Source organism: Pseudomonas sp. MG-9 (assembly GCF_018729515.1).
In the GTDB taxonomy this organism is placed as follows: domain Bacteria; phylum Pseudomonadota; class Gammaproteobacteria; order Pseudomonadales; family Pseudomonadaceae; genus Aquipseudomonas; species Aquipseudomonas serboccidentalis.
In genome coordinates this window covers 54,368-109,967 of sequence record NZ_JAHHZH010000002.1, presented here as the reverse complement: position 1 = coordinate 109,967, position 55,600 = coordinate 54,368, and the positions used below count along the sequence as shown (strand labels likewise).

Here is a 55,600-nt window from a genome sequence, read left to right as displayed (position 1 = left end):
CGCGCTGAGCCTGTTCGTTCCAGGCTTGCACCCGATCGTTCAGGTCGGCAATGGCGCGTGGGCCAGTGCCTTCGGCGTACATCGGCTCACCGATGACCACGGTGATCACGCCTTGCTGCTTGCCCCAGCCGATTTTCGGCCAGAACTTGCCGGCATTGTGTGCAATCGGCAGTACCGGAAGCGCCGCATTCACGGACAATGCGCTGCCACTGCGGGAAAATTTGCCGATCGTGCCGTAGGGAACGCGGGTACCTTCAGGGAAGATCAGTACCCAGACGTTGTCCTTGAGCAGCTCGTCGCCTTTGGCCGCGACTTGCTTGAGCGCGGCTTTCGGGTTGTCGCGGTCAATCGCGATCGGTCGCAACATGGCCATCGCCCAGCCGAAGAACGGCACGTACAGCAATTCGCGCTTGAGCACCTGGCTCAAGGGCGAGAAATAAGCGGAGAGAAAGAACGTCTCCCAGGTGCTCTGGTGGTTCGACTGAATCACACAGGGCCGGTCCGGCACGTTTTCCGCGCCCTTCACCTCATAACGAATGCCGAGAAACACCTTGGTCAACCACAAGGCGCAACGACACCAGTACACATTGATAAAACGATAACGCGCCTTGAACGGCAGAAAGGGCGCGATAAAAAAGCTCAGGCTGCACCACAGCAAGGCAGTGGTGCCCAGCAGCAGGTAAAAGAGAAAAATTCTGATGGCCTGCAGTATCGACATGGCGACGTTTACCGTTACGGGCAATGCCCGACTGTTCAAGCGCACTCCCGATCAATCCCTGGTCAGGAACTTCAGAAGCACTCTAGTTGTGGATAAGTTCTGCGGCAATCGCCGCCAGATCGTCAAAAATCAGGGTGCCGACCGGAAGGGTCTTGGCCTGAGTCTTTTCGCCTTTCCCGGTCTTTACCAAAACGGGCTGTGAATCGACGGCTTTGGCGGCCTCCAGGTCACCAAGGCTGTCGCCGACGAACCAGACATTCGTCAGCGCCACGTTGTAATGCGCCGCGATGGTTTTCAACATGCCCGGTTTAGGCTTGCGGCAATCGCAACCCTCGTCCGGACCATGCGGGCAATACACGATCAGCCCGACTTCACCGCCCTGCTCCGCCACCAGCTCGCGCAAGCGCGCGTGCATGGCATCGAGGGTGGCGAGGTCGTAATAGCCGCGAGCAATGCCCGACTGGTTGGTGGCGACCGCCACCGTCCAGCCGGCCTTGCTCAACTGCGCAATCGCCTCGATCGAGCCGGGCAGTGGAATCCACTCCTCCACCGACTTGATGTAAGCGTCGGAGTCGTAATTGATCACTCCGTCCCGATCGAGAATCAGCAGTTTCAACAGCAGTCCCTCAACCCAGCAGCGAAATGTCGGCCACACCGAGGAACAGGCCACGCAAACGCGCCAGCAGCGCGTAGCGGTTGGCCCGGACCTTGGCGTCTTCGGCATTGACCATCACAGCGTCGAAGAACGCGTCCACCGGTTCGCGCAGGGCAGCCAGGCGGGCCAGCGATTCGTTGTACTGACGCGCCGCGGCCATTGGCTGCACAGCCTGATCGGCCTGCTGGATCGCCGAGTACAGCGAGAACTCGTTGGCATTGTCGAAGTACTTGGCCTCGACCACGGTCGGTACCGAGCCTTCAACCTTGCTCAACAGGTTCGATACCCGTTTGTTGACCGCCGCCAGCGCTGCCGCTTCCGGCAGTTTGCGGAAAGCCTGAACCGCTTGCACACGCTGGTCGAAGTCCAGCGCCGAACCTGGCTTCAGGGCACGGACCGACAGATAGGTCGCGACATCCACGCCTTCGTCTTCGTAACGCGCACGCAGGCGGTCGAAGATGAATTCCAGCACTGCATCATTCAGGCCGGCAGCCTTGACCTTGGCACCGAACGCATTCACGGCAAAGGCCACGGCGTCGTTCAGGTCCAGATCCAGCTGTTTCTCGATCAGGATGCGCAGCACGCCGAGTGCCGCACGGCGCAGGGCATACGGGTCTTTGCTGCCGGTTGGCAGCATGCCGATACCAAAGATACCGACCAGGGTGTCGAGCTTGTCGGCGATCGCGACAGCGGCACCGGTCAGGGTCGCCGGCAATTCGGCACCGGCACCGCGTGGCATGTACTGCTCGTTCAGCGCCAGCGCGACGTCTTCCGGCTCGCCGTCATTAAGGGCGTAGTAGTAACCGGCAACACCTTGCATCTCCGGGAACTCGCCGACCATCTCGGTGGCCAGGTCGCACTTCGACAGCAGGCCTGCGCGGGCCGCCCACGAAGCGTTGCCGCCAATGCGCGCGGCGATGTAAGCGGCGAGTCTGGAAACGCGCTCGGCCTTGTCGTAGACGCTGCCGAGTTTTTCCTGGAACACCACGTTCTTCAGGCGATCATTGAAGGCTTCGAGTTTCTGCTTCTTGTCTTGCTTGAAGAAGAACTCGGCGTCGGTCAGGCGTGGGCGAACCACTTTCTCGTTACCGGCGATGATCTGCTGCGGATCTTTGCTTTCGATGTTGGCCACAGTGATGAACCGTGGCAGCAACTTGCCGTCGGCATCCAGCAGGCAGAAATACTTCTGGTTGTCCTGCATGGTGGTGATCAGCGCTTCTTGCGGCACGTCGAGGAAGCGTTCCTCGAACGAGCACACCAGCGGCACCGGCCATTCGACCAGGGCGGTCACTTCGTCAAGCAGCGCCGGTGGCACGATTGCAGTGCCTTCCTGACGGGTCGCCAGTTCTTCGGTGCGCTTGCTGATGATCTCGCGACGCTCGTTGGCGTCGGCCAGTACATAAGCGGCACGCAGGTCGGCCAGGTAGCTCGATGGCGAACCGATGCGCACGCTTTGCGGGTGATGGAAGCGGTGACCACGGGAATCACGGCCAGCCTTCTGCGCGAGGATCGTGCAGTCGATGACCTGGTCACCGAGCAGCATTACCAGCCACTGGGTCGGACGCACGAACTCTTCCTTGCGCGCACCCCAACGCATGCGTTTCGGGATCGGCAGGTCGTTCAGCGAGTCCTCGACGATGGTCGGCAGCAGGCTTGTGGTCGGCTTGCCGGCGATGTTCTGGCTGTAGCGCAGTTTCGGACCGCTCTGGTCGATTTCGCTCAGCTCGACGCCGCACTTCTTGGCAAAGCCCAGTGCCGCTTGAGTCGGATTGCCTTCGGCATCGAATGCCGCCTGACGTGGCGGGCCGTCGAGGTTGATGCTGCGATCCGGCTGCTGGGTGGCCAATGCAGTGATCAGCACAGCCAGACGACGCGGTGCGGCGTAGACGGTTTTGGTCTCGTAGCTCAGGCCCGCGGCTTGCAGGCCCTTGTCGATACCGGCGAGGAACGCTTCAGCCAGGGTGTTAAGGGCTTTTGGCGGCAGTTCTTCGGTGCCCAGTTCAACCAGAAAATCTTGAGCACTCATTGTGCAGCCTCCAGCTTGGCCAGTACTTCGTCACGCAGGTCCGGGGTCGCCATCGGGAAGCCCAGCTTGGCGCGGGCCAGCAGGTAGGCTTGCGCAACGGAACGCGCCAGGGTGCGTACGCGCAGGATGTATTGCTGACGCGCGGTCACCGAGATTGCCCGGCGCGCATCCAGCAGGTTGAAGGTGTGCGACGCCTTCAGGACCATTTCATAGCTCGGCAGCGGCAGCGGCTGGTCGAGTTCGATCAGGCGCTTGGCTTCGCTTTCATAGAAGTCGAACAGTTCGAACAGTTTGTCGACGTTGGCATGTTCGAAGTTGTAAGTGGACTGCTCCACTTCGTTCTGGTGGAACACGTCGCCGTAGGTCACCTTGCCGAACGGACCGTCAGCCCAGACCAGGTCGTAGACCGAGTCCACGCCTTGCAGGTACATGGCCAGACGCTCCAGACCGTAAGTGATCTCGCCGGTCACCGGGTAGCACTCGATGCCGCCCGCCTGCTGGAAGTAGGTGAACTGGGTCACTTCCATGCCGTTGAGCCAGACTTCCCAGCCCAGACCCCAGGCGCCGAGGGTCGGCGATTCCCAGTTGTCTTCGACGAAGCGAATGTCGTGGACCAGCGGGTCGAGGCCGACATGCTTGAGGGAGCCCAGGTACAGTTCCTGGAAGTTGTCCGGGTTCGGCTTCAGGACTACCTGGAACTGATAGTAGTGCTGCAGACGGTTCGGGTTTTCACCGTAACGGCCGTCAGTCGGACGGCGGCTTGGCTGCACGTACGCGGCGTTCCAGGTTTCCGGGCCGATGGCGCGCAGGAAGGTCGCGGTGTGGAAAGTGCCGGCGCCTACTTCCATATCGTAGGGCTGAAGTACCACACAACCTTGCTCGGCCCAGTATTGCTGGAGCGCGAGGATCAAGTCTTGGAAGGTACGCACGGCTGGCGTAGGCTGGCTCACGAAATTCACCTGTTTCTTGGGCTGCGATTTAAAGAGCGGGAGTATACCCGATTCAGTCGCACCTCCACCCCCTGGAGCCTTATGCCACGCTGCTTTTGGTGTACCGAAGATCCGCTGTACATGGCTTATCACGATCAGGAGTGGGGCGCGCCGCTACGCGATGCGCAGGGTTTGTTCGAGTTGCTTTTGCTTGAAGGGTTCCAGGCCGGGCTGTCCTGGATCACCGTGCTGCGCAAACGCGAGCGCTACCGCGAGGTGCTGTACGGCTTCGACGTGCAGCGTGTGGCGCAGATGAGTGACGCGGAAATCGCCGAACTGATGCTTGATCCCGGGATCATCCGCAACCGCCTCAAACTCAATGCCGCCCGGCGCAATGCCCAGGCCTGGCTGGCGCTGGAAGACCCGGTGGCATTCCTCTGGTCGTTTGTCGGCGACAAACCGATCATCAACCATTTCAAGGATCGCAGCGAAGTCCCGGCGATCACCCCCGAAGCGCTGGCAATGAGCAAGGGCCTGAAAAAGGCCGGCTTCACCTTTGTCGGACCGACCATTTGTTACGCGCTGATGCAGGCCTCGGGCATGGTCATGGATCACACTCAGGACTGTGACCGCTACGCGCAGCTCGCCAACGGCGGTTAGAATGGCCGCCTCGCGCACAGCACAAGATCAGGAGTGACCTGTGGAAAAGTTTAAAGGCGCCTTGCTGGTAGGCGCTCTGCGGCTGTTTGCCCTGCTGCCATGGCGGGCCGTACAGGCCGTGGGTTCGGCAATCGGCTGGATCATGTGGAAAACCCCCAACCGTTCCCGCGACGTGGTACGGATCAACCTCGCCAAGTGTTTTCCACAGATGGACCCGGCCGAGCGCGAGCGTCTGGTCGGCCAGAGCCTGAAAGACATCGGCAAGTCGCTGACCGAAAGCGCCTGCGCGTGGATCTGGCCGGCCCAGCGTTCGATCGATCTGGTGCGCGAAGTCGAAGGCCTCGACATCCTCAAGGACGCATTGGCTTCGGGCAAAGGCGTGGTCGGCATCACCAGCCACCTGGGCAACTGGGAAGTGCTCAACCACTTCTATTGCAGCCAGTGCAAACCGATCATTTTCTATCGCCCGCCCAAGCTCAAGGCGGTGGATGAGTTGCTGCGCAAACAGCGCGTGCAACTGGGCAACAAAGTCGCGGCGTCGACCAAGGAAGGCATCCTCAGCGTCATCAAGGAAGTGCGCAAGGGTGGTGCAGTGGGTATTCCTGCTGACCCGGAACCGGCCGAATCCGCCGGGATCTTCGTGCCGTTCTTCGCCACCCAGGCGCTGACCAGCAAATTCGTGCCGAACATGCTGGCCGGCGGTAAAGCGGTCGGCGTGTTCCTCCACGCCCTGCGCCTGCCGGACGGTTCCGGCTACAAAGTGATCCTCGAAGCGGCGCCAGAGGCCATGTACAGCACCGATACCGCAGAGTCCTGCGCGGCCATGAGCAAAGTGGTCGAGCGTTATGTGGCGGCGTATCCGAGCCAGTACATGTGGAGCATGAAGCGCTTCAAGAAGCGACCGCCGGGCGAAGCGCGCTGGTACTGAGTCGTGGCTGAGGTGCTTGGCATGATCTGTGGATAACCTTGTCGGCAAGGTTATCCACAACCGTTCATTCAAGGGCGCAGCAGATGTCCGAACAACGCAAATCGTTTCGCATCAAGATCACCCACGACAGCTTCGGCGAGTGCCTGGGTCAGACGCGCAATCTGTCGGCCACCGGCGTGTATGTCCAGCATCCGCGCCTGGCTTCGCTGCCCAAGGGCGCAGTGGTTTATGGTCAGGTGCAGGGTTTACCCACAGGCGCGCCGCGGGTACGGATGGAAGTGGTGACGGTGGATGCTGACGGTATCGGCCTGCGTTATCTGTGAACAACGCCCGCTGACTTATTGCGCCTGACGGTCGAGCTTCTTCAGAAACACCGTCATTTCCTTTTCGGCCTGCTTGTCGCCATGGGCGCGGGCGGCTTCCAGACCCTGTTCCCACGCCTGACGCGCGGCGGCGTGATCGCCTAGCGCCTGCTGCGCCTTGCCCAGCAGTTTCCAGGCCGCCGAATACTTCGGATCGAAGCCTACGCAGCGCTGAAAATGCTCGGCAGCCTTGGCATTTTCCCCCAAATCCAGATAGCCCTTACCCAGACCGAAGCGCAGCAGGGAGTTATCCACACCCTTGGCGAGCATTTTTTCCAGGGATTCGAGCATGGGTGGATTCCTTTACTGTGGCGTGTCAGTGATGGGTCTGGCATAGGGAGAGCGCTATCGCGAGCAGGCTCACTCCTACAATTTGGAATGCGTTCCCTTGTAGGAGTGAGCCTGCTCGCGAAGGGGCCAGTCTGATCACCATGTAACCTGGATCAGAAGAAGCTCAACCCCACATGAAACAGCTTCTCCACATCGCGAATATGCTTTTTATCCACAAGGAACAGAATCACATGGTCGCCCGCTTCGATCACCGTGTCATCGTGGGCGATGATCACTTGTTCATTACGAATGACCGCGCCGATGGTAGTGCCCGGTGGCAGGCCGATCTTCTCGATTGGTTTGCCGATGACCTTGCTCGACTTCGCATCACCGTGGGCAATCGCCTCGATGGCTTCTGCCGCACCGCGGCGCAATGAGTGCACGCTGACGATATCGCCACGGCGCACGTGCGCCAGCAGCGTGCCGATGGTCGCCAGTTGCGGGCTGATGGCGATGTCGATATCGCCGCCCTGGATCAGGTCGACGTAGGCCGGGTTGTTGATGATCGTCATGACCTTCTTCGCCCCCAGCCGTTTGGCCAGCAGCGACGACATGATGTTGGCTTCGTCATCGTTGGTCAGGGCGAGGAAGATATCAGCGTCGGCAATGTTCTCTTCCAGCAGCAGATCGCGGTCCGACGCACTGCCCTGCAGCACCACGGTGCTGTCGAGGGTGTCGGAGAGATAGCGGCAGCGTGCCGGGTTCATCTCGATGATCTTCACCTGGTAGCGGCTTTCAATGGCCTCGGCCAGACGCTCGCCGATCTGCCCGCCGCCGGCGATGACGATGCGCTTGTAGGTTTCGTCGAGGCGGCGCATTTCGCTCATCACCGCGCGAATGTTCTCACGGGCGGCGATGAAGAAGACTTCGTCATCGGCCTCGATCACCGTATCGCCCTGGGGCAGGATCGGCCGATCGCGGCGGAAAATGGCGGCCACGCGGGTTTCGACGTTCGGCATGTGCTCACGCAACTGGCGCAGTTGCTGACCCACCAGCGGCCCGCCGTAATACGCGCGAACCGCTACCAGTTGTGCCTGGCCTTCGGCGAAGTCGATCACCTGCAACGCGCCCGGGTGCTGGATCAGACGCTTGATGTAGTTGGTCACCACTTGCTCGGGGCTGATCAGCACATCGACCGGAATCGCTTCGTTCTGAAACAGCTGTTCTTCGCGATTGAGGTAGGACGCTTCGCGCACCCGGGCGATTTTGGTCGGGGTGTGGAACAACGTATGGGCGACCTGGCACGCGACCATGTTGGTCTCGTCGCTGTTGGTCACCGCCACCAGCATGTCGGCATCGTCGGCGCCGGCCTGACGCAGCACCGATGGCAGCGAACCGCGGCCCTGCACGGTGCGGATGTCGAGACGGTCGCCGAGGTCGCGCAGGCGTTCGCCATCGGTGTCGACCACGGTGATGTCGTTGGCTTCGCTGGCCAGGTGTTCGGCCAGCGAACCGCCGACCTGCCCCGCACCGAGGATGATGATTTTCATCCAGTCACTCCATTGAATCCGTTTAGCCGCGCGCGGCAGCGATCTTGATCAGCTTGGCGTAGTAGAACCCGTCATGGCCGCCCTGCTGGGCCAGCAATTGGCGACCATGGGGCTGTTTGATCCCGGCCGTGGTCGCCAGGTCCAGTTCGCGGGCACCCGGCGTGCGTTCGAGGAACGCGGCGATGACTTCGGTGTTCTCGGTCGGTAGCGTCGAGCAGGTGGCGTACAGCAGGATGCCGCCGACTTCGAGGGTTTGCCACATCGCGTCGAGCAACTCGCCTTGCAGTTGCGCGAGGGCGACGATGTCGTCCGGCTGACGAGTCAACTTGATGTCCGGATGACGGCGGATTACCCCGGTGGCCGAACACGGTGCGTCGAGCAGAATGCGCTGGAACGGCTTGCCGTCCCACCAGGTCGCGGTATCGCGGCCATCGGCAGCGATCAGCTCGGCACTCAGGCCCAGCCGCTCTAGGTTTTCCTTCACCCGCACCAGTCGCTTGGCTTCCAGATCCACCGCTACCACGCCGGCCAGTGCCGGTTCGGCTTCGAGGATGTGGCAGGTCTTGCCACCCGGGGCGCAGCAGGCATCGAGCACCCGCTGGCCCGGCGCCAGATCGAGCAAATCGGCGGCCAGTTGCGCGGCTTCGTCCTGCACGCTGATCCAGCCTTCGGCGAAACCCGGCAGGCTGCGCACATCGGCGGCGGCTTCGAGAACGATGCCGTCGCGGCTGTAAACGCATGGCGCGGCGGCGATGCCGGCGTCGCTCAGCAAACCGAGGTAAGCATCGCGGCTGTGATGGCGACGGTTGACCCGCAGAATCATCGGCGGGTGCGCGTTGTTCGCGGCGCAGATCGCTTCCCACTGTTGCGGCCAGAAGGCTTTCAGGGATTTTTGCAGCCAGCGCGGGTGAGCGGTGCGCACTACCGGGTCGCGTTCCAGCTCGGCGAAAATCGTCTCGCTTTCGCGCTGGGCGTTGCGCAGCACGGCATTGAGCAGGCCTTTGGCCCAAGGCTTTTTCAGCTTGTCGGCGCAACCCACGGTTTCACCGATGGCGGCGTGGGCCGGCACGCGGGTGTAGAGCAATTGATAGAGGCCGACCAGCAGCAGCGCTTCGACGTCGGCATCCGCGGCTTTGAACGGCTTTTGCAACAGCTTCTCGGCCAGTGCCGACAGACGTGGCTGCCAGCGCGCGGTGCCAAACGCCAGATCCTGGGTGAAACCGCGATCACGGTCTTCGACCTTGTCCAGTTGCGTCGGCAGCGAACTGTTCAGCGAAGCCTTGCCGCTGAGCACAGCGGCGAGTGCCTTGGCGGCGGCCAGACGCGGGTTCATTGCGCGTCCACCACGGCGCCGAGCACGGTGCCGACGGCGAACTTCTCACGGCGGCTGTTGAACAGGTCGCTGAAGTGCAGCGCCTTGCCGCCGGGCAGTTGCAGGCGGGTCAGGCACAGCGCCTGCTCGCCGCAAGCGACGATCAGGCCGTCCTTGCTGGCGCTGAGCACTTCGCCGGGCGCGCCTTTGCCTTGCGCGAGCGTTGCGGCCAGTACTTTCAGTGCTTCACCGTTGAGGGTGCTGTGGGTGATCGGCCATGGATTGAAGGCGCGGACCAGACGCTCCAGCTCGACCGCAGGGCGGCTCCAGTCGAGGCGCGCTTCGTCTTTGTTCAGCTTGTGGGCGTAGGTGGCGAGTTCGTCGTTCTGTACTTCGCCTTCGAGGGTTCCGGCCGCCAGGCCGGCAATCGCCTGGACCACGGCGGGCGGGCCCATTTCGGCGAGGCGGTCGTGCAGCGTGCCGCCAGTGTCTTGGGCACTGATCGGGGTGACGACCTTGAGCAACATCGGGCCGGTATCCAGGCCCGCTTCCATGCGCATCACGGTTACGCCGCTTTCGGCATCACCGTGTTCCACGGCGCGCTGGATCGGCGCGGCACCGCGCCAGCGAGGCAGCAGCGACGCGTGACTGTTGATGCAGCCCAGGCGCGGAATATCCAGCACCGCTTGCGGCAGGATCAGGCCGTAGGCGACCACCACCATCAAGTCCGGCTTCAGCGCGGCCAGCTCGGCTTGAGCGTCTGCGTTACGCAGAGTCGGCGGCTGTAACACCTGGATATTATTTTCCAGCGCCAACTGTTTAACCGGGCTCGGCATCAGTTTTTGCCCACGACCGGCCGGACGATCCGGTTGGGTGTAGACCGCAACGATCTCGTAAGGGCTGTTCAGCAGGGCCTTGAGGTGCTCGGCGGCGAATTCCGGGGTGCCGGCAAAAACGATGCGCAGTGGCTCAGTCATGAAAGGAGTCTCATAAAAAGAAAAAGGCTTGCCGCAGCAAGCCTTTGAAGAGGGGCATCAAGCGTTCTGGCGATGGAGCTTTTCCAGTTTCTTCTTGATCCGGTCGCGTTTGAGCGTGGACAGGTAATCGACGAACAACTTGCCGTTGAGGTGGTCGCATTCGTGCTGGATGCACACCGCGAGCAGGCCTTCGGCGATCAGTTCGTAGGGCTGGCCGTCGCGGTCCAGCGCCTTGATTTTGACCTTCTGCGGGCGGTCGACGTTTTCGTAGAAACCCGGTACCGAGAGGCAGCCTTCCTGGTACTGATCCATCTCGTCGGTCAGCGATTCGAACTCGGGGTTGATGAACACCCGCGGTTCGGTGCGGTCTTCGGAAAGGTCCATCACGACGATACGTTTGTGCACGTTGACCTGGGTCGCGGCGAGGCCGATGCCTGGCGCTTCATACATTGTTTCAAACATGTCATCGACCAACTGACGCACTTCGTCGTCCACTACAGCCACAGGCTTGGCGATAGTACGCAGACGCGGGTCCGGGAATTCGAGGATGTTTAAAATGGCCATAGGCTGATTGCTGCACGTATTGAGTAAAGTCGGGTCGATGGCCTGGCAGGTCCGAAGATGCAGGCTACCGTTGTGAAGCGTAGCTAATGCATTTTGCAGTAGCGAGCCACGGGGGCTCTGACGGTTCACGCGAACGCACATGATAAAGGGATTCGCTGCATGAGGAAAACACTACTCGCCCTGCTGCTTCTGGCTTCGACCGGTGCTGCGCAAGGGCAAGTGCAACTCAGGGATGGTTTTCCACAGCAATACACCGTGGTTTCGGGAGATACCCTCTGGGACATTTCCGGCAAATACCTGCGCGAGCCGTGGCAGTGGCCACGGCTGTGGCGGGCCAATCCGCAGATTGCAAACCCCAACCTGATCTACCCCGGCGACACGCTGACACTCAGCTACGTCAATGGCCAGCCGCAACTGACCCTCAACCGTGGCGAGTCACGGGGCACGATCAAACTGTCGCCGCGCATTCGCACCAGCCCGGTGGCCGAGGCGATTCCGAGCATTCCGCTGAAATCGATCAACAGTTTTCTGCTGAGCAACCGCATCGTCGACAAGGCCGAAGACTTCGACAAGGCGCCGTACATCGTCGCGGGTGACGCCGAGCGGGTGCTCAGCGGCACGGGTGACCGGATCTTCGCCCGTGGCCATTTCGACCCCAACCAGCCGGTGTACGGCATCTTCCGCCAGGGCAAGGTTTACACCGACCCGCAGACCAAAGAGTTCCTGGGGATCAACGCCGACGATATCGGTGGTGGCGAAATCGTCGCCACCGAAGGCGATGTCGCCACGCTCGCCCTGCAACGCACTACGCAGGAGGTGCGTCTTGGCGACCGCTTGTTCAGCGGCGAAGAGCGCTCGATCAACTCGACCTTCATGCCCAGCGCTCCGAGCACCCAGATCAATGGCTTGATCATCGACGTGCCACGCGGCGTCACCCAGATCGGCGTGATGGACGTGGTCACCCTGAACAAGGGCAAGCGCGATGGCCTGGCCGAAGGCAATGTGTTGGTGGTGATGAAAACCGGGGAAACCGTGCGCGACCGGATCACTGGCCAGCCACTGAAAATTCCTGACGAACGGGCCGGATTGCTGATGGTATTCCGCACCTACGACAAGCTCAGTTACGGCCTTGTCCTCAACGCTTCACGCTCGCTGGCGGTGCTCGACAAGGTGCGTAACCCTTAGCAGGCTTAACAAGTTACCAACAGAGTTATCCACAGCTTGTTCCGAATGGTTCGGGACTTATAACGATCAAGGATGATCCACGATGCTGTCTGCCTGTACGTCCGTTTCCCCTGCGGAACTGGAAGCGCGTTTGCGCCTGCACCGTTTGCCGGATGTCGGCCCGAAACGCTTTGCCAAACTGCTCGAAGCCTTTGGCTCAGCATCAAAAGCCATCAGTGCGCCGGCCAGTGCCTGGCGTGCGCTGGGGTTGCCGGCGACGTGTGCCGAAGCTCGGCGCAGCCCCGAAGTGCGCGACGGCGCCAGCCATGCGTTGCGCTGGCTAGAGCATCCGCACCAGCATTTATTGATGTGGGATCAAGCGGATTACCCGGCGCTGCTGGCGCAGATACCCGACCCGCCGCCGCTGTTGTTCGTGGCCGGGGATCCGCTGATTCTGGAAAAACCGCAACTGGCGATGGTTGGCAGTCGTAGCGCTTCGCGTCCGGGGATGGACACCGCCGCCGCGTTTTCCCGCAGCCTGGCCGGGGCCGGTTTTGTCATCACCAGTGGTCTGGCGCTGGGTATCGATGCGGCCGCCCATCAAGCGGCGCTGGACGTCGGCGGGCAAACCGTCGGAGTGCTCGGCACCGGGCTGGAAAAATTTTATCCACAGCGCAATCGACGACTGGCCGAGGCGATGATCGCTGCCGGCAGTGCGGTGCTTTCGGAGTTTCCTCTGGACGCCGGCCCGACGGCGAGCAATTTTCCGCGGCGCAATCGGATCATCAGCGGTTTGTCCCTCGGCGTGCTGGTGGTCGAGGCGAGTGTCGCCAGCGGTTCGCTGATCACCGCACGGCTGGCAGCGGAACAGGGGCGCGAGGTGTATGCGATTCCCGGCTCGATCCATCACCCCGGTGCGCGCGGTTGTCACCAGTTGATCCGCGACGGTGCGGTGCTGGTGGAAACCATCGAGCACATCCTCGAAGCCCTGCGCGGCTGGCAGCATTTGCCATTATCCACAGACTCGCCGAACACCGATCATCCCTTGCTGAACCTGCTGCATGCCGCGCCGCACACCAGTGAGGCGTTGGCCGATAGCAGCGGCTGGGCGTTGCCCAAAGTTCTGGCAGCGCTCACCGAGCTGGAAATGGAGGGCCGTGCGGTGTGCGAAAACGGTCGCTGGCTGGCCAGGACACGCTAGGTTTTACAGGGAAGATCGGTAAACTGCGCAAAACCTGTTTGCGGAGAGTTTTTTCATGGTCAACAGTTGGCGTGTGCAACAAGCCGCACGAGAGATTCGCGCCGGGGCGGTGATTGCCTATCCAACCGAAGCCGTCTGGGGGCTGGGTTGCGACCCGTGGAACGAGGAGGCGGTGGATCGGCTCTTGGCGATCAAGAACCGTTCGGTGGACAAGGGCCTGATCCTGGTCGCCGACAACATCCGTCAGTTCGATTTCCTGTTCGAAGACTTCCCGCAAGAGTGGATCGACCGCATGTCCAGCACCTGGCCGGGGCCGAATACCTGGCTGGTGCCGCATCAGAACCTGTTGCCGGAGTGGGTGACAGGCGTGCACGACACCGTGGCGCTGCGGGTCAGCGATCACCCGCAGGTACGGGATCTGTGCTCGATGGTCGGGCCGCTGATCTCGACCTCGGCCAACCCGCAGGGGCGTCCGGCGGCGCGCACGCGGTTGCGCGTCGAGCAGTATTTTCGTGGGCAGATCGACCTGATCCTCGGCGGGCAACTGGGCGGGCGCAAGAACCCCAGCGTGATCCGTGATCTGGTGACCGGCAAGGTCATTCGTCCCGACTGATCCGGCCTGAAACGATTGCAATGTGAGTACTCCTCGGCCTGATGGCGAGGAGTCCTACGCGTGCCTGCGATTTATCCTGCAGCAGGGCTTGTTCGCGTGTCGGAAAAGTCGCTAACTGCCCGTATTCATTGACTTTTCCCACCTGATTATCAGACCTCCTTCCGTGGCGGAATTGCCAAAAGCAACCATCCTTTCCCTGCACTCGAAACACTTCGATAAGTTAAGGTCTGCGGAGAAAGAATGGACACTACGGATTTGCAACTCACGGATTACCTGCAGGCGCTTCAGGTGACGCTGAAGAGTCACCATGATGGTTGCCGTATCGTGATGCTTGAAGCGGGGGCGGATACCCAGGAGTTCGATCGGTTTATCGATCGGCAATTTCGACTTCGACTGCAGCACTACATGCTCACGTCGCGAGCGCGGATGCTCGAAACCAAACTGGCAATCAGGTCGCGCAGTACGCATTTTCTGCTGTATCGGCACGATCAACTGCTGGCGGTATTGAGGGCGACTCCGGCGCCGTTCGAATGGGTATCGCTGGCGCAGCAACATGTTTCTCCGACGGTGGCGTTGTCGCGCCATGTCGAATTCAGCCGCTTGATTTCGTACTCGACCAATCAACTGCCCATCGCGGTCAACGGTCTGCTGGCGGCCGCAGTCGAGTGGGCAATAAAACGTGGTTATCAGGGCGTCACCGCGCTGTGCAGGTCACAACAGCTGCGCTTTTACCAGCGTTTCGGCCTGATGCCGATCGCTTCCAATCCTTTGCATATCGAACAGCGCGCACGCGGTGATTACTGGGTGTTGTCCGCCGAATGGCGACAGATCCTGGCGGCGGTTCAACAGCCTGATCAGGCCACGGTTGGCCATCTGGTGCAAAAACCGCTGGTGTGTCATCCACCGGGTTTCTGAAGGTGTTCGAACTGTCTTGCCAGCCTGGTTCTGAAACCCTGACTGGCAAGATGCCGAGGGTTTATCAGGGCAGCAGGATGGTCGAGCCGGTGGTGCGCCGCGCCGACAGTTCGGTCTGCGCCTTCGCCGCATCAGCCAGTGAGTAACGCTGGCTGATGTCGACCTTGATCTTGCCGCTGATGATCATCTCGAACAGCTCGTCGGCCATGCGCTGCAGGTTTTCGGCGTTGTTGGCGTAGGTCGCCAAGGTCGGGCGGGTCACGTACAGCGAACCCTTGGCCGCAAGAATCCCCAGATTCACTCCGTCCACCGCACCGGAGGCATTGCCGAAGCTCACCACCAGGCCGCGCGGCGCCACGCTGTCGAGCGAGGTCAGCCAGGTGTCCTTGCCGACGCCGTCGTACACCACCGGGACTTTCTTGCCATCGGTCAGCTCCAGCACCCGCTGCGCGACGTTTTCATGGCTGTAGTCGATGGTTGCCCAGGCGCCGTTGGCCTTGGCCAGATCGGCTTTTTCCTTCGAGCTGACGGTGCCGATCAGTTTTACGCCCAGTGCCTTGGCCCATTGGCAGGCCAGCGAACCGACGCCTCCGGCTGCCGCGTGGAACAGAATGGTTTCGCCAGCCTTGAGGTCATAGGTCTGGCGCAGCAGGTACTGCACGGTGAGGCCCTTGAGCATGACCCCGGCAGCGGTGTCGAAGCTGATCTCGTCCGGCAGCTTCACCAGATTGGCTTCGGGCAGGACGTGCAACTCGCTGTAGGCGCCCAATGGGCCGCTGCCGTACGCCACGCGGTCACCAACCTTGAACCGGGTGACGTCGCTGCCCACCGCATCGACGATGCCGGCGCCTTCAGCGCCGAGGCCGGATGGCAAGGCTGGCGGTGCATACAGACCGCTGCGGTAATAGGTGTCGATGAAGTTCAGGCCGATCGCCTTGTTCGCCACCCGTACCTGATTCGGGCCGGGTGCGGCAGGTTCGTAGTCAACATACTCGAGCACTTCGGGACCGCCGTGGGCGCGGAACTGGATACGCTTTGCCATCTGCCTGCTCTCCTTGGGTCGATTGCGAGCCCCCTATCCAACTCCCCTGCTTGATCTTCGTCAACTGCGGCGCGCGGGTCTGCGGTGTTATGCTACGCGCCCATTTGCGCCGACCCCCGCCTGCGGGGCGCCCGCGTAGCTATGCCCTGATTCAAGGTGAAGCCATGACGACCCGCACCGACGCCGTAAAGGCCTATCTGCTCGACCTGCAAGACCGCATCTGTGCCGCACTGGAAACCGAAGATGGCGGCACGCGCTTCGTCGAAGACGCCTGGGCCCGGCCTGCCGGTGGTGGTGGTCGTACTCGCGTGATCGAAAACGGCACGGTGATCGAAAAGGGTGGCGTCAACTTTTCTCACGTGTTCGGCAGCGGCCTGCCGCCGTCGGCCAGCGCCCATCGCCCGGAGCTGGCGGGACGCGGCTTCGAAGCCCTCGGCGTGTCGCTGGTGATTCACCCGCACAACCCGCATGTACCGACGTCCCACGCCAACGTGCGCTTTTTCATCGCCGAAAAGGAAGGTGAAGAGCCGGTCTGGTGGTTTGGTGGTGGCTTCGACCTGACCCCGTACTACGGCAACGAAGAAGACTGCATCCACTGGCACCGCGTTGCCGAACAGGCCTGCGCGCCGTTCGGGCCGGACGTCTACCCGCGTTACAAGGCCTGGTGCGACACCTACTTCCACATCAAGCATCGGCATGAACCGCGCGGCATCGGCGGCCTGTTCTTCGATGACCTGAACGAGTGGGACTTCGACACCAGTTTCGCCTTCATGCGTGCCATTGGCGACGCCTACATCGACGCTTACCTGCCCATCGTGCAGCGCCGCAAGCATGATGCGTTCACCGCCAAACAGCGTGAATTCCAGGAATTCCGCCGTGGCCGCTACGTCGAGTTCAACCTGGTGTATGACCGCGGCACCCTGTTCGGTCTGCAGTCGGGCGGGCGTACCGAGTCGATCCTCATGTCGCTGCCGCCGCAAGTGCGCTGGGCCTACGACTTCAAAGCCGAGCCCGGCAGCGAAGAAGCGCGCCTGACCGACTACTTCCTGCAAGATCGCGACTGGCTGGCCCAGGCCTGAGGACTGCTGATGGATCGTTACGTCGTTTTCGGTAACCCGATCGGCCACAGCAAGTCGCCGATGATTCACAAACTGTTCGCCGAGCAGACCGGGCAACGCCTCGACTACAGCACGCTACTGGCGCCACTCGACGACTTTAGCGGCTGCGCGACGGCGTTCTTCCAGGACGGTCGCGGCGCCAACGTTACCGTGCCGTTCAAGGAAGACGCCTATCGTCTGGCCAACAGCCTGACCGCCCGTGCGCAACGGGCCGGTGCGGTGAACACCTTGAGCAAACTCGCCGACGGTACGCTGCTCGGTGACAACACCGACGGCGCCGGGCTGGTGCGCGACCTGACGGTGAACGCCGGGTTCAGCCTGACCGGCAAACGCATCCTGCTGCTTGGTGCCGGTGGCGCAGTGCGTGGCGCGCTGGAGCCGTTGCTGGCGGAAAAACCGGCGTCGGTGATCATCGCCAACCGCACGGTGGACAAGGCCGAGCTGCTGGCCGAGTTGTTCTGTGATCTGGGGTCGGTGGCGGCCAGTGGTTTCGACTGGTTGCGGGAGCCGGTGGACGTGATCATCAACGCCACCTCGGCCAGCCTGACCGGCGAGGTGCCGCCAATTGCACCGAGCCTGATCGAGCCGGGCCAGACCCTGTGCTACGACATGATGTATGGCAAAGAGCCGACCGCGTTCTGCCGGTGGGCCAGTGAGCATGGCGCAGCGGTGGTGATGGATGGTCTGGGGATGCTGGCCGAGCAGGCCGCCGAGGCGTTTTTCCTCTGGCGCGGCGTGCGCCCGGATACGGCGCCGGTACTGGCCGAGCTACGTCGCCAGCTAGCGCAATAATCCTTGTAGGAGTGAGCCTGCTCGCGATAGCGGAGTGTCAGACACAAATGTTTCAACTGATACTCCGCTATCGCGAGCAGGCTCACTCCTACAGGGGTATGCGGTGTTTATTGGATCAATCCTCAAACCGGATCGGGCATTTCTCCGGCCCTTCCAGCTTGCGCAGCTCCTCCACCACCTGCGGCCGTGCCCGGCGCAGGGTCAGGCTGCGATTCTGGCGCAGCAGGCGCCGCGCTTCCTGGTGCAGCATTTCCACTCCCGAATAGTCGATGAAGTTGATGTGTTGCGCATCGATCACCACCCGTGTGCCGTGCAGCCGTTGCAGACGCACTTGCAGGTAATGGCTGGCGCCGAAGAAGATCGAGCCGCCGACCCGCAGTACGTCGTCTTCGCCATCGCGCCAATGCTGAACCCGCGGTTGCGAAGTGCGCTTGAGGTAGAAGAACAGCGAGGCCAGCACTCCGGCATAAATCGCCGTCTGCAACTCCAGCAGCAAGGTGGCGAGGCAAGTCAGCGCCATGACCACGAATTCGGCGTGGCTGACCCGCAGCAACGAACGGATCCCGCGATGATCCACCAGTCCCCAGGCGATCAACAGAATGCTCCCGGCCATGGCCGGAATCGGAATGTGCGAAATCAGTCCGGCGCCGAAAATCGCGAACAGCGCGACCCAGATCGCCGAAAACACCCCGGCCAGCGGCGAGCAGGCGCCCGCTTCGTAACTCAGGCCGGAACGGGTGAACGAGCCGGCCGACAACGATCCAGAGAAGAACGCGCCGACGATATTCGACAAACCCTGTGCGCGAACTTCCTGATTGGCGTCGAGCAACTGCTGCGAACGTGCAGCAATCGAGCGGGCAATCGAAAGACTGGTGACCAGACCGAGCATGCCCACCGCCACGGCACTCGGCAGCAAACGCAGAATCAGATCCAGATCCAGCGGCAGCGCACTGAACGGCGGCAAACGCCCGACAAAGGCGCTGACAAGATGCACATGGCCGAACATCGACGGCCATAACCACACCACCGCACTGCCCAGCACCAGCGTTATCAACAGAGTCGGCCAACGTGGCAGCAGTTGTCTGAGCACGAAACCGACCACCACCGTGGCCACGCCCAACACCAGCGAAGGTTTATCCACAGCCCGCAGATGCTGCAGCAGATCCATCAGACTGGCCAGTGCCGTGGCTTTCGCCGGCAGATCCAGCCCCAGCAGGTTCGGCAACTGGCCGATGGCAATCACCACCGCCGCGCCGAGGGTGAACCCCAGCACCACTGAATGCGAGACGAAGTTCACCAAAGCCCCGAAGCGCAGCAAACCGAGCAGCCATTGGAAGATCCCGGCGAGCAAGGTCAGCAACAGGATCAGCATGATGTAGTCCTGCGACGCGGGCACGGCCAGCGGGCTGACGCTGGCGTAGAGCACAATCGAAATCGCCGCAGTCGGGCCGCAGATCAGGTGCCATGACGAACCCCACAGGCAGGCGATCAATACCGGGATGATCGCGGCGTAGAGGCCGTACTCGGGTGGGAGGCCGGCGATCAGGGCGTAGGCGATCGACTGCGGTAAGGCGAGAATCGCGCCGCTCAGGCCAACGACCAGATCCCGTCCAACGCTGGCGCGGGTTTGCCGGGGCAGCCAGTTCAGGAAAGGGAAGAGTGAGTGGCGACTGGGGAAGGCCATGGGGGCTCGCGGTTGAGTTTTGCGAAAGATTAACAGAGGACGACACAGACATTGTGGTGAGGGGGCTTGCCCCCGTTGGGTGGCGCAGCCACCCCTGAATCAGGACAGGTATTCAGTCTGTCAGACCTTATTGTGCGCTTTGGGAGGGCTTCGCCCTCCAACGGGGCAAGCCCCCTCGCCACAGAGGAACTGCAGGAACTGGATCAGAGCTTGGCTTTTACCGCCGCCAACGCTTCTTTGCCATCGGCAGTTTTGACCCCGTCCAGCCATTTATCCAGTACCGCCGGATTGGCCTTGATCCACACCTTCACCGCATCGGCATTGCTGACCTTCTTGTTCACCACCTCAGCCATGATGCTGTTCTCCATTTCCTGGGTGAATGACAGGTTGCTCAGCAACTTGCCCACATTCGGGCAGGCCTCGGCGTAGCCCTTGCGCGTCAGGGTGAACACGCTGCCGGTGTCGCCGAAATACTTCTCGCCGCCCTTCAGGTAATGCATCTTCAGTTGCACGTTCATTGGGTGCGGGGTCCAGCCGAGGAAGGTGACGAATTTCTGTTTCTTCACCGCCCGCGAGACTTCGGCGAGCATCGCCTGCTCGCTGGACTCGATCAGCTTCCACTGACCGAGGTCGAAGTCGTTCTTCTTGATGATCTCCTGCAGCGAGATGTTCGCAGGCGCGCCGGAACCGATGCCGTAGATCTTCTTGTCGAATTTGTCGGCGTATTTGTTCAGGTCGGCAAAGTTGTGCACACCGGCGTCCCACACGTAGTCCGGTACCGCCAGGGTGAATTCGGTGCCGTCGAGGTTCTTCGCCAGTTGCGTCACGTCGCCGGTGGCGACGAATTTGTCGTAGAAGCCCTGCTGCGCCGGCATCCAGTTACCGAGGAACACATCCACCTGACCGTCCTTCAAGCCGCCGAAGGTGATCGGCACCGCGAGGGTGTCGACCTTGGCCTTGTAGCCCATGCCGTCGAGCAAAAAACCGGCGATGGCGTTGGTTGCGGCGATGTCGCTCCAGCCCGGATCGGCCATTTTCACCGTTTCGCAGCTTTGCTCGGCGAATGCCGAGGCGCTGCCCAGGGCCAGCAGGCCAATCGTCAGTGCTGTGGATAACTTGCGCATGGACTTCCCCTTAACATTATTGGTTTTGGCAGGGTTGTGGATAACGGGCCTTGCGCTCCAGATCGTCGAGGTCGATGTGGTTGCGCATGTACTGCTGACTGGCGTCCACCAGCGGCTGGTGATCCCAGCTCTTCAGCTTGCCGAGGGTCAGCGCCTCGGCAACAAAACGGCGGCGACGCTGGCTGGCGAGCACATCGCGGTGGATCGCCGGAATGTCCCACTTGGCTCGCGCTTCGGCGAGAAAATCGTCGAACAGCGGGCGATGTTGCGGCGACTGGCTGAGTTCCTCGCATTCACGCGGATCGTTGTGCACGTCGAAGAGCAGACAAGGGTCGCTTTCACTGTAGATAAATTTGTACGCACCGCGCCGGATCATCATCAACGGGCTGATCGTGCCTTCGGCCATGTATTCGCCAAACACTTCGTCGTGTCCGCCCTGCCCTTGCAGATGCGCTACCAGTGAACGCCCATCCAGCGGCAGGCCTGGTTCCAGGGTGCCACCGGCCAGTTCGACAAAGGTCGGCAACAGGTCGGCAGTGGACACGGCGGCGCTGACCCGGGAGGCGGCGAACTGCCCCGGCGCACTGATCAGCAGTGGCACCCGTGCGGCCATCTCGAACCAGTGCATTTTGTACCAGAGGCCCTTCTCGCCAAGCATGTCGCCGTGGTCACCGGAGAAGACAATGATGGTGTCATCGATCAACCCGGTTTCTTCGAGGGTTTGCAGGAGTTTGCCGACGTTGGCGTCGATATAGCTGCACGCCCCGAAGTACGCCCGGCGTGCGTCGCGGATCTTATCCACAGGCAATGGCTTATCCCACAGGTCGTAGACCTTGAGCAGGCGTTGCGAGTGGGGATCGAGCGAATGTTGATCCGGGGTTGTCGGCAGTGGGATGTCATTGTCGTCATACAAATCCCAGAACGCCTTGGGAATCGTGTACGGGTCGTGTGGGTGGGTCATCGACACGGTCAGGCAGAACGGCTGGTCGCCGTCCTCGCGGATATGGTCGAACAGGTACTGCTGAGCCTTGAACACCACCTCTTCATCGAAGTCGAGCTGATTGGTGCGCACGCACGGCCCTGTCTGCAGTACCGAGGACATGTTGTGATACCAGCTCGGGCGCACGTCCGGTTCGTCCCAATTTACCGCCCAGCCGTAGTCGGCCGGGTAGATATCGCTGGTCAGGCGTTCTTCATAGCCGTGCAGTTGATCCGGGCCGCAGAAATGCATCTTGCCCGACAGCGCGGTGCGGTAGCCGAGGCGACGCAGGTAGTGGGCGTAGGTCGGAATGTCGGCGGGGAAATCGGCGGCGTTGTCGTAGGCGCCGATCTTGCTCGGCAACTGGCCGCTGACCAGGGTGAAGCGCGACGGCGCGCACAACGGGCTGTTGCAGTAAGCGGCATCGAACACCACGCCTTGCGCAGCGAGGCGCGAAAGATTCGGCAGTTTGATCGGCGAGGGGCCGTAGATCGGCAACATTGGCGCGGCCATTTGATCGGCCATGATGAAAAGAATGTTCTTGCGCTTCATGTGATCGCGGCGTTCCATAGTGAATATTTATGCGACATTGCTGCGATCGAGCATGGAGTCCATGCTCTGTCGGGTAAAGCCCGCGCCGGACAATGACTAGGATAAGCACAGCTTATGTATGAAGCCCTCGGTAATCTGTCCCTCGATCTGTTGCGTGCTTTCGAAGCGGCGGCGCGCCATCGCAGCTTTACCGCTGCGGCGGTAGAGCTTGGCACCACGCAGCCGGCGATCAGCCAACAGATCAAGCGTCTGGAAGAACAACTGGGGGCGCGGCTGTTTGACCGGATCTACCGGGGCATCGAACTGACCGAGGGCGGGACCCTTCTGTTCGAGCAGGTTCAGCTCGGTTTGCAGCATATCGATGCAGGGTTGAGCGCGATCAGCACACAACAGCAGCATGAGGTGTTGCAGGTCGCCACCGACTTCGCCTTTGCTGCGTACTGGCTGATGCCGCGCCTGCATCGCTTCCATGAAGCCAATCCGCAGGTTGACGTCAGCCTGGTGACCAGCGAGCGCAACCACAACATGCTGCGCACCGACATCGATGTCGCAATCTTGTTTGGCGACGGGCGCTTCAAGCAGGGCGAAAGCCATTGGCTGTTCAGCGAAGAAGTGTTCCCGGTGTGCAGCCCGCAATTGCTCAAGGACCGGCCCCTGCCCTTGCCCGCCCAGGCGTTGCTGGAGTTTCCGCTGCTGCACCTGCGCGGTGAAAACAGCAGCAACTGGTTTGACTGGAGCAGGCTGTTCCGCGAACTGGGCATCACTACCCCGCCGGCACCCGGGCAATTGCGTTTCGACAATTACACGCTGTTGATTCAAGCGGCGATTGGCGGCCAGGGTGTCGCCATCGGCTGGCGGCACCTTGTGGATAACTTGCTGAGCCAGGGCTTGCTGTGCCGGCCTATCGCCGAGACTACCCTGTCGCGTCTGGGGTATTACGTGGTGCTGCCGCAACGCAAACGTCGTGGTGCGTTGATTGAACAGTTTGTGGACTGGTTGATGGCCGAGCAGACCAGCAGCGCCGAATCCCTGACGGGCATGGCGCTCCCGTCGATTGCGGTTTGAAGATCAAAAGATCGCAGCCTGCGGCAGCTCCTACATGGAGTCGCACTTCAACCCGTAGGAGCTGCCGAAGGCTGCGATCTTTTTACGTATCTGACGTCGCCACAAAATTAACATGCTGCCCGACATGCAGATTCAGCCTCAGCTCATCGGCAATCCCCACCGCGACCCGGTTCAGCCGTTCCAGCGGCTCCGCCAGCCCCGGCTCAAGATTGCCGCCGACCTGGCTGAAATGCTCGATGGTCAGCCCCGCTACACCGTGTGGCGCGTTCACCAGCGTCCATTGCAGTGGGCTGCTTTGCAGGGCTTCGCGGATTTCTTCGGCGGCGTGGCGTTGCAGCCCGTCATCCAGATCCGGTTCGTCGAGGACGGCAAAATTCCCTACCAGAAACAGCCGTGACACGTTGGCCGCCTGCAGGCCGTCGACCAACGCATCGACTGCCAGCACCTGTTCCACCGGCCCGAGCACCACGGACCGCTCCACATGGTCGCTGCTGAACGGCAGGCCCGGCGCGTCCAGCAGACAGATCACCGCCGAGCTGCCCGCTACGCTTTGATTGACCCGCTCGGCGTCGAACAGATCGCCGCTCTTGGTGCGCAGGCCGGGACGTGGCGCGAGCACGTTCAAATCGTCGAGAATCGCGATGACTTCGTGCTGCCTGCGCAGCAATTCAGCCATCAACGCGCCGCCCAGGCTGGCCATGGCACCATACAGCACCACTTTCACCGTTGGGGTTTCGGCATTTTTCATGGCTGAGCTCCTGTTCCTGTCATATGGCGTGTGACCCACAGGGAGCGGTGAGGGTTCGAATCGATTCAGAGGCTTGCAGATGCACACGATCAAGGGCTACCACGCCCATATCTATTACGACGCCAGCACCCTTGCTCAGGCCCGGGCCTTGTGCGAACAGGCGGCACAGACCTTTGCCTTGCAGATGGGCCGAATGCACGAGCGCCCAGTCGGCCCGCACCCGGACTGGAGCTGCCAGTTGGCCTTCGGCCCGGCGCTGATCGGCGAGGTGCTGCCGTGGCTGGCGCTCAATCGCAAGGGGCTGGTGGTGTTCCTGCACCCGGACACCGGCGATGATCTGCTCGACCACACCGAGCATGCGATCTGGATGGGGGCGATACGGCCGTTGGATCTGTCTATTTTTTGATCGGGCTTTGGTAAACCTGCAGGGTTTCTTGCGGCTCGCCCGGCAACTGCTCGTCCAGATGCAGCCAGGGCAGTTGACTGGCAGTCCAGATATGCCGCTCGGCGGGCGCCTGCTCCGGGTGATCCAGCGTGGCGATGGTCACATCGATGCTTTCGGGGCTGAGCAGGGTCACCAGCGCCAGCTGCGCGCCGCACTGCGGGCAGAAATATCGCGCGCAACTGTTCGACGAGTCATAGCGCGACGGCGTCCCGGCCAGCCACTGGAATCTGGCCGCCGGCAGCGTGATCCATGTGGTGACGATGCCGCCGCTGACCTTGCGGCAGATTGAGCAGTGGCAGTGGGCAATGTCGTGCAATGGCCCGCTGAACTGATAGCGGATGTGTCCGCAGTGGCAGCCACCGCTGTGCAATTCCCCCATGTCCGCGTCCTCCCGTCCCCGAATTATTTGACTCTAGCCGCATCCGACGGCCGGTTGACCATTCACCCCAAGCTTTCTTCAGCGAAAGGTAGTTGAAAGGTTGCCCGATTAGGATCGCCGCCACTACCGGCAACAGACCGGTTGGCCAAAGCGTGTGATCGCTCGCACGTCAGGCCCAATTAACAACAACAATGGTGATTCTGATGTCCTCTGTAGCCCGCCTTCTCGCTGAAACTCCGCCCGTACGTCTCGTGCTTCCCGTTCTGCGCTGATCCATCCGATCCGCTCACTCATTTAGCCGCGCTACGCCTGGAGTATTCCCATGCTGACTTTCCTTGGCTTTGCCATGGTCATCACGTTCATGTTCCTGATCATGACCAAGCGCCTGTCTGCGCTGATCGCCCTGATCATCATCCCGATCCTGTTCGCGCTGTTCGGTGGCTTTGCGCCGAAGATTGGCCCGATGATGCTCGAAGGCATCACCAAGCTCGCGCCGACCGGCGTGATGCTGATGTTCGCCATTCTGTACTTCGCCCTGATGATCGACTCCGGCCTGTTCGACCCGGCCGTGCGCAAGATCCTCAAACTGGTCAAGGGCGACCCGTTGAAAGTTTCGGTCGGTACCGCCGTGCTGGCGCTCGTCGTCTCCCTCGATGGTGACGGCGCGACCACTTACATGATCTGCGTGGCCGCCATGCTGCCGCTGTACAGCCGTATCGGCATGAGCCCGCGAATCATGGCCGGTCTGATCATCCTCGCCGGTGGCGTGATGAACATGACCCCCTGGGGCGGCCCGACCGCCCGTGCCGCCAGTGCGCTGCACGTGGACCCGTCGGACATCTTCGTGCCGATGATTCCGGCGATGGCTGCCGGTGTGGTGGCGATCCTGATCATTGCCTACTTCTACGGCAAACGTGAACGGGCGCGTCTGGGTGAATTGCACCTGATCGGCGACGAGATCGACCACAGTGAAATCAGTGTGTCGCAGTTCCCGGATGCCCGTCGTCCGAAGCTGATCTGGTTCAACGGCCTGCTGACCCTGGCGCTGATGTGCACCCTGATCGCCGGCCTGCTGCCGCTGCCGGTGTTGTTCATGGTGGCGTTCAGTATCGCGATGATCGTCAACTACCCGTGCCTGCAAATGCAGAAGGACCGCGTTGCGGCCCACGCCGGCAGCGTGCTGTCGGTGGTCAGTCTGATTTTCGCTGCGGGTATCTTCACCGGTATCCTGTCCGGAACCGGCATGGTCGACGCCATGTCGAAAAGTCTGCTGGCAGTGATTCCGGACTTCCTCGGCCCGTATCTGGCGGTGATCACGGCGCTGGTGAGCATGCCGTTCACGTTCTTCATGTCGAACGACGCGTTCTACTACGGCGTGTTGCCGGTGCTCTCCGAAGCGGCCAGCCATTACGGTATCACCGCCGTGGAAATGGCCCGTGCCTCGATCGTCGGTCAGCCCGTCCACCTGCTGAGTCCACTGGTTCCGTCGACTTACCTGCTGGTGGCTTTGGCCGGTATCGAATTCGGTGACCACCAGCGTTTCACCTTGAAGTGGGCAGTGCTGGTCTGCCTGTGCATACTAGTGGCCGCCTTGCTGCTGGGAACGTTCCCGCTGTTCAGCACGTTGTAACGGCATTCACTCACCAGGACGCCAGCTGCTTGCTGGCGTCCTGGTTTAACATTCGCTCAAAGGAATACACATGGATTGGCTGACCAACCCCGAAATCTGGGTTGCCTTCTTTACCCTGACCGCCCTGGAAATCGTTCTGGGCATCGATAACATCATCATGATTTCGATCCTGGTCAGCCGCATGCCCAAGCACATGCAGCAGCGCACGCGGATCTTCGGGCTTGGCCTGGCGATGATCACGCGGATCCTGTTGCTGCTGTCGATCACCTGGGTCATGCGCCTGACCGCCGACCTGTTCGTGGTGTTCGGCCAGGGCATTTCCGGTCGCGACCTGATCCTGTTCTTCGGTGGCCTGTTTCTCCTGTGGAAGAGCTCGCAAGAGATGTATCACGGGCTGGAAGGCGAAGACGAAAGCGGCGACGAGCCTTCGGGCAAGGGCGGCAACTTCCTCTACACCATCATCCAGATCGCGATCATCGACATCGTGTTCTCGCTGGACTCGGTGATCACCGCCGTCGGCATGGTGTCCCACGTGCCGGTCATGGTCGCTGCAATCGTCGTCGCGGTGCTGGTGATGATGGCCGCCTCGGGCAAGATCAGCGAATTCATCGACAAACATCCATCGCTGAAAATGCTCGCGCTGTCGTTCCTGCTGGTGGTCGGTACCGTGCTGATCGCCGAATCCTTCGATGTGCACGTACCGAAAGGCTACGTCTACTTCGCCATGGCGTTCTCGCTGGCGGTTGAAGCGATCAACATCAAGATGCGCACCGCGATTGCGAAGAAGAAAAAACAGCAGGACCCGGTGAAACTGCGCAAGGACATTCCGGGGCAGTAATCCACTAGTTCACACGCAACATCCCTTGTGGGAGCGGGTTTGCTCGCGAAGGGGCAGGGTCAGTCGACAGAAATGTTGGCTGATCCAGCGCTTTCGCGAGCAAGCCTGCTCCCACAATTGTTCAAGGGCACTGAAAAACTCGGGCAATCCACAAAACCTGTGACATCGGGTTGATGCCAGAGGAGGCGGACGAAGCTGTTTTTCATGACAGTTTTATTTCAATCAGCACTTTAGCTGTGCAATGCTGGCGCCCAGACCGTTAGCCAACTACAGCTTAAGTATCAAAAACGTAGAAACCGCGCGGGACCGTCAACTTGCCCCTCTGGGGCGCTGCAACTACAGGGGGTCTGCATGCTCACCCTGCTCAATTTGCTCTCTGCCGTGGCCCTGCTGATCTGGGGCACGCACATCGTCCGAACCGGCATCCTGCGCGTGTACGGCACCAACCTGCGCCATGTGATCGGCCAGAACATGTCCAGGCGCTGGCTCGCGTTCGTCGCCGGCATCGTTGTCACAGCGATGGTGCAGAGCAGCAACGCCACGGCCATGCTCGTTACTTCCTTCGTCGGTCAGGGCCTGATGGCGCTGACCCCGGCGCTGGCAACCATGCTCGGTGCCGATGTCGGTACCGCGCTGATGGCGCGGGTGCTGACGTTCGACCTGTCGTGGCTGTCGCCGCTGCTGATTTTTCTTGGGGTGATTTTCTTTCTCTCACGCAAACAGACGCGGCTCGGGCAGATGGGCCGGGTGGCGATCGGTCTGGGGTTGATCATTCTGGCGTTGCAACTGATCGTCGAAGCCGCCGCACCGATCACTCACGCCCAAGGAGTGAAGGTGATCTTCGCCTCGCTGACCGGCGATATCCTGCTCGATGCCCTGGTCGGCGCGCTGTTCGCGATGATTTCCTACTCCAGCCTCGCTGCCGTGCTGCTGACCGCGACGCTGGCCGGCGCCAGTGTGATCAGTCTGCCGGTGGCGATCGGCCTGGTGATCGGCGCCAACATCGGCAGCGGCGTGCTGGCGTTCATGAGTACCAGTATGCAGAACGCGGCCGGGCGCCAAGTGGCGCTGGGCAGCCTGTTGTACAAGCTGATCGGGCTGTTGCTGATCATTCCGGTGCTCGATCCGTTGGTGCACTGGATGGACGGTCTGGATTTCAGCCCGCAGGAAATGGTCATCGGCTTCCACCTGCTCTACAACACTGTGCGCTGCCTGATTCTGCTGCCCAGCGTCTCGCCGATGGCGCGCCTGTGCGCCTGGCTGTTGCCGGAGCGCCCGGAGGTCAACGGCACTGCCAAGCCGCGACATCTGGATCTGACCGCGTTGTCGACGCCAAGCCTGGCGCTGGCCAACGCCGCCCGCGAGACCCTGCGCATGGGCGACCTGATCGACAACATGCTCGACGCCACCCTCGACGTGTTGCGCGGCAAGCAGACCGCCGTTACCCAAGAGATGCGCCGTCTGACCGATGACGTCGAAGCCCTGTACAGCGCGATCAAGCTGTACCTGGCGCAAATGCCCCGCGAGGACCTCGGCGAGCAGGACAGTCGGCGCTGGGCGGAGACCATCGAGCTGGCAATCAACCTGAAACTGGCCAGCGACCTGATCGAACGCATGCTGCGCAAGGTGCAGCAGCAGAAAACCTCACAACGTCGCTCGTTTTCCGAGGAAGGTCTGGAAGATCTGGCCGGGCTGCATCAGCAGCTGATCGCCAATTTGCGCCTGGGGCTGTCGGTGTTTCTCAGCGGCGACAAGGAAAGCGCTCGTCAGCTATTGCGCGAAAAACGTCGCTTCCGCGCACAGGAGCGCCGTTTGGCCCATGCCCATGTCAGCCGTTTGCAACGTAAGATCGTGCAGAGTCTGGAAACCAGTTCGCTGCACCTGGAGCTGATTGCGGATATGAAGCGCTTGAATTCGCTGTTTTGCAGCAGTGCTTACGTGGTGCTGGAAACGGCGGATACCGGGGCGCTGGAAGCGGATGATATTGCCGACATTACGCATTCGCCTTGAACGTCTGGGGCTGGGGTCAGTCAGTAACATTGATTCAGCCTTCAGGGCGCTATCGCGAGCAGGCTCACTCCTACAGGGGGAACGCGTTTCAAATGTAGGAGTGAGCCTGCTCGCGATGAGGGCCTGACTGACGACACGGATCTCCAAATCAGCCGTACGGAAGCCTGTTATGCGTTGCCTGTTGTTCGCCTGTCTGTTGCTCGGTTCCCTGCCCGCCTTCGCCGTTGATCGATTTCAGGTCGAAGGCTATGCGCTGCCTAACGGTTTGCAGCTGTTGCTCAAGCCGGGCACCGAACGCGGGCACGTGGCGATCCGCCTGGTGGTGGGCGTCGGTCTCGACGATTTCGATTGCGATGAAAAAGAGCTGCCGCATCTGCTCGAGCACCTGCTGTTCAGCGGCGTCGACGCCACTGGCGAAGGTGGCCTCGAGGAGCGCATGCAGGCGCTGGGCGGCGAGTGGAACGCGTTTACCAGCAACGCCGACACCACGTTCGTCATCGAAGCCCCGGCGAAGAACCAGCGCAAGGTCCTCGACCTGCTGCTCGACCTGCTGACCCAGACCCGCATCGACGACAACGCGATCAACGCCGCCAAACGCGTGGTCGAGCGCGAAGACGGCGGCCATTACACGCGCCTGCAACGCTTCCTCGACCGTCAGGATCTGGGCCACACCGCGAGCAATCAACTGGCAGTGGAGCTGGGCCTGAAATGCCCGCAACGGGCCGAGGTCGGTCACCTGACCCAGCAGCAACTGGAGAAGGTGCGCAAGACTTGGTACGCGCCGAACAACATGTCCCTGATCGTCGTCGGCGAGCTCGATAAACTGCTGCCGGCCTATCTGGAACGTACCTGGGGCGCACTTGAAGCGGTGGATCCGGCCGAGCACCGTGAGCTGCCGGACATCCGCACCAGCGCCGCCCATGAGCGCACCCTCACCCGTGGCTTCATCGGCGACAGCGCCAAGTTGCACTGGCTGGTGCCGGAGCCGGTGCTGGACGATCAGTACGACGAGACGTTCGACATTCTCAAGGACTACCTCGACTGGGCGCTGTACCGGCAGATTCGCCTGAACCACGGCTTGTCCTACGGACCGTGGGCCGAGCGCGAAGTGTTTGGCGGAGTCGGCTTCATGAGCCTCAACGCCGACGTGGATCGCGATGACGTCGCTGAAGCCCAGCAGGTGCTGAAAGACCTCAAGGCCGACCTGCTGAAAAACGGCCTCGATCCCGACACCTTCGCCCGGATCAAACAGGCTGCCATCGCCCATCAGGCCTGGGCGGTGCAAGGCAACAGCGCGATGGCTGATTACTACTGGAGCGCGCTGGGCGACTACGAGGACGGGCGTTTTGCCAATCCTGCCCGGGAGCTGCAAGGCGTGACGCTGGAGACGGCGAACAAGGCCATGCGCGAATTGCTGTTGCAGCCGGGGTATCTGCGAATCGAGAAACCGTTGCTGAGTGATGATGAGGTGCTTTGGCTGATTGCCGGTGGTTTGGGCGTGGTGTTGCTGGTGCTGATTGGCTGGCGCCTGCGCCGCCGCAAGCCAGTCGAACATTGAATCTGTAGGAGTGAGCCTGCTCGCGATAGCGGTGTATCAGGCAATATCAATTGTGGGCGTAAGACCGCTATCGCGAGCAGGCTCACGCCTGCAGGGGAATGTGTTGTGTTCAGGTGACCGCCAACCTCGCCACAGACGCCAGCTGACGGTACTCTGTCGGGGTTTTTTCCTACCCAGTCGTGAACCGCCAAAATGCCGAAAATACCCCTCCTGATCCAGCGCATTCTCGAATTGATAAAGCGCTACCCCGGGGTCATTGCGCTCGGCGGGTTCATCTCCGGGGTCGGCAGTTTCATTCTGGTCGATCGTCAGCAAGGGCTGGCGAGCTGGATCACCCTCATCATGCTGCTCAGCTGGATCTGGCTGATGCTGGAAAACACCCTGACCGGGTTGTTCACCCGCATCTTCAAGCGGGAAATCCCCCAGCCGCTGCTGCGTTACGCAACACAGATGATCCACCAGGAAAGCCTGTTTTTCGTCCTGCCCTTCTTCTTCATCACCACGACGTGGAACAGCGGCCAACTGATCTTTACCGGCCTGCTGTGCATCGCCGCGCTGATCTCGATTGTCGACCCGCTCTATTACAAATGGCTGGCGCCACGGCGCTGGGCGTTTCTTGCGCTGCACACCCTGACCCTGTTCGCCGCCCTGCTCACCGCGCTGCCGGTGATCATGCACCTGACCACCGCACAGAGTTTCAAATGGGCGCTGGGCACGGCGGTGGTGCTGTCGTTCCCGAGCCTGGCGTCGATCTTCCCGATCCGCACCGTGCGCAACGCGCTGGCGATCCTGTGCATCACCGTCGGTATCGGCGCGGTCGGCTGGACCCTGCGCTCGTGGGTGCCGCCGGCCACGTTGTGGATGACCGACGTGGCGATCAGCACCCAATTGCAGGACCGCACCCCCGGCGACAGCCTCGACGAGGTCAGCGCCGAGCAGATCCGCAACGGCGGCCTCTATGCCTACACCGCAATCAACGCGCCGCGCGGGCTGGATGAGCGGATCTACCACGTGTGGCAGTTCAACGGCCAGGAAGTCGACCGTATTGCCCTCGACATCCATGGCGGGCGCAAGGAAGGCTACCGTGCCTGGACCCACAAGCAGAACTTCCCCGGCAACCCGGTGGGCAAGTGGCAGGTGCGAGTGCTGACCGAAGACGGTCAGGTGATTGGCGTGCTGCGTTTTGCAGTAACGGACAGCACAGCGATCAAAGAAAAGTAATCCGGTTCGTGCTATTACGTATGCCAGCGTATTTAGCCGAACAAGCACGGAGCTTATGACCAGCAGCTCGATGACCGGTAATGCCCAACTGGACACGTCGCTCAGCCCTGCCCGCCTGCGGGTGTCCGGGGACTGGACGCTTGCCCATTACGCCGACCTCAAGCACCTGACCGGAAAACTTAACGGCCAGTACGACGCCAATACCGTGGTTGACCTCAACAGCCTCGGCGCCCTCGACACTGCGGGCGCGTCCCTGCTGGTGGAGTTGCTCGGTTCCGAGCGCCTGGGTAAATCCACCGAACACCCCGACTGCACGATTTCCCCGGCTGACCGCGCGTTGCTGCAAACCGTGTATCGCTCGCTGACCGATTTTTGCGTGCCGATCAAGGAGCCGGAAGTCAGCGTCAGCGTGCAACTGTTGTCCCGCATCGGGCGCGCGGTGGAAACGATCTGGCAGGACACCCTGCAAGTGCTGGGTTTCATTGGCCTGATCCTCGAAACCATCGCCCGCAGCCTGTTCCGCCCCACGCGCTGGCGCATCACCCCCGTCGTCGCACACATCGAACAGACCGGCCTCGACGCCGCCCCGATCGTGGCGCTGCTGACCTTTCTGGTCGGCGCGGTGGTGGCGTTTCTCGGCGCGACGGTGCTGGCCAGTTTCGGCGCGACGATCTTTACCGTGGACCTGGTGGGGTTCTCGTTTTTGCGCGAGTTCGGCGTGTTGCTCACGGCGATCCTGATGGCCGGCCGCACCGCCAGTGCGTTCACCGCGCAGATCGGCTCGATGAAGGCCAATGAAGAGATCGATGCGATCCGCACCCTCGGCCTCGACCCGATGGAGCTGCTGGTGGTGCCGCGCGTGCTGGCGATGCTGGTGGCGCTGCCGATGCTGACGTTTCTGGCGATGCTCTGCGGCATCATCGGGGGGGGCGTGGTGTGTGCGGTATCGTTGGGGATCTCGCCGGCGATGTTTCTCTCGCTGCTGCAAAGCGACATCGGCATCCAGCATTTTCTGGTCGGCCTGGTGAAAGCGCCGGTCTTTGCCTTTCTGATTGCGACGATCGGTTGCCTGGAAGGCTTCAAAGTCAGCGGCAGCGCCGAATCGGTCGGCGCACACACCACGTCCGCCGTGGTGCAGTCGATTTTCGTGGTGATCGTGCTCGACGCGGTGGCTGCGCTGTTCTTCATGGAGATGGGCTGGTGAGTCGTCTACCCCGCGCGCCCTCGGAGGCGGTGATCGAAGTCCGTGGCCTGTGCAATCGCTTCGGCAGCCAGAGCGTGCACGAGAACCTCGATCTGGATCTGTACAAAGGCGAGATCCTTGCCGTGGTCGGTGGCTCCGGCAGCGGCAAATCGGTGTTGCTGCGCAGTATTGTCGGTTTGCGTCGGCCCAGCGAAGGCAACGTGACAGTCTTCGGCCAGAACCTGCCGAGCCTGTCCGAACACGAGCGCTCGCTGGTCGAGCGGCGCTTCGGCGTGTTGTTCCAGAAAGGCGCGCTGTTCTCCTCGCTGACGGTGACCGAGAACGTCGCCCTGCCCCTGATCGAGCACGCCGGCCTGAGCCGCAACGACGCCGAGCATCTGGCGGCGGTGAAACTGGCACTGGCCGGGTTGCCATTATCGGCGGCGGACAAATACCCGGCCTCGCTGTCCGGCGGCATGATCAAGCGCGCCGCACTGGCCCGGGCGCTGGCGCTGGACCCGGACATCCTGTTTCTCGACGAACCCACCGCCGGCCTCGATCCGATTGGCGCGGCGCAGTTCGATCAACTGATCCTGACCCTGCGCGATGCGCTGGGCCTGAGCGTGTTTCTGGTGACCCACGACCTCGACACGCTCTACACCATCACCGATCGTGTGGCGGTGTTGGCGCAGAAGAAGGTGCTGGTCGCCGGCCCTATCGACGTGGTCTCGGAAACCGATGACGCGTGGATTCACGAATACTTCCACGGCCCGCGCGGCCGCTCGGCGCTGGACGCCGCCAAATTGCTCAACGAGGTCTGACATGGAAACCCGAGCCCATCATGTGTTGATCGGCCTGTTCTCGGTGATAGTGGTGGCAGGCGCCCTGCTCTTCGGCCTGTGGCTGGCCAAGTCCAGCGTCGACACCGAGTTCAAGGATTACGAGATCGTCTTCAACGAGGCGGTCAGCGGCCTGTCCAAGGGCAGCCCGGTGCAGTACAGCGGGATCAAGGTCGGCGACGTGGTCAACCTGCGCCTCGACCCGAAAGACCCGCGTCGGGTGCTGGCGCGGATTCGTCTGGGCGGCGACACGCCGGTCAAGGAAGACACCCAGGCCAAACTGGCATTGGCCGGGATCACCGGGACCTCGATCATCCAGCTAAGCGGCGGCACCCCGGAGAGTCCGAAACTGCGCGGGCATGACGGCGAATTGCCGACTATCGTCGCGGCACCCTCGCCCATTTCCCGGCTGCTCAACGACAGCAACGATTTGATGACCGGCATCACCGCACTGCTGAGCAATGCCAACCAGATGTTCTCCCAGGAGAACGTCGAGCGCGTCAGCAACACTCTGGCGCATCTGGAGCAGACCACCGGCTCGATCAATGATCAACGCGGCGACTTGCGTCAGGCCATGCAGCAACTGGCGAGCGTCGGCAAGCAGGCCGGCAGCATGCTTGAGCAAACCTCGGCGCTGATGCGCAATGCCAACGGCCTGCTCAATGATCAGGGCAAGCAGGCGCTGGGCAGTGCCGGGCAAGCGATGAAGTCACTGGAACAGAGCAGCGCCACCATCAACGACCTGCTGAGCAAGAACCAGAACTCCCTCGACAACGGCATGCAGGGCCTCAATGGCCTGGCCCCGGCCATCCGCGAACTGCGCGAGACCCTGACTTCGCTGCGCGCCATTTCTCAACGCCTGGAGGCCAACCCCAGCGGTTACCTGCTGGGCAGTGACAAGAACAAGGAGTTCACGCCATGAAGCTGACTCGCCTCGCCCTCTTCGCCGCCAGCCTCACGCTGCTCAGTGCGTGCTCGATCCTGCCCAAGGCTGAGCCGTCGGACGTTTATCGCCTTCCCGCCGCGCAAGCGCCCGCCTCGGCCAGCTCAGCGGCGACACAGCGCTGGTCGCTGCGCCTGAACAAACTGCAGGCCAGCGAAGCGCTGAACCGGCCGAGCATCGCGGTGATTCCACAGGGTGACGTGATCAGCAGCTACAAGGCCTCGCGCTGGAGCGATCCGGCGCCGGTGCTGGTGCGCAACCGGCTGCTCGATGGCTTTGCGCGTGATGGCCGGGTGACGCTGCTCAGTACCGATGACAGCAACTTCGCTGCGGATCTGGAGCTGGGTGGCAGCTTGCAGGCCTTTCAGACCGAGTATCAGGGCAATCAGGCCAGCGTTGTAGTGCGGGTCGATGCATTGCTGGTACGCGGTTATGACCAGCGGATTCTGGCGAGCCGGCGCTTTGAAGAGCGTCAGCCGCTGAGCGATGTCCAGGTGCCGGCGGTGGTTGCAGGGTTTGGGCAGGCGAGTGATCGGCTCACCGCGAAGGTTGTTGCCTGGGCGGTAGATCAAGGCCAGAAAGTCGCCCCCAGCCCTTAAGCCTCACACAATCCCTTGTAGGAGTGAGCCTGCTCGCGATAACGGACTGACAGTCACCGATGATGGTGACTGATAAACCGCTATCGCGAGCAGGCTCACTCCTACAGTTTTTGATTTGTGGTTAACCGAAGAACCAGTAGCAGACGCCAATCGCGCCGAGCACGCCAGCCAGCTCAGCCAGCAGCGCACACCCCACCGCATGCCGCGCCCGCTGAATCCCCACCGCGCCGAAATACACCGCCAGCACATAGAAGGTGGTCTCGGTACTGCCCTGCACCGTCGCCGCCACCAGCGCCGGGAAGCTGTCTACGCCCGAGGTCTTCATGGTCTCGATCAGCATCGCCCGCGCAGCGCTGCCGGAAAACGGTTTGACCATCGCCGTCGGCAACGCATCGACAAAGCGCGTGTCCCACCCGGCCCACTGCACCAGATGGCGAATGCCATCGAGGCCGAAGTCCAGCGCTCCGGAAGCACGCAGTACGCCAATCGCGCAGAGCATCGCCACCAGATACGGCAGCAGGTTCTTGGCGACATCGAAGCCCTCTTTGGCGCCCTCGACGAACGCCTCGTAGACCTTGACCTTGCGTAACGCGCCGATCACCAGGAACAGCATGATCAGGCCGAACAGCGTCAGGTTGCCGAGGATCGACGACAGCCCGGCCAGCGCCGTGGCCGACATCGTCGCCAGCAACGCCATGAAGCCGCCGAGGATCAGTGCCCCGGGAATCAGATAGGCCAGCACCACCGGGTCCCAGATGCGCAGGCGCTGCATGAACGCCACCGAGAGGAAGCCGACGATGGTCGAGCAACTGGTCGCCAGCAGGATCGGCAGGAACACCAGGGTCGGGTCCGGCGCGCCTTGCTGGGCGCGGTACATGAAGATCGTCACCGGCAACAGGGTCAGGGAGGATGCGTTGAGCACCAGGAACAGGATCTGCGCGTTGCTCGCGATGGTCGCGCTGGGGTTGAGTTCCTGCAGCGCTTTCATCGCCTTGAGGCCGATCGGCGTGGCGGCGTTGTCCAACCCCAGGCCGTTTGCGGCGAAGTTCAGGGTGATCAGGCCCAGCGCCGGGTGACCGGGCGGGACCTCCGGCATCAGCCGCAGGAACAGCGGCCCGAGGACCTTGGCCAGCCATTCGACGATCCCGGCCTTCTCGGCAATGCGCAGGAAGCCCAGCCACAGGGTCAAGGTGCCGAACAGCAGCACCATCACCTCGACCGATAGCTTGGCCATGGCAAAAATGCTTTCCACCATCGCCGCAAAAATCCCGGCGTTGCCGCCGCCCAGCCACTGCACCAGCGCAGAGATGGCTGCCACGACGAAGAAGCCAAGCCACAGGCCATTAAGCATCAGTCAAATCCCCCGGAAGATGCGGCGAATGATAGCGGGGTCGCCAGAAACGACAAACCCCGGATTTCTCCGGGGTTTGTTTGTTCGGCGTGTATCGATCCCTGTGGGAGGACTGTGGCGAGGGGGCTTGCCCCCGTTCGGCTGCGAAGCAGTCGTAAATCTGCTGATACGGTGTGTCAGAAAATGCCAGGTCGCCAATTCTCGGGGGCTCTTCGCACCCCAATGGGGGCAAGCCCCCTTGCCACAGGGATCGGTGCGAGGGTTTGATCTCAGTTCTTGGAGATTTCGCCAGCCGGCAGTTTTTCCTTGCTGCGCCAGTGCGGCAGGGAGTTCCAGTAGCGCTGGCCCTTGGCGTCGTCGTACATGCCTTCCCAACGCGCGATAACCAGTACCGCCAAGGCGTTGCCGATCACGTTCAGTGCGGTACGGGCCATGTCCATGATGCGGTCGACACCGGCGATGAACGCCAGGCCTTCCAGCGGAATACCGACGCTGCCCAGGGTGGCCAGCAGCACCACGAAGGACACGCCCGGTACACCGGCGATGCCTTTGGAGGTGACCATCAGGGTCAGCACCAGCAGCAGTTGCTGGCTGATCGACAGGTCGATGCCGTACAGCTGGGCAATGAAGATCGCCGCGATGGACTGGTACAGGGTCGAGCCGTCGAGGTTGAACGAGTAACCGGTCGGCACCACAAAGCTGCAGATGGCTTTCGGTGCGCCGTAGGCTTCCATCTTCTCGATGACGCGTGGCAGCACGGTTTCCGAGGAGGCGGTGGAGTAGGCCAGGACCAGCTCATCCTTGAAGATGCGCATCAGCTTGATCACCGAGAAGCCGAACAGCTTGGCGATCAGGCCCAGCACCACGAAGGCGAAGAAGGCGATGGCGACGTAAACCAGGATCACCAGCTTGGCCAGCGGCAGCAGCGAGGCGAAGCCGAAGTTGGCGACGGTCACCGCGATCAATGCGAATACGCCGATCGGGGCGTAGTTCATGATCATGTGGGTGACTTTGAACATGCTTTCCGAAACGCCCTGGAACATCTTCACCAGCGGCTCGCGCAGGTCCGACTGCAGGCTCGACAGACCGAGGCCGAACAGCACGGAGAAGAAGATGATCGGCAGCATCTCGCCGCGGGCGATGGCCGCGAAGATGTTCGACGGGATCAGGTTGAGGATGGTCTCGATGAACGCGTGTTCATGCTGCACTTCGGCGGCGGTCGCCTGGTACTTGGAGATGTCCACCGTGCCCAGGGTGCTCATGTCGATGCCGGTACCCGGATGGAACAGGTTGGCCAGCAGCAGGCCGACGATGATCGCGATGGTGGTGACGATTTCGAAATAGATGATCGTTTTCAGGCCGATCCGCCCGAGTTTCTTGGCGTCGCCTACACCGGCGATGCCGACGATCAGGGAGGAGATGACGATCGGGATCACGATCATCTTGATCAGACGGATAAAGATATCGCCTGCCGGTTGCAGGACGTTGCTGATCCACCAGGCTTTCTCGGCGCTGAAATGGTTGAGCAACGCACCAATTGCAATCCCTAAAACCAGACCGATGAGGATCTGCCAGGCGAGGCTGAGTTTTGCCTTCTTCATTATCTTTACCCTTACTTGCGTTTGACTCAGGCACATGCAGGAACTGGAACGCTCTTTAGCGGAAAAGTCTGTGCATCTGCCTCCGTATAAGGTGCCCCGAAGCGCGTGTTTACGGCTCTTCGGCAGGCGAAAAAAGGCGCAACTATTCCGATGCAAGGTTGCGCCGTCTAATGCCGTAAACGCCTACCCTATGCCGAATCGGCATGAGTTTTTTTAAATGAAACAGGCGTCCCAACCGGTTCGATTACGACATTTCAGCCGCCATAAGTGCCGTGAACCGGCCATTCCAGCTTGGGTTGGTTATTTTTTGAACGAGTAAATTTGGCGAAAAATTTAAGAAAAAGCCTACATTTGCAGACTAGAAGTCCCACTGTTTAAAAGGACTCTTTCTCGATATACGGTCACCAGGAAACACGGCGAAATATTTTCGCGCGCAGTCTGAACCATAAAAAGACGAGCAGAACGCTCTAGATCAATGTTTTGTATCGCAAAAAGCTCAGCGCAAGTCCGTCGAGCCGCCGAGGGCCGGCGAACCTGCGTCGCAGCTTTTACCCTGACCCGGCCCTCGCGCAGGCACTCCCTGTACCCGTAGGTCACTCCGACCCTGCAACAGTCAGAACGTCCCGGCCCCCTGGTCATGCGCCGACCTTCCTCGGGCGGGCGCAATAAAGAACAGCAGGGCGCTGTCCTCATGTTCGAATCAGTACCAGTTCGGGTCTTTCTTCAGGGTTTCCATCAACAGATTCTGCATGCCCTGATCCGGTTTGCCGAGGAAGCGGTAGGTGGCATGTCGCGTTGGCGACTTGTCGGCCGGCAGTCCTTCGGGCACATCGACAAGCATGGCGTAGGCATCCTTCTTGTCGAAGCTGAACGCTACGATCAAGCGGTGGTTGAGGCACTTGTCTGCGGATTCGCAGAGCGGCCCCACCAGATACTTGTCGCCGTCTTCCGTCACGGCATTCATCTGCTGGTCTGGCGCACCGGACAGGTTCATCACCCATTCCGGCAGGCGTTCTTCATGTTTGACCACGCCTTGCCAGGTTTCCCGGTATTGCGGGTCGGAGCTGAGCAGCTCGTTGACCCGCGCCTGGCCATCATTGGCCGCCATCGCCATGGCACTACCGCCCAGAAGCAGGGCGGCTGCCAGTGTCTTTAAAGCACTCATCGTTAACCTCGGCCGCGACGGCCAAAGAAGAAGGAAGCGATGAACATCACCAGGAACACGACAAAGAGAATCTTGGCGATACCCGTGGCGGTGCCCGCGATACCACCGAAGCCCAGTACGGCGGCGATGATGGCAATGATCAAGAATGTAATTGCCCAGCTCAACATGGTGATTCTCCTTACTTCTCTATTTAGGGATGTTGCGTGTCCCGGCGCGATGCGCCCGAATTCGTTGGTTCGTCAGAAAACCCAGCGCTCTTCACGTGGCAGTTGATCCAGCGGCTGTGCCTGATCGACATCCATCATGCGCATCGAGGCGCTTTCGGCCTGGCTGCTGCTGACGGCACTGAAGTGCGTCTGCGTGCTGTATTGAATCGAGATCAGCGGTTCTGGCTTCTGGCTGTTCTCCCAGCTCAGGTATTGCTGGCAGGCGATCAGGGTGATCAACAGTGCAAGTACGCCAAACAGGCCTTGCTGGATATGCAGTGGCGAGATACGCACTTGGGCGGCACGTTGGCGAGTCATCCTGGGTTCCTCACTCTTATTCGGTTGGGGCAGTGGAATCTGCCCGGGCTGAATGAGTTATTGCAGCCTGCATGCCAGTTTTTTATTTGAAAAATAACCAATAAAATCAACAAGTTACTGGTTATCGGGAAAGCATCTGAGACGCATCCTGCACGATGGGCCATCTACGGTCGTGCGAAATGCATGATTATTTCGTAGGAGATTTCATTCTTATTGAATTGAGAGCGAGCCGCGGAGGTCAGAAAAGGACGCAGGCAAGCACCGGTAAATCGGTGTGTGTGCAGAAAACCAATAAAATCAACGGATTGGCTGTGAGGGCGGGAGAGGGCTACTCTGCTATGTCCGGCATCGTTCAGAATCGACCATGCAACTTGCCCGATTTTTCCGGGACTAACCAAGACCAATCACTTATGGAGCGTAGGAAAAATGGAATCTGCCACTGAGCATCAAGGCCGCATTCTGCTGGTGGACGACGAGTCCGCCATCCTGCGAACCTTTCGTTACTGCCTCGAAGACGAAGGTTATACGGTGGCCACCGCCAACAGCGCGGCTCAGGCCGAGGCATTGTTGCAACGCCAGGTGTTCGACCTTTGTTTCCTTGATTTGCGTCTGGGCGAAGACAACGGTCTGGATGTGCTGGCGCAGATGCGTATCCAGGCGCCGTGGATGCGCGTGGTGATCGTCACCGCGCACTCGGCCGTCGATACCGCCGTGGATGCGATCCAGGCCGGCGCCGCCGATTATCTGGTCAAGCCGTGTAGCCCCGACCAGTTGCGTCTGGCGACCGCCAAGCAACTGGAAGTGCGCCAGCTCTCGGCGCGCCTCGAAGCCCTCGAAGGCGAGATCCGCAAACCCAAGGACGGCCTCGACTCCCACAGCCCGGCGATGAAAGTCGTGCTGGAAACCGCGCGCCAGGTCGCGAGCACCGACGCCAACATTCTGATTCTGGGCGAGTCCGGTACCGGTAAAGGGGAGCTGGCCCGGGCCATTCATGGCTGGAGCAAACGCGAGAAAAAATCCTGCGTGACCATCAACTGCCCGTCGTTGACCGCCGAGCTGATGGAAAGCGAATTGTTCGGCCACAGTCGCGGCGCGTTTACCGGGGCCAGCGAAAGCACTTTGGGTCGGGTCAATCAGGCGGACGGCGGCACGCTGTTTCTTGACGAAATCGGCGATTTTCCTCTGACGTTGCAACCCAAGTTGCTGCGTTTCATTCAAGACAAGGAATACGAGCGGGTAGGGGATCCGGTCACTCGCCGTGCCGACGTGCGCATTCTCGCCGCGACCAACCTCAACCTTGAAGACATGGTGCGCGACGGTCGCTTCCGCGAGGACCTGCTGTATCGCCTCAATGTGATCACCCTGCATCTGCCGCCGTTGCGCGAGCGCGCCGAGGACATCCTGACTCTGGCGGATCGCTTCCTTGCGCGGTTCGTCAAAGAGTATGCCCGTCCGGCCCGGGGCTTCAGTGACGAGGCGCGGGAAGCGCTGCTCGGCTATCGCTGGCCGGGTAATATCCGTGAGCTGCGCAACGTGGTGGAGCGGGCGAGCATTATCTGCCCGCAGGAGCGCGTGGAAATCAGCCACCTCGGCATGGCCGAGCAACCGGCAAACAACGCGCCACGGGTTGGTGCTGCGCTGAGCCTGGATGAGCTGGAAAAAGCCCACATCGGTGCGGTGCTGGCGACCGCTGGCACCCTCGATCAAGCGGCCAAGACCCTGGGCATTGACGCGTCGACCCTGTATCGCAAGCGCAAGCAGTACAACCTGTGAGCGCCCGGCGATGAAACTGGCGATGAAGTTGCGGACCCGCTTGTTCCTGAGCATTTCTGCGCTGATCACGGTGGCCTTGCTCGGGCTGTTGCTCGGGCTGGTCAGCGTGATGCAGATGGCCGGGACTCAGGAAACGCTGATCCGCAATAACTTCGTCACCCTTGATCTGGGCCTCAAGCTGCGGCAGACCCTCGGCGATCAACTGATCATGATGCTCGCCGAAAAACCGGATGCCGCTGCGTTCGAAGCGTCGAAGCAGCAGTATTTGCAGCTTCTCGATCAAGGCATTGCCCAAGAAGAGGTTGGCGATGGTCGCCAATACGGCTTCAGCCAAGCCAAGGCCGATTACCAGCGTTTCCTCCAGACGTTCGAACAGGTACGTGACCCGGCCAGTGCCTTGAGTGGCACCGGCGATTTGCGTGAGCGCTTCAATACGCTGCGCAACGGTCTGATTGCCGAACACAAACATGCGCTCGACAACATCAACGCGGTACAGCATGACGCCCGAGACCGGGCGCTGCTGGTCGCTGGCCTGCTCGGGCTGGTAGGGCTGGCAGTGTTGATCATCGGCTTTGTCACGGCCCATGCGATCGCTCGGCGCTTCGGCGCGCCGATCGAGGCGCTGGCGCAAGCGGCGGACAATATCGGCCAGGGCAATTTCGAAGTGACCCTGCCGATTTCCTCGGCGATGGAAATGAACCAGCTGACCAAGCGCTTCGGGCTGATGGCCGAAGCGCTGCGCGAGCATCAGGCGACCAACGTCGACGAGCTGCTGGCCGGCCAGCAGCGTTTGCAGGCGGTGCTCGACAGCATCGACGACGGCTTGCTGATGATCGATCGCGAAGGGCATCTGGAGCACCTCAATCCGGTGGCCCAGCGGCAATTGGGTTGGGACAGCGATCGTCTCGGCCAAGGCTTGGGCACGGCGCTTGAGCGCCCGGAACTCGACGCGCAGCTGCAACTGGTGCTGCGCGGCGGCACGCTGGAGCGTGCTCCGGAAGATTTGAGCATCGAAGTCGATGGCGAATCCCGCTTGCTGACGTACAGCCTGACCCCGGTCAGCCACACGCAAGGGCATATTCTCGGTGCGGTGATGGTGCTGCACGACGTCACCGAGCAACGGGCTTTCGAGCGGGTACGCAGCGAGTTCGTGCTGCGCGCCTCCCATGAACTGCGCACACCGGTCACCGGCATGCACATGGCGTTCGGCCTGTTTCGCGAGCGGGCGAAGTTTCCACCGGATTCACGCGAGGCGGACCTGCTCGACACGGTCAACGAGGAGATGCAGCGCCTGATGCAGTTGATCAACGACTTGCTCAACTTCTCGCGCTACCAGAACGGCTTGCAGAAACTCACGCTGGCACCGTGCTCCATCGAGGACTTGCTGGAGCAGGCGCAATTGCGCTTCGCTGATTCGGCCGCGGGCAAAGGCATTGCCCTGAGCGTCGAAGTGCAGGGGCCGTTGCCGCGCCTGCAGGCTGATCAGGCGCAACTCGACCGGGTGCTCGATAACCTGATCGACAACGCCCTGCGCCATACCGCCCGCGACGGGCAGATTCGCCTGCAGGCGCGCCGACATGGCGAACGGGTGATCATCAGCGTCGAAGACAACGGCGAAGGCATTGCCTACGGTCAGCAGGGGCGGATCTTCGAACCGTTCGTGCAGGTCGGGCGCAAGAAGGGCGGCGCCGGTCTCGGGCTGGCGCTGTGCAAGGAAATCGTGCAGTTGCACGGCGGGCGGATGGGGGTCTATTCGCGGCCGGGGCAGGGCACGCAGTTCTACATGGCGCTGGCGGTCTAGGCTTCGTCGTCCAGCCGGCGCCCGGCAAGGCGCCGTCCACGGGTGATCAGTTCGATGAACTGCACCGCACTCAAGGCCTGGGCGAACAACCAGCCCTGACCGAACTTCACCCCCTCACTGCTGAGAAACACGGCTTGCGCTTCGTGCTCGATACCCTCGGCGATCACTTTAAGATCCAGTGCCTGCGCCATGTGAATGATGTGTGGCGCCACGCCGCTGCTGGCCGCGTCATGTCCGAGCGCGTCGATGAACGCCTTGTCGATCTTCAGGCAGTCCACCGGTAGCGTTTGCAAGTAGGCGAGGCTGCAATAGCCGGTGCCGAAGTCATCGATCAGCACCTGGTGGCCGACATTGCGCAGGGCTTGCAGATTCTCCCGAGCCACCACGACATCGATCAGCCCGCGTTCAGTGACCTCGAAGGCAATCTGCCGCGCCTCAACCCGGTGCAGGGTCAGCAGTTTGGCCATGACCTGGCCGATGCGCGGCACCATCACGTCGCAAGCGGCGAGGTTGACCGAGATGTACAGCTGCGGGTTGGCGCGCAGCACCGGCCCCAGTTGCTCGAGCAGCCGTTGCAGGACGAAATCGGTCATCTGCCGGATCTGTCCGGTGTTTTCCGCCAGGGGAATGAACAGATCCGGGCTGGTCAGCGTGCCGTCCGGTCGGCGCCAGCGCAGCAGGGCTTCGGCGCCCACGCAGTTGCGGTTGTCGAGGTCGAAGATCGGCTGATACAGCACCTGCAGCTCGCCACGCCGGATCGCACCCTGGAGCTCGGCATCCAGCGACTGGCGCTGGCGCACCAGCAAAAACACGCAGAACCCGGAAAACGCCCCCAGTAACAGGCAGACCGGCACCATCCACCACCAGACCGACTGAATGTGCAGGCTGCTGCGTGGGGTGATCAGCACCAATTGGTATTCCGGGTTGTTGGTGGGCATGCGGTAGATCAGCCGTGAGTGGGTGACTTGCAGGGCTTCGCGGCTTTTCGGCGGCCAGGCTTCGGTCGGTGGCCACGCCTGAGCCGAGCCGAGTACCGGAATGGCCCGCTTGCCGTGATCCAGCACCACCAGCAGGCTGCTGTCCGGCGGCAGGTCGACCATGTCCGTCAAATGCCCGCGGGATGTCGCCACACGAAAATTGCCGCGCCCAAGCATCAGCGCGGCACGGTTTTCATCGGGTTCGGTGGTGGTGTTGAGCCAATAGCTGTAAGTCGGACCTTTGATGTCCGGCGCACGAACCACCGTCAACCCTTCCTGTCGGGGCCGGTTGGAGCAGATTCGTGTGCCATCCATGTAGGCCGCTTCATAGACGAAGCGATAGTTGAAGGTGACCTGTTGCAGGGTGGCGATCATTTCGTCATCGCAACTGCGCAACGGCTGCGCCTCAAGGTCATCGAGACTTTCGCGCAGTTGCCCGAACAATTGCTCGAGACGGGCCAGAAAACGCTCGCCCTGAGCGTTCATCTCCTGGCTTTCTTTCTGTTCGATCTGGTGCATGGCGAAGAACATTGCGCCCGTGATCAACAGCGCAGCACTGAGGACAGCCGCGATCATCGCCAAAAAAACGGGGCGATAAAACCAGCTACGCAGCGTCTCTCGGGTAGCAACCATCATGGAATATCCGAAGAGTTACCAATGAGTTATAGCTGCTGATTGCGTTTTCGCCCTGACCGTCGGGCGGGCGTCATTATTTTGTCTGGTTGAGTACCAGCAACAACGCCGCCGTTTGCGCGTCCGGCGTGCCGTCGAAGCGCGAAGGGCGGAAGTGCATCTGGAAGGCCGCCAGTACGTGGCGAGTCGCTACGTCCAGCTCGCCGGTTTGCGGGGTGTCGTAACCGACGCGCGCCAGTTGCGCCTGGAACCAGCTGATGCTCGGCAGCTCGGCGTTGAACTGCGCCTGCTGACGCGCCACTGCTTGTTCATTGGGCCACACGCCCAGGCCTTCGGTGGCCAGACGCTTCCACGGGAACAGCGGGCCCGGATCGAGTTTGCGCAGCGGCGCGATGTCGCTGTGGCCGATGATATGGCGCGGGCTGATGCCCTGGCGCTTGCTGATGTCCTTGAGCAGCACGATCAGCGATTGAATCTGCGCTTCGCTGTACGGATACCACAGACGCCCGGTCGGCGTGTCCTTGAAGCCCGGGTTGACGATTTCGATGCCGATCGAGCTGGAGTTGAGCCAGGTGCGGCCCTGCCATTGGCTTTCTCCGGCGTGCCAGGCGCGCTGGTTTTCATCCATCAGTTTGTAGATGGTGCCGCTTTTGTCGTCGCCGATCAGGTAGTGGCTGCTGACTTCGCCGTGGGTCAGCAATTGCAGCGAGCGCGCCAGTGAGGCGGAGGTGTAGTGCACGATCACGAACTGAACGCGGCTGTCGTGATTGGCCGAAGGATGGCTGGTGTCGTAACGCGGGCCGCTGGCACAACCGGCCAGAACGAGTAGCGACGCGAGGAGGGCAATAAATTTCATGGCAGAAGGCAGTACACGCAAGACAATAATGCAACAGTGTAACGTACTGCCTTGCGTATCGACGGCCAACGGGCTGATTTAAACAAAATGGAACAATTGCTCAGCCCAGCTCGACCCGGTTGCGTCCAGCATTTTTTGCCCGGTACAGCGCCTGATCGGCTCTTTTGAGCACCAGATCGCTGTGTTCTCCCGCCCGGAATGACGCCAGCCCCATGGAAATGGTGATCGTCACCCGTTCACCCTTGAAGTGAAACGGGCAGGCTTCGATCGCCGCGCGCAGGGTCTCCAGCAGTTTGGCGCCCACCGCAGGCGTGGTGGCCGGCAGCAGCAGAACGAACTCCTCACCGCCAAAACGGGCAATGAAATCGGCAGCGCGCAGGCGTTTGCGCAGCACCGTGGCGATGATCTTCAACACCTTGTCGCCGGCCAGATGGCCGTAACTGTCGTTGATTCTTTTGAAGTGATCGAGGTCGAGCATCGCCAGGCTCAAGGTGTTGCCGTGCTGCTGCCACTGTTTGATCTCGTGTTCGAGCCGTTCGCTCCACGCGGCGCGGTTGGGCAGGCCGGTGAGCGGGTCGATCAGGGCTTTCTGGCGTTGTTCTTCCAGGTGTTCGCGGAAGCCCAGGGCTTCCTGCTCCATGTGCGCCACGCGCTCGGCCAGGCCCTTGAGGCGTGCCGCGACTTCCTGCTCGCGGGCGTCACGCTGTTTCTGGTGCTGGTCCATGGTGCCGAGCAGGCCTTCGAGGTGGTTCTCCAGCACTTGCTTGAGGTCATCCAGATCGGCTGCCTCCTGCACGCTGGTCTGCAAGCCGTCGACCTGTTCGCGAATCTGCGTGTCCATCGCCCGCGCCGCCGAGCTGTTGTCGGCGTGGCCCTCGCTGGCGGCCTGCAGATTGCTCTGGAACGCTTCGAGGCGTTCGTTGAGTTGCTGCAGATAGGCTTCGAACTCGTGCTGGCCGCTGTCGGTGATCGCCAGCATCAAGGTGGCAAGATCGTCGAGAATCGGCAGCAGTTCGTACCAATTCAGTCCATTTTTCAACCGATCACGCATTGCCTCGGCTTGCGGTCGGTGGCGCTCGGGCAACGTCAGGTCGTCGAGCAGCCCGATCAGCGTGTCTTCGATGTGTTTGGCCACCGAGCTATAGGACGGCTCCGGCGAGTCGGGCAGGGCGTAGAGAATGTCCTGCTCGGATTGCTCCGGATCGATGGCGGCCAGTGCCTGGGCGATGGGGCCGGGCAGAGGCAGGCTGTCAAGGAGCAGCGGGGTCGGGTTCGGACGGTCGCCGGGATGGATCAGCTCATCGGGGTTGATCGCCGTTACAGGGGCTGGCGGTGCGCTCGGGGCGGCTGTTGGCTCGGGTTTGGTTTCGGGTACCGGCAGCGTGGGGGCGGTAGCTGTGTCGTTGGCTGTCTCGACAGCAATAACCGGCGGCACGCACGTAACCACAGGCGGTTCGGCCTGTGTTTGCGCGGCTGGCGCCTCGGGATGGGTGGCTTCAGGTGTTTGCTCGACAGGGCGCGCAATGGCTGGCGCCGGCGGAATCGGCTCGACGGGCGCCAGCTGCACGGGCTCGGGTGTCGGCGCAGTGCTGGGAGATGGCGCCGGTGCTTGAGATTGATCCGCTGTCGGCGGTGCCACTGGCGTTGCCGGAGTCTCTTCGCTGTCGCGGCTGCCAAACAGGCGCTGCAGAAAGCCCGGGCGGTCCGGTTCGGCGGGTGTTTCCAGCTGGCTTAACGCCTTGCCCTGCAAGCCGCTGAGTTCGCTCAGCAGCAGCGGCATTTCCCGCGCCTGACCGACCCGGCTGTCGAGTTGCTTGGCGAATTTCTTCAGCGGCTGCGCGACTTCCCGCGGCAGCGGCAAGGCTTGCAACTGGGTGACCAGCGCGGTCAGCGCCGTGCTGACCTGATCGATTCGGGTCTCGCGGCGCTGCTCGGAGTCGAGCACGGCTTTTTCCAGGCGTGGCAACAGGGCGGCGAGGCCGGCATCCATGTCGTCGGTGCGCACCACGTCGCGCATCTCTTTCATGCACTGATCAACGGCTTTGTCGGTGCCTTCGGCCGCCAGGGTGCTGCGCACCAGGCCGCGACGCAGCAAGTCGAGCCTGGCGGCCCAGCGACGTTCGAGCTTGTCCTGTTGTTCGATGCTTTTGAGGTACTTCTCTTTCCAGCGCTGGGCGTCGTCGCTCATTCAAGGGTTCCGCGAGGGGCAGGACTCAACGCGGGCAATGCATCGGCCGTGAGCGAACCCGGCAGACGAATCTCTACCGCGACCGGCAGGTGATCGGAAATGGGTTGGGCCAGCACTTCGACCTTTTCCAGGGTCAGGGTCGGGCTGAGCAAAATATGATCAAGGCAACGCTGCGGCCGCCAGCTGGGAAACGTGGCTTCCATCTGCGGGGCCAGCAAGCCGAGATCGCGTAACGGTGACTGTTGTAGCAGATCGCTGGCATGGGTGTTCATGTCGCCCATCAATACCTGGTGCTTGTAGCCACCGATCAGGTCACGAATATAGGCCAGTTGCAGGCTGCGCACCCGTGCGCCGAGGGCCAGATGCATCATCACCACCACCAGTGCCTCCGGGCCTTCGCCGAAGCGCAGCAGGATGGCGCCGCGACCTTTCGGGCCGGGCAGCGGATGGTCTTCGATCGCCCACGGCTTCAGTCGACTGAGCACGCCATTGCTGTGCTGGGCCAGTCGGCCAAGGTTGCGATTGAGTTGTTGATACCAGTAGGGGAAAGCGCCGAGGTGCGCCAGGTGTTCGACCTGATTGACGTAGCCTGAGCGCAGGCTGCCGCCATCGGCTTCCTGCAGGGCGACCAGATCGAAGTCGCCAAGCAGGTCACCGATCTTCTGCAGATTGCCGGAGCGTCCGGTGTGCGGCAGCAGATGCTGCCAGCTACGGGTCAGGTAATGCCGATAGCGCTCGGTGCTGATGCCGACCTGAATATTGAAACTGAGCAAGCGCAGACGATGGTCTGCGGGCAGGCCCGTGGACTCCAGGTGATGCTCGTTGACCTGCGGATCATGCAGGCCAACGATGCGTTCGGTTCCCCAGCGGCGCATGGCGATTACCGCGCTTAGTTGGCAGCTGCCTTGTTGGCTGCTCGCTCTTTGGCTACCAGGTCGTCAGCCAGTTTCAGCGCTTGCTCGGCACCACCGGCGGAGCCGATATCGAAGCGGTACTTGCCGTTGACGATCATGGTTGGCACGCCCGTGATTTCATACTTCTTGGCCAGTTCACGCGCCTTGACGATCTGACCTTTGATGGCGAAAGAGTCGAAGGTGGCGAGGAACTTGTCCTTGTCCACGCCTTGGGTGGCGAGGAAGTCAGCCATGTCGTTCTTGTCAGTCAGCTTCTTGTGTTCTTTCTGAATCGCATTGAATACGGCGTTGTGAACCTTGTGCTCGACACCCATGGCTTCGAGGGTCAGGAACATCTGGCCGTGAGCGTCCCATGGGCCACCGAACATGGCTGGAATACGCACGAAGTTGACGTCGGATGGCAGTTTCTCAACCCAAGGGTTGATCACTGGCTCAAAGGCGTAGCAATGCGGGCAGCCGTACCAGAACAGCTCGACCACTTCGATCTTGCCAGGCTCTGCAACCGGTACCGGGTTGGCCAGTTCGACGTAAGGGGCGGCCGGTGCTTCGGCGGCCTGGGCGGTCACGCCGAACAGGCTGGCAGCGACGAGAGCGGCGCTGATGATCAGATTACGCATGCTTTACTCCTGGACAATTTGGGTCGCCTCGCGCGACCTGTTTTCAGACAGATCCTGGCGGGCATGAGTTCTGTAGTGTAACGGCAGCGGCCACAAAAAAGGGCGGCCAAAGCCACCCTTTTTATACTTGCTGCGACGGATTAATCGAGCGTTAACGTCGCGCGAGATCTATCGCTGCCAGCGCGGTCTTAGTGCAGACCTTGAATGTAGCTGGCGACCGCGGCGATGTCTTCGTCGCTCAGTTTGCGCGCGATGGTGCGCATGGTCATGGCGTCGCCGTCGTTGCTGCGACCGGCGGCCGGGTCTTCCTTGCGGAAGTCGGTCAGTTGTTTGGCGATGTATTGAGCGTGTTGGCCACCCAGATGCGGGAAGCCGGCGGCGGCGTTGCCGGCCCCGTTCGGCGAGTGGCAGCCGGTGCAGGCTGGCAGGCCTTTTTCCAGATTGCCGCCACGGAACAGCGCTTCACCACGGGCGACGATTTTTGGATCAGCTGCGCCGACGCTGCCTTTCTGGCTGGCGAAGTAGGCAGCGATGTCGGCCAGATCCTGATCGCTCAGGTTGGTCAGCAGGCCCGTCATTTCCAGAACGGTGCGCTTGCCCGACTTGATGTCGTGCAGTTGCTTGGTCAGGTAGCGTTCACCTTGACCGGCCAGTTTCGGGAAGTTTGGTGCCATGCTGTTCCCGTCCGGGCCATGGCAGGCTCCGCATACGGCAGCTTTTGCCTGGCCGGCGGCTGCATCACCTGCAGCATGGGCCATGCCGGAGATTCCCACGGTCAACAGCAGACTCACGATCAATTTGTTCATCAGCTAATCCAACTACGGCTAAGGGTTAAGAGTTATGGACCGGGTTTACTCTCGCTCATCCAAAGGATGATGGCCTGGTAATCCTCGGCACTGCAGTCCATGCACAAACCACGCGGCGGCATCGCCTTGAAACCCTGGGTCACGTGTTGCACCAGCGTCTCCATACCTTTCGCCAACCTCGGCGTCCAAGCTTCCTGATCGCCTCTTTCGGGCGCCATGGGTAGTTGGCCGGAATGACAGGCACCACAAACACGGTTGTACACGGCTTCCGGTTCCTGTGTAGCCTGTGCGCTGTAAAGCGGTATCAGGACTCCGGCAGCCAGCAGCCATTTCGTCATAAAACGACCTTTTCAGGGTTGAGAGCGTTCTGCGTTCTGATGCGCAATCAAGGTCTTTGGCTCTCGTGAACTTCATCCTTCGCTGGGACAAAGCACACACAAAATCTGCGGCATTATATACTGGCGTCACTGAAACGGAAGCGACACCGCGTTCCGCGCCCAATCCCGGCGCCGCCCACATCGGAAATCCCATGCAACTCAAGAATCCCATCCTCGGCCTGTGCCAACAGTCCACGTTTATGCTCAGTGCCGCCAAAGTCGATCAATGCCCTGACGACGAAGGCTTCGAAGTGGCGTTCGCCGGTCGTTCCAACGCCGGTAAATCCAGCGCGCTGAACACCCTGACTCACGCCAGCCTGGCGCGCACCTCGAAAACCCCGGGTCGCACACAGCTGTTGAACTTCTTCAAGCTAGACGATGAACGGCGTCTGGTCGACCTTCCGGGCTACGGTTATGCAAAAGTACCGATCCCGCTCAAGCAACACTGGCAGCGTCACCTTGAGGCTTACCTCGGTGGCCGGGAGAGTTTGAAGGGTTTGATTCTGATGATGGACATCCGTCATCCAATGACCGACTTCGACCTGCTGATGCTCGACTGGGCCGTTGCGGCCGGCATGCCGATGCACATTCTGCTGACCAAGGCCGACAAGCTGACCTACGGCGCAGCCAAGAACACGCTGCTGAAAGTGCAGTCGGAAATTCGCAAGGGCTGGGGTGATCTGGTGACGATCCAGTTGTTCTCCGCACCAAAACGCATGGGGCTGGAAGAGGCCTACACTGTGTTGGCAGGCTGGATGGAACTGGCTGATAAAGGCGCTGAATTGCCTGCTGAGTAAATCGCAGGCAAAAAAAGCCCCGGACTTCATATGGGGAGGGAGAAGTTCCGGGGTTTAAGGTCCGAACCGCTAGGGCGGGGTTCAGATATCTGCCAACACTTAACACAACATAGGAGCATCGAAGGGCTTCACCAGCCATTCAGTATCTCTGAGTAGTGAGTTGTCAGATTAGTTCAGATTTTTTTCAAAAAGCTTTGGAATAACGCCAAGCGCGTTTCGAAATAAGGTCATTTCGGGCGTTTGCCGCGACGATGTGTCGCGGCAAACGCCCGGGCCAGACGCCTTAGTGAGCTTCATCCCAGTTGTTGCCGACGCCGACTTCCACCAGCAGCGGCACGTCCAGTTTCGCCGCTTCGCTCATGTGCAGGCGGATTTCCTGGCTCACCTGATCGACCAGATCCTCGCGAACTTCCAGCACCAGTTCGTCGTGCACCTGCAGGATGACTTTGGCGTCCAGTCCGGACGAAGCCAGCCAGTTATCCACCGCCACCATGGCTTTCTTGATGATGTCCGCCGCGGTGCCCTGCATCGGCGCGTTGATCGCCGTGCGTTCGGCGGCGGCGCGCTCCTGCGGCTTGTTCGAATTGATTTCCGGCAGGTACAGGCGACGGCCGAAGAACGTCTCGACGTAGCCCTGATCGGCCGCCTGCTTGCGGGTGCGCTCCATGTATTCGCGCACGCCCGGGTAGCGGGCGAAATAGGTGTCGATGTAGGCCTTGGCGGTCTTGGTGTCGACGCCGATGTCCTTGCCGAGCTTTTGCGCGCCCATGCCGTAGATCAGGCCGAAGTTGATCGCCTTGGCGCCACGGCGCTGATCGGAAGTCACTTCGTCGAGCTCGACCTTGAACACTTCGGCGGCGGTCGCGGTGTGCACGTCCAGGTTGTTGCGGAAGGCGTTCATCAGGCCTTCGTCTTTGGACAGGTGGGCCATGATCCGCAGTTCGATCTGCGAGTAGTCCGCGGCCAGCAGTTTGTAGCCTTTTGGTGCCACGAAGGCTTGGCGGATGCGCCGGCCTTCAGCGGTGCGCACCGGAATGTTCTGCAGGTTCGGATCGCTGGAGGACAAGCGACCGGTGGACGCCACGGCCTGATGATACGAGGTGTGGATGCGCCCGGTGCGCGGGTTGATCTGCTCCGGCAGGCGATCGGTGTAGGTGCTCTTCAGCTTGCTCATGGAGCGGTGCTCCATCAGCACTTTCGGCAAGCGGTGATCGTCCTCGGCGAGTTTCGCCAACACTTCCTCGGCGGTCGATGGCTGGCCCTTGGCGGTTTTCTTCAGCACCGGCAGGCCGAGTTTTTCGTAGAGGATCACGCCCAATTGCTTCGGTGAGCCGAGGTTGAACTCTTCTCCGGCGATCTCGAACGCTTCGCGCTCCAGCGCGACCATCTTGTTGCCCAGTTCAATGCTCTGGATACCGAGCAGTTCAGCGTCGACGAACGCGCCCTGGCGCTCGATGCGTGCCAGCACCGGCACCAGCGGGATTTCGATATCGGTCAGCACGCTGGCCAGGCTCGGGATCGCGCTGAGCTTTTCGAACAGGGTCTGGTGCAGACGCAAGGTGATGTCGGCGTCTTCGGCGGCGTACGGCCCGGCCTGTTCCAGGGCGATCTGGTCGAAGGTCAGTTGCTTGGCGCCTTTACCGGCGATGTCCTGGAAGCTCACGGTGGTGTGGTCCAGGTACTTCTGCGCGAGGCTGTCCATGTCGTGGCGGGTGGCGGTGGAGTTGAGCACGTACGACTCAAGCATCGTGTCGAAGGCGATGCCGCGCACGTTGATGCCCTGGCTTTGATCGCCGCCGATGGCGCAGTTGGCCAGAATGTTCATGTCGAACTTGGCGTGCTGACCGACCTTGAGTTTGTTCGGGTCTTCCAGAATCGGCTTGAGCGCGCGCAGCACGGTGTCGCGATCCAGCTGCTCCGGCACGCCGATGTAGGAGTGGGTCAGCGGGATGTACGCCGCTTCGTTGGCCTGCACTGCAAATGAGAGGCCGACCAACTGTGCCTGTTGCGCGTCGATGCCGGTGGTTTCGGTGTCGAAGGCGAACAGTTTGGCGTTGTGCAGTTTTTCCAGCCAGACGTCGAAGCGCGCTTGATCGAGGATGGTTTCGTACGCGGCTTCAGCAGGCGCTGCAGGGGCTTCTGCTGCTGGCGCGCTGAACAGATCGTCGGGCGGCGTGAGCTCGGTGGCTGCGCTCAGTTCCTGGCGCTTGGCGTCGCGATCCAGATCATTCAGCCAGCTCTTGAATTCCAGCAGGGTGTAGAGCTCGTAGAGTTTGGCCGGGTCTTCCGGGCCCATGCGCAGGTCGTCGAGGCCGATGTCCAGCGGCACGTCGACCTTGATGGTCGCCAGTTGATAGGAGAGGAACGCCATCTCCTTGTGCTCTTCGAGCTTGGCCGGCAGGGTCTTGGCCCCGCGAATCGGCAGGGTCGGCACGATGTCGAGCTGCGCGTAGAGCTCGGTCAGGCCGCCGTTGACGCCCACCAGCAGGCCGGACGCAGTCTTCGGGCCGATGCCGGGAACGCCCGGGATGTTGTCGGAAGAGTCGCCCATCAGCGCCAGATAATCGATGATCTGCTCCGGAGCGACGCCGAATTTCTCCTTCACGCCCTCCACGTCCATCGAGCTACCGGACATGGTGTTGACCAAGGTAATGTGGCCGTCGACCAGTTGCGCCATGTCCTTGTCGCCGGTGGAGATGATCACCGGGCGATCCGCCGCCGCGCTGCTGCGCGCCAGGGTGCCGATCACGTCGTCAGCCTCGACGCCTTCCACGCACAGCAGCGGGAAGCCGAGGGCGATCACGCTCTGATGCAGCGGCTCGATCTGCACACGCATGTCGTCGGGCATGCTGGGACGGTTGGCCTTGTATTCGGCGTACATCTCATCGCGGAATGTCCCACCCTTGGCGTCGAAGACCACGGCGAACGGGCTGTCCGGGTACTGCTTGCGCAGACTCTTGAGCATGTTCAGCACACCTTTGACCGCGCCGGTGGGCAGGCCTTTGGAGGTGGTCAGCGGTGGCAGTGCGTGGAAAGCGCGGTACAGGTAAGACGAACCGTCCACCAGGACGAGGGGGGCTTGGCTCATGAGCAGAATCAACCTTTTCGGCGGGCCCGGCGCTAGAATAGCGGGACCGTTGACGACAAAGGGACAAGGTTATCATGCGTACGTTAAATCGCTTGCTGCTGGTCAGTTTGATTGCTGTCTCACCGCTGGCCGCGATGGCGGCGGATGATGCGCCGTCGGCGGAGCCGGAAGTTACCATCCGTACCGAGGGTGACCAAACCATCCAGGAGTACCGTCAGAACGGTTTCCTGTATGCGATCAAGGTCACCAAGAAAGGATTCCCGCCCTATTTTCTGGTGCGTGCGGACGGTACCGATGCAAACTTCATCCGTTCTGATCAGCCGGATATGTTGATTCCGGCATGGAAGATTTTCGAATGGAAGTAGTCTCTTAAATTAATCGGCGCCGCTGTGCTGGCGGCGCCCGAACTGAGCAGTTTTTAACCATGTCTGTGTTCACCCCCCTGGCTCGGCCCGAGCTGGAAACCTTTCTCGCCCCTTACGGGCTTGGCCGTCTGCTCGATTTCCAGGGGATCGCCGCCGGCAGCGAAAACACCAATT

General features: G+C 61.3%; 53 protein-coding genes (2 of these 53 cut by a window edge). 25 read left to right on the top strand and 28 right to left on the bottom strand.

Features of this window, described 5'->3' with window-relative positions; all coding sequences use genetic code 11:
• From KKQ10_RS05185 to glyQ, 4 genes are all read right to left on the bottom strand, one after another.
• Positions 1-718 carry the 5' portion of a lysophospholipid acyltransferase family protein gene (locus KKQ10_RS05185; protein WP_215500449.1) on the bottom strand. Its footprint begins 62 nt before the window's first position, so only the first 718 of its 780 coding nucleotides appear in the window; it begins with the start codon at positions 716-718; the stop codon falls past the left edge of the window.
• Between the two features lie 82 nt (positions 719-800).
• Positions 801-1,340, bottom strand: a complete 540-nt coding sequence (gmhB, locus tag KKQ10_RS05180) for a D-glycero-beta-D-manno-heptose 1,7-bisphosphate 7-phosphatase (RefSeq protein ID WP_215500761.1) — start codon at positions 1,338-1,340, stop codon at positions 801-803.
• Positions 1,341-1,344: 4 nt separating this feature from the next.
• The gene (glyS, locus tag KKQ10_RS05175) at positions 1,345-3,399 is read right to left on the bottom strand and encodes a glycine--tRNA ligase subunit beta (protein ID WP_127649486.1); all 2,055 of its coding nucleotides are present in this window, start codon (positions 3,397-3,399) and stop codon (positions 1,345-1,347) included.
• Complete coding sequence (glyQ, locus tag KKQ10_RS05170; RefSeq protein WP_003187265.1) at positions 3,396-4,349, bottom strand: glycine--tRNA ligase subunit alpha; 954 nt, start codon at positions 4,347-4,349, stop codon at positions 3,396-3,398. The genes glyS and glyQ overlap by 4 nt, the downstream gene beginning before the upstream one ends.
• An 81-nt stretch (positions 4,350-4,430) precedes the next feature.
• On the opposite strand from glyQ, the gene KKQ10_RS05165 reads away from it, so the two are divergent.
• The 3 genes from KKQ10_RS05165 to KKQ10_RS05155 all read left to right on the top strand — a co-directional run bounded on the left by KKQ10_RS05165 (position 4,431) and on the right by KKQ10_RS05155 (position 6,239).
• Positions 4,431-4,988, top strand: a complete 558-nt coding sequence (locus tag KKQ10_RS05165; protein ID WP_127649484.1) for a DNA-3-methyladenine glycosylase I — start codon at positions 4,431-4,433, stop codon at positions 4,986-4,988.
• 40 nt (positions 4,989-5,028) lie between these two features.
• On the top strand, positions 5,029-5,916 hold the full coding sequence (locus tag KKQ10_RS05160) for a lysophospholipid acyltransferase (RefSeq protein WP_083367454.1): 888 nt from the start codon (positions 5,029-5,031) through the stop codon (positions 5,914-5,916).
• An 83-nt stretch (positions 5,917-5,999) separates the two neighbouring features.
• Positions 6,000-6,239 (top strand): PilZ domain-containing protein, encoded by a 240-nt coding sequence (locus KKQ10_RS05155; protein ID WP_127649480.1) that lies wholly within the window; start codon positions 6,000-6,002, stop codon positions 6,237-6,239.
• A 15-nt stretch (positions 6,240-6,254) separates the two neighbouring features.
• Here KKQ10_RS05155 and KKQ10_RS05150 read toward each other — a convergent pair whose 3' ends face one another.
• The 5 genes from KKQ10_RS05150 to def all read right to left on the bottom strand — a co-directional run bounded on the left by KKQ10_RS05150 (position 6,255) and on the right by def (position 10,951).
• On the bottom strand, positions 6,255-6,569 hold the full coding sequence (locus KKQ10_RS05150; protein WP_127649478.1) for a tetratricopeptide repeat protein: 315 nt from the start codon (positions 6,567-6,569) through the stop codon (positions 6,255-6,257).
• Between the two features lie 152 nt (positions 6,570-6,721).
• A complete protein-coding gene (gene trkA, locus KKQ10_RS05145; protein ID WP_127649476.1) occupies positions 6,722-8,098 on the bottom strand; it encodes a Trk system potassium transporter TrkA in 1,377 nt (458 codons plus the stop codon).
• 22 nt (positions 8,099-8,120) lie between these two features.
• The gene (rsmB, locus tag KKQ10_RS05140) at positions 8,121-9,431 is read right to left on the bottom strand and encodes a 16S rRNA (cytosine(967)-C(5))-methyltransferase RsmB (RefSeq protein WP_215500448.1); all 1,311 of its coding nucleotides are present in this window, start codon (positions 9,429-9,431) and stop codon (positions 8,121-8,123) included.
• The gene (fmt, locus tag KKQ10_RS05135) at positions 9,428-10,387 is read right to left on the bottom strand and encodes a methionyl-tRNA formyltransferase (protein WP_215500447.1); all 960 of its coding nucleotides are present in this window, start codon (positions 10,385-10,387) and stop codon (positions 9,428-9,430) included. The genes rsmB and fmt overlap by 4 nt, the downstream gene beginning before the upstream one ends.
• Positions 10,388-10,444: 57 nt before the next feature.
• Positions 10,445-10,951 carry a peptide deformylase gene (gene def, locus KKQ10_RS05130; protein WP_027610272.1) on the bottom strand — a complete coding sequence of 169 codons (507 nt, stop codon included), beginning with the start codon at positions 10,949-10,951 and terminating at the stop codon, positions 10,445-10,447.
• Between the two features lie 159 nt (positions 10,952-11,110).
• Between def and KKQ10_RS05125 the strand changes: the two genes are divergently transcribed.
• The 4 genes from KKQ10_RS05125 to KKQ10_RS05110 all read left to right on the top strand — a co-directional run bounded on the left by KKQ10_RS05125 (position 11,111) and on the right by KKQ10_RS05110 (position 14,844).
• A complete protein-coding gene (locus KKQ10_RS05125) occupies positions 11,111-12,136 on the top strand; it encodes a LysM peptidoglycan-binding domain-containing protein (RefSeq protein WP_215500446.1) in 1,026 nt (341 codons plus the stop codon).
• 82 nt (positions 12,137-12,218) lie between these two features.
• Positions 12,219-13,316 (top strand): DNA-processing protein DprA, encoded by a 1,098-nt coding sequence (dprA, locus tag KKQ10_RS05120; RefSeq protein ID WP_215500445.1) that lies wholly within the window; start codon positions 12,219-12,221, stop codon positions 13,314-13,316.
• 55 nt (positions 13,317-13,371) lie between these two features.
• Positions 13,372-13,929: an L-threonylcarbamoyladenylate synthase type 1 TsaC gene (gene tsaC, locus KKQ10_RS05115; RefSeq protein WP_127649466.1), complete on the top strand. Its 558-nt coding sequence runs from the start codon at positions 13,372-13,374 to the stop codon at positions 13,927-13,929.
• A gap of 240 nt (positions 13,930-14,169) precedes the next feature.
• The gene (locus KKQ10_RS05110) at positions 14,170-14,844 is read left to right on the top strand and encodes a GNAT family N-acetyltransferase (protein ID WP_215500444.1); all 675 of its coding nucleotides are present in this window, start codon (positions 14,170-14,172) and stop codon (positions 14,842-14,844) included.
• 64 nt (positions 14,845-14,908) lie between these two features.
• Here KKQ10_RS05110 and KKQ10_RS05105 read toward each other — a convergent pair whose 3' ends face one another.
• Entirely contained in the window at positions 14,909-15,886 is a 978-nt protein-coding gene (locus KKQ10_RS05105; protein WP_127649462.1) for a quinone oxidoreductase family protein, read from the bottom strand.
• Positions 15,887-16,050: 164 nt separating this feature from the next.
• Between KKQ10_RS05105 and hemF the strand changes: the two genes are divergently transcribed.
• The gene (gene hemF / locus KKQ10_RS05100) at positions 16,051-16,965 is read left to right on the top strand and encodes an oxygen-dependent coproporphyrinogen oxidase (protein WP_215500443.1); all 915 of its coding nucleotides are present in this window, start codon (positions 16,051-16,053) and stop codon (positions 16,963-16,965) included.
• 9 nt (positions 16,966-16,974) lie between these two features.
• Positions 16,975-17,796 (top strand): shikimate dehydrogenase, encoded by an 822-nt coding sequence (gene aroE, locus KKQ10_RS05095; RefSeq protein ID WP_215500442.1) that lies wholly within the window; start codon positions 16,975-16,977, stop codon positions 17,794-17,796.
• Between the two features lie 115 nt (positions 17,797-17,911).
• Here aroE and KKQ10_RS05090 read toward each other — a convergent pair whose 3' ends face one another.
• The 3 genes from KKQ10_RS05090 to betC all read right to left on the bottom strand — a co-directional run bounded on the left by KKQ10_RS05090 (position 17,912) and on the right by betC (position 22,135).
• Entirely contained in the window at positions 17,912-19,480 is a 1,569-nt protein-coding gene (locus tag KKQ10_RS05090; RefSeq protein ID WP_215500441.1) for a SulP family inorganic anion transporter, read from the bottom strand.
• 203 nt (positions 19,481-19,683) lie between these two features.
• Positions 19,684-20,604 carry a choline ABC transporter substrate-binding protein gene (gene choX / locus KKQ10_RS05085; protein WP_215500440.1) on the bottom strand — a complete coding sequence of 307 codons (921 nt, stop codon included), beginning with the start codon at positions 20,602-20,604 and terminating at the stop codon, positions 19,684-19,686.
• A gap of 16 nt (positions 20,605-20,620) precedes the next feature.
• Entirely contained in the window at positions 20,621-22,135 is a 1,515-nt protein-coding gene (gene betC / locus KKQ10_RS05080) for a choline-sulfatase (protein ID WP_215500439.1), read from the bottom strand.
• A gap of 114 nt (positions 22,136-22,249) precedes the next feature.
• Between betC and KKQ10_RS05075 the strand changes: the two genes are divergently transcribed.
• Complete coding sequence (locus KKQ10_RS05075; RefSeq protein WP_215500438.1) at positions 22,250-23,200, top strand: choline sulfate utilization transcriptional regulator; 951 nt, start codon at positions 22,250-22,252, stop codon at positions 23,198-23,200.
• 82 nt (positions 23,201-23,282) lie between these two features.
• Here KKQ10_RS05075 and KKQ10_RS05070 read toward each other — a convergent pair whose 3' ends face one another.
• The gene (locus tag KKQ10_RS05070; RefSeq protein WP_215500437.1) at positions 23,283-23,948 is read right to left on the bottom strand and encodes an NAD(P)-dependent oxidoreductase; all 666 of its coding nucleotides are present in this window, start codon (positions 23,946-23,948) and stop codon (positions 23,283-23,285) included.
• Positions 23,949-24,027: 79 nt separating this feature from the next.
• On the opposite strand from KKQ10_RS05070, the gene KKQ10_RS05065 reads away from it, so the two are divergent.
• Positions 24,028-24,354 (top strand): DOPA 4,5-dioxygenase family protein, encoded by a 327-nt coding sequence (locus KKQ10_RS05065; RefSeq protein ID WP_215500436.1) that lies wholly within the window; start codon positions 24,028-24,030, stop codon positions 24,352-24,354.
• Here KKQ10_RS05065 and KKQ10_RS05060 read toward each other — a convergent pair.
• Positions 24,344-24,772: a GFA family protein gene (locus KKQ10_RS05060; RefSeq protein ID WP_215500435.1), complete on the bottom strand. Its 429-nt coding sequence runs from the start codon at positions 24,770-24,772 to the stop codon at positions 24,344-24,346. The two genes, KKQ10_RS05065 and KKQ10_RS05060, sit on opposite strands and share 11 nt — an antisense overlap.
• 322 nt (positions 24,773-25,094) lie before the next feature.
• On the opposite strand from KKQ10_RS05060, the gene KKQ10_RS05055 reads away from it, so the two are divergent.
• The 9 genes from KKQ10_RS05055 to KKQ10_RS05015 all read left to right on the top strand — a co-directional run bounded on the left by KKQ10_RS05055 (position 25,095) and on the right by KKQ10_RS05015 (position 35,593).
• On the top strand, positions 25,095-26,402 hold the full coding sequence (locus tag KKQ10_RS05055; RefSeq protein ID WP_007954069.1) for a CitMHS family transporter: 1,308 nt from the start codon (positions 25,095-25,097) through the stop codon (positions 26,400-26,402).
• Between the two features lie 70 nt (positions 26,403-26,472).
• Positions 26,473-27,240 (top strand): TerC family protein, encoded by a 768-nt coding sequence (locus KKQ10_RS05050; RefSeq protein ID WP_127649445.1) that lies wholly within the window; start codon positions 26,473-26,475, stop codon positions 27,238-27,240.
• A gap of 351 nt (positions 27,241-27,591) precedes the next feature.
• Positions 27,592-29,250 carry a Na/Pi cotransporter family protein gene (locus KKQ10_RS05045; protein ID WP_215500434.1) on the top strand — a complete coding sequence of 553 codons (1,659 nt, stop codon included), beginning with the start codon at positions 27,592-27,594 and terminating at the stop codon, positions 29,248-29,250.
• A gap of 169 nt (positions 29,251-29,419) precedes the next feature.
• The gene (locus tag KKQ10_RS05040; protein WP_215500433.1) at positions 29,420-30,808 is read left to right on the top strand and encodes a M16 family metallopeptidase; all 1,389 of its coding nucleotides are present in this window, start codon (positions 29,420-29,422) and stop codon (positions 30,806-30,808) included.
• A 192-nt stretch (positions 30,809-31,000) separates the two neighbouring features.
• The gene (locus KKQ10_RS05035) at positions 31,001-32,029 is read left to right on the top strand and encodes a DUF5924 family protein (RefSeq protein ID WP_215500432.1); all 1,029 of its coding nucleotides are present in this window, start codon (positions 31,001-31,003) and stop codon (positions 32,027-32,029) included.
• Positions 32,030-32,084: 55 nt separating this feature from the next.
• Positions 32,085-33,233, top strand: a complete 1,149-nt coding sequence (locus tag KKQ10_RS05030) for an ABC transporter permease (RefSeq protein WP_215500431.1) — start codon at positions 32,085-32,087, stop codon at positions 33,231-33,233.
• Positions 33,230-34,033 carry an ABC transporter ATP-binding protein gene (locus KKQ10_RS05025; protein ID WP_215500430.1) on the top strand — a complete coding sequence of 268 codons (804 nt, stop codon included), beginning with the start codon at positions 33,230-33,232 and terminating at the stop codon, positions 34,031-34,033. The genes KKQ10_RS05030 and KKQ10_RS05025 overlap by 4 nt, the downstream gene beginning before the upstream one ends.
• Before the next feature lies 1 nt (position 34,034).
• A complete protein-coding gene (locus tag KKQ10_RS05020) occupies positions 34,035-34,973 on the top strand; it encodes an MlaD family protein (RefSeq protein WP_127649435.1) in 939 nt (312 codons plus the stop codon).
• Positions 34,970-35,593 (top strand): ABC-type transport auxiliary lipoprotein family protein, encoded by a 624-nt coding sequence (locus tag KKQ10_RS05015; protein WP_127649434.1) that lies wholly within the window; start codon positions 34,970-34,972, stop codon positions 35,591-35,593. The genes KKQ10_RS05020 and KKQ10_RS05015 overlap by 4 nt, the downstream gene beginning before the upstream one ends.
• A 121-nt stretch (positions 35,594-35,714) precedes the next feature.
• Here KKQ10_RS05015 and KKQ10_RS05010 read toward each other — a convergent pair whose 3' ends face one another.
• From KKQ10_RS05010 to KKQ10_RS04990, 5 genes are all read right to left on the bottom strand, one after another.
• A complete protein-coding gene (locus tag KKQ10_RS05010) occupies positions 35,715-36,944 on the bottom strand; it encodes a spore maturation protein (protein WP_127649430.1) in 1,230 nt (409 codons plus the stop codon).
• 269 nt (positions 36,945-37,213) lie between these two features.
• The gene (gene gltP, locus KKQ10_RS05005; protein ID WP_215500429.1) at positions 37,214-38,545 is read right to left on the bottom strand and encodes a glutamate/aspartate:proton symporter GltP; all 1,332 of its coding nucleotides are present in this window, start codon (positions 38,543-38,545) and stop codon (positions 37,214-37,216) included.
• Positions 38,546-39,245: 700 nt separating this feature from the next.
• On the bottom strand, positions 39,246-39,710 hold the full coding sequence (locus KKQ10_RS05000) for an inhibitor of vertebrate lysozyme family protein (protein ID WP_127649426.1): 465 nt from the start codon (positions 39,708-39,710) through the stop codon (positions 39,246-39,248).
• Positions 39,711-39,712: 2 nt separating this feature from the next.
• On the bottom strand, positions 39,713-39,877 hold the full coding sequence (locus KKQ10_RS04995) for a DUF1328 domain-containing protein (RefSeq protein ID WP_003177151.1): 165 nt from the start codon (positions 39,875-39,877) through the stop codon (positions 39,713-39,715).
• 72 nt (positions 39,878-39,949) lie between these two features.
• Positions 39,950-40,234: a hypothetical protein gene (locus KKQ10_RS04990; protein ID WP_215500428.1), complete on the bottom strand. Its 285-nt coding sequence runs from the start codon at positions 40,232-40,234 to the stop codon at positions 39,950-39,952.
• 426 nt (positions 40,235-40,660) lie between these two features.
• On the opposite strand from KKQ10_RS04990, the gene algB reads away from it, so the two are divergent.
• Together algB and KKQ10_RS04980 are read left to right on the top strand one after the other, a co-directional pair.
• Positions 40,661-42,007, top strand: coding sequence for a sigma-54-dependent response regulator transcription factor AlgB (algB, locus tag KKQ10_RS04985; RefSeq protein WP_016986437.1), 1,347 nt, complete (start codon positions 40,661-40,663; stop codon positions 42,005-42,007).
• Between the two features lie 10 nt (positions 42,008-42,017).
• Positions 42,018-43,808 carry a KinB sensor domain-containing domain gene (locus KKQ10_RS04980; protein ID WP_127649422.1) on the top strand — a complete coding sequence of 597 codons (1,791 nt, stop codon included), beginning with the start codon at positions 42,018-42,020 and terminating at the stop codon, positions 43,806-43,808.
• On the opposite strand, the gene KKQ10_RS04975 is transcribed toward KKQ10_RS04980, so the two are convergent.
• The 7 genes from KKQ10_RS04975 to KKQ10_RS04945 all read right to left on the bottom strand — a co-directional run bounded on the left by KKQ10_RS04975 (position 43,805) and on the right by KKQ10_RS04945 (position 51,137).
• The gene (locus KKQ10_RS04975) at positions 43,805-45,418 is read right to left on the bottom strand and encodes an EAL domain-containing protein (protein ID WP_215500760.1); all 1,614 of its coding nucleotides are present in this window, start codon (positions 45,416-45,418) and stop codon (positions 43,805-43,807) included. The genes KKQ10_RS04980 and KKQ10_RS04975 overlap by 4 nt on opposite strands.
• A 76-nt stretch (positions 45,419-45,494) precedes the next feature.
• Positions 45,495-46,274 (bottom strand): N-acetylmuramoyl-L-alanine amidase, encoded by a 780-nt coding sequence (locus KKQ10_RS04970; RefSeq protein WP_127649418.1) that lies wholly within the window; start codon positions 46,272-46,274, stop codon positions 45,495-45,497.
• 100 nt (positions 46,275-46,374) lie between these two features.
• Positions 46,375-48,462: a diguanylate cyclase gene (locus KKQ10_RS04965; protein ID WP_127649416.1), complete on the bottom strand. Its 2,088-nt coding sequence runs from the start codon at positions 48,460-48,462 to the stop codon at positions 46,375-46,377.
• A complete protein-coding gene (locus KKQ10_RS04960) occupies positions 48,459-49,337 on the bottom strand; it encodes an endonuclease/exonuclease/phosphatase family protein (RefSeq protein ID WP_215500427.1) in 879 nt (292 codons plus the stop codon). The genes KKQ10_RS04965 and KKQ10_RS04960 overlap by 4 nt, the downstream gene beginning before the upstream one ends.
• A 14-nt stretch (positions 49,338-49,351) precedes the next feature.
• Complete coding sequence (locus tag KKQ10_RS04955) at positions 49,352-49,993, bottom strand: thiol:disulfide interchange protein DsbA/DsbL (RefSeq protein ID WP_215500426.1); 642 nt, start codon at positions 49,991-49,993, stop codon at positions 49,352-49,354.
• A gap of 188 nt (positions 49,994-50,181) precedes the next feature.
• A complete protein-coding gene (locus KKQ10_RS04950; protein ID WP_127649410.1) occupies positions 50,182-50,799 on the bottom strand; it encodes a c-type cytochrome in 618 nt (205 codons plus the stop codon).
• 32 nt (positions 50,800-50,831) lie between these two features.
• Positions 50,832-51,137: a c-type cytochrome gene (locus tag KKQ10_RS04945; RefSeq protein ID WP_025112302.1), complete on the bottom strand. Its 306-nt coding sequence runs from the start codon at positions 51,135-51,137 to the stop codon at positions 50,832-50,834.
• A 191-nt stretch (positions 51,138-51,328) separates the two neighbouring features.
• On the opposite strand from KKQ10_RS04945, the gene yihA reads away from it, so the two are divergent.
• The gene (yihA, locus tag KKQ10_RS04940; protein WP_115986479.1) at positions 51,329-51,973 is read left to right on the top strand and encodes a ribosome biogenesis GTP-binding protein YihA/YsxC; all 645 of its coding nucleotides are present in this window, start codon (positions 51,329-51,331) and stop codon (positions 51,971-51,973) included.
• A 283-nt stretch (positions 51,974-52,256) separates the two neighbouring features.
• Here the strand turns inward: yihA and polA are convergent, their stop codons facing one another.
• A complete protein-coding gene (gene polA / locus KKQ10_RS04935) occupies positions 52,257-55,061 on the bottom strand; it encodes a DNA polymerase I (protein ID WP_127649408.1) in 2,805 nt (934 codons plus the stop codon).
• 74 nt (positions 55,062-55,135) lie between these two features.
• Here polA and KKQ10_RS04930 point away from each other — a divergent pair, with 74 nt between their 5' ends.
• Both KKQ10_RS04930 and KKQ10_RS04925 read left to right on the top strand, forming a co-directional pair.
• On the top strand, positions 55,136-55,426 hold the full coding sequence (locus KKQ10_RS04930; protein WP_127649406.1) for a DUF2782 domain-containing protein: 291 nt from the start codon (positions 55,136-55,138) through the stop codon (positions 55,424-55,426).
• Positions 55,427-55,485: 59 nt separating this feature from the next.
• Positions 55,486-55,600, top strand: partial view of a homoserine kinase gene (locus KKQ10_RS04925; protein ID WP_127649404.1) — the start only. The gene runs 839 nt beyond the window's last position; 115 of the gene's 954 nt are visible here — the first part of the coding sequence; it begins with the start codon at positions 55,486-55,488; its stop codon lies beyond the right edge, outside the window.

What these genes read in the sequence shown, in the direction of transcription:
- glyS (WP_127649486.1), bottom strand. Translation starts at nt 3,399, where the DNA reads ATGAGTGCTCAAGATTTTCTGGTTGAACTGGGCACCGAAGAACTGCCG.
- KKQ10_RS05165 (WP_127649484.1), top strand. Translation starts at nt 4,431, where the DNA reads ATGCCACGCTGCTTTTGGTGTACCGAAGATCCGCTGTACATGGCTTAT.
- KKQ10_RS05155 (WP_127649480.1), top strand. Translation starts at nt 6,000, where the DNA reads ATGTCCGAACAACGCAAATCGTTTCGCATCAAGATCACCCACGACAGC.
- KKQ10_RS05150 (WP_127649478.1), bottom strand. Translation starts at nt 6,569, where the DNA reads ATGCTCGAATCCCTGGAAAAAATGCTCGCCAAGGGTGTGGATAACTCC.
- trkA (WP_127649476.1), bottom strand. Translation starts at nt 8,098, where the DNA reads ATGAAAATCATCATCCTCGGTGCGGGGCAGGTCGGCGGTTCGCTGGCC.
- rsmB (WP_215500448.1), bottom strand. Translation starts at nt 9,431, where the DNA reads ATGAACCCGCGTCTGGCCGCCGCCAAGGCACTCGCCGCTGTGCTCAGC.
- fmt (WP_215500447.1), bottom strand. Translation starts at nt 10,387, where the DNA reads ATGACTGAGCCACTGCGCATCGTTTTTGCCGGCACCCCGGAATTCGCC.
- def (WP_027610272.1), bottom strand. Translation starts at nt 10,951, where the DNA reads ATGGCCATTTTAAACATCCTCGAATTCCCGGACCCGCGTCTGCGTACT.
- KKQ10_RS05125 (WP_215500446.1), top strand. Translation starts at nt 11,111, where the DNA reads ATGAGGAAAACACTACTCGCCCTGCTGCTTCTGGCTTCGACCGGTGCT.
- dprA (WP_215500445.1), top strand. Translation starts at nt 12,219, where the DNA reads ATGCTGTCTGCCTGTACGTCCGTTTCCCCTGCGGAACTGGAAGCGCGT.
- tsaC (WP_127649466.1), top strand. Translation starts at nt 13,372, where the DNA reads ATGGTCAACAGTTGGCGTGTGCAACAAGCCGCACGAGAGATTCGCGCC.
- KKQ10_RS05110 (WP_215500444.1), top strand. Translation starts at nt 14,170, where the DNA reads ATGGACACTACGGATTTGCAACTCACGGATTACCTGCAGGCGCTTCAG.
- KKQ10_RS05105 (WP_127649462.1), bottom strand. Translation starts at nt 15,886, where the DNA reads ATGGCAAAGCGTATCCAGTTCCGCGCCCACGGCGGTCCCGAAGTGCTC.
- hemF (WP_215500443.1), top strand. Translation starts at nt 16,051, where the DNA reads ATGACGACCCGCACCGACGCCGTAAAGGCCTATCTGCTCGACCTGCAA.
- aroE (WP_215500442.1), top strand. Translation starts at nt 16,975, where the DNA reads ATGGATCGTTACGTCGTTTTCGGTAACCCGATCGGCCACAGCAAGTCG.
- KKQ10_RS05090 (WP_215500441.1), bottom strand. Translation starts at nt 19,480, where the DNA reads ATGGCCTTCCCCAGTCGCCACTCACTCTTCCCTTTCCTGAACTGGCTG.
- choX (WP_215500440.1), bottom strand. Translation starts at nt 20,604, where the DNA reads ATGCGCAAGTTATCCACAGCACTGACGATTGGCCTGCTGGCCCTGGGC.
- betC (WP_215500439.1), bottom strand. Translation starts at nt 22,135, where the DNA reads ATGAAGCGCAAGAACATTCTTTTCATCATGGCCGATCAAATGGCCGCG.
- KKQ10_RS05075 (WP_215500438.1), top strand. Translation starts at nt 22,250, where the DNA reads ATGTATGAAGCCCTCGGTAATCTGTCCCTCGATCTGTTGCGTGCTTTC.
- KKQ10_RS05070 (WP_215500437.1), bottom strand. Translation starts at nt 23,948, where the DNA reads ATGAAAAATGCCGAAACCCCAACGGTGAAAGTGGTGCTGTATGGTGCC.
- KKQ10_RS05065 (WP_215500436.1), top strand. Translation starts at nt 24,028, where the DNA reads ATGCACACGATCAAGGGCTACCACGCCCATATCTATTACGACGCCAGC.
- KKQ10_RS05060 (WP_215500435.1), bottom strand. Translation starts at nt 24,772, where the DNA reads ATGGGGGAATTGCACAGCGGTGGCTGCCACTGCGGACACATCCGCTAT.
- KKQ10_RS05055 (WP_007954069.1), top strand. Translation starts at nt 25,095, where the DNA reads ATGCTGACTTTCCTTGGCTTTGCCATGGTCATCACGTTCATGTTCCTG.
- KKQ10_RS05050 (WP_127649445.1), top strand. Translation starts at nt 26,473, where the DNA reads ATGGATTGGCTGACCAACCCCGAAATCTGGGTTGCCTTCTTTACCCTG.
- KKQ10_RS05045 (WP_215500434.1), top strand. Translation starts at nt 27,592, where the DNA reads ATGCTCACCCTGCTCAATTTGCTCTCTGCCGTGGCCCTGCTGATCTGG.
- KKQ10_RS05040 (WP_215500433.1), top strand. Translation starts at nt 29,420, where the DNA reads ATGCGTTGCCTGTTGTTCGCCTGTCTGTTGCTCGGTTCCCTGCCCGCC.
- KKQ10_RS05035 (WP_215500432.1), top strand. Translation starts at nt 31,001, where the DNA reads ATGCCGAAAATACCCCTCCTGATCCAGCGCATTCTCGAATTGATAAAG.
- KKQ10_RS05030 (WP_215500431.1), top strand. Translation starts at nt 32,085, where the DNA reads ATGACCAGCAGCTCGATGACCGGTAATGCCCAACTGGACACGTCGCTC.
- KKQ10_RS05020 (WP_127649435.1), top strand. Translation starts at nt 34,035, where the DNA reads ATGGAAACCCGAGCCCATCATGTGTTGATCGGCCTGTTCTCGGTGATA.
- KKQ10_RS05015 (WP_127649434.1), top strand. Translation starts at nt 34,970, where the DNA reads ATGAAGCTGACTCGCCTCGCCCTCTTCGCCGCCAGCCTCACGCTGCTC.
- KKQ10_RS05010 (WP_127649430.1), bottom strand. Translation starts at nt 36,944, where the DNA reads ATGCTTAATGGCCTGTGGCTTGGCTTCTTCGTCGTGGCAGCCATCTCT.
- gltP (WP_215500429.1), bottom strand. Translation starts at nt 38,545, where the DNA reads ATGAAGAAGGCAAAACTCAGCCTCGCCTGGCAGATCCTCATCGGTCTG.
- KKQ10_RS05000 (WP_127649426.1), bottom strand. Translation starts at nt 39,710, where the DNA reads ATGAGTGCTTTAAAGACACTGGCAGCCGCCCTGCTTCTGGGCGGTAGT.
- KKQ10_RS04995 (WP_003177151.1), bottom strand. Translation starts at nt 39,877, where the DNA reads ATGTTGAGCTGGGCAATTACATTCTTGATCATTGCCATCATCGCCGCC.
- KKQ10_RS04990 (WP_215500428.1), bottom strand. Translation starts at nt 40,234, where the DNA reads ATGACTCGCCAACGTGCCGCCCAAGTGCGTATCTCGCCACTGCATATC.
- algB (WP_016986437.1), top strand. Translation starts at nt 40,661, where the DNA reads ATGGAATCTGCCACTGAGCATCAAGGCCGCATTCTGCTGGTGGACGAC.
- KKQ10_RS04980 (WP_127649422.1), top strand. Translation starts at nt 42,018, where the DNA reads ATGAAACTGGCGATGAAGTTGCGGACCCGCTTGTTCCTGAGCATTTCT.
- KKQ10_RS04975 (WP_215500760.1), bottom strand. Translation starts at nt 45,418, where the DNA reads ATGGTTGCTACCCGAGAGACGCTGCGTAGCTGGTTTTATCGCCCCGTT.
- KKQ10_RS04970 (WP_127649418.1), bottom strand. Translation starts at nt 46,274, where the DNA reads ATGAAATTTATTGCCCTCCTCGCGTCGCTACTCGTTCTGGCCGGTTGT.
- KKQ10_RS04965 (WP_127649416.1), bottom strand. Translation starts at nt 48,462, where the DNA reads ATGAGCGACGACGCCCAGCGCTGGAAAGAGAAGTACCTCAAAAGCATC.
- KKQ10_RS04960 (WP_215500427.1), bottom strand. Translation starts at nt 49,337, where the DNA reads ATGCGCCGCTGGGGAACCGAACGCATCGTTGGCCTGCATGATCCGCAG.
- KKQ10_RS04955 (WP_215500426.1), bottom strand. Translation starts at nt 49,993, where the DNA reads ATGCGTAATCTGATCATCAGCGCCGCTCTCGTCGCTGCCAGCCTGTTC.
- KKQ10_RS04950 (WP_127649410.1), bottom strand. Translation starts at nt 50,799, where the DNA reads ATGAACAAATTGATCGTGAGTCTGCTGTTGACCGTGGGAATCTCCGGC.
- KKQ10_RS04945 (WP_025112302.1), bottom strand. Translation starts at nt 51,137, where the DNA reads ATGACGAAATGGCTGCTGGCTGCCGGAGTCCTGATACCGCTTTACAGC.
- yihA (WP_115986479.1), top strand. Translation starts at nt 51,329, where the DNA reads ATGCAACTCAAGAATCCCATCCTCGGCCTGTGCCAACAGTCCACGTTT.
- polA (WP_127649408.1), bottom strand. Translation starts at nt 55,061, where the DNA reads ATGAGCCAAGCCCCCCTCGTCCTGGTGGACGGTTCGTCTTACCTGTAC.
- KKQ10_RS04930 (WP_127649406.1), top strand. Translation starts at nt 55,136, where the DNA reads ATGCGTACGTTAAATCGCTTGCTGCTGGTCAGTTTGATTGCTGTCTCA.